This window comes from Streptomyces sp. M-16 (assembly GCF_052114405.1).
Classification (GTDB): Bacteria; Actinomycetota; Actinomycetes; order Streptomycetales; family Streptomycetaceae; genus Streptomyces.
Map to the genome: position 1 here is coordinate 1 of NZ_JBFRER010000050.1, position 50,332 is coordinate 50,332.

50 protein-coding genes and 1 pseudogene are annotated in these 50,332 nt (G+C 72.9%); 24 read left to right on the plus strand and 27 right to left on the minus strand.

The window, feature by feature from the left end:
• The 3 genes from AB4039_RS22825 to AB4039_RS22835 all read left to right on the plus strand — a co-directional run.
• Positions 1-1,538: outer membrane protein assembly factor BamB family protein (locus tag AB4039_RS22825; RefSeq protein ID WP_442271677.1), on the plus strand; the 1,538-nt coding region annotated here is incomplete at its 5' end.
• Positions 1,539-1,590: 52 nt separating this feature from the next.
• Entirely contained in the window at positions 1,591-3,702 is a 2,112-nt protein-coding gene (locus tag AB4039_RS22830; RefSeq protein ID WP_442271678.1) for a TPM domain-containing protein, read from the plus strand.
• Positions 3,703-3,764: 62 nt separating this feature from the next.
• The gene (locus AB4039_RS22835) at positions 3,765-4,493 is read left to right on the plus strand and encodes a PspA/IM30 family protein (protein WP_442271679.1); all 729 of its coding nucleotides are present in this window, start codon (positions 3,765-3,767) and stop codon (positions 4,491-4,493) included.
• Between the two features lie 12 nt (positions 4,494-4,505).
• Here AB4039_RS22835 and AB4039_RS22840 read toward each other — a convergent pair whose 3' ends face one another.
• The 8 genes from AB4039_RS22840 to AB4039_RS22875 all read right to left on the minus strand — a co-directional run bounded on the left by AB4039_RS22840 (position 4,506) and on the right by AB4039_RS22875 (position 12,331).
• Complete coding sequence (locus AB4039_RS22840) at positions 4,506-5,303, minus strand: alpha/beta fold hydrolase (RefSeq protein WP_442271680.1); 798 nt, start codon at positions 5,301-5,303, stop codon at positions 4,506-4,508.
• A gap of 214 nt (positions 5,304-5,517) precedes the next feature.
• Positions 5,518-8,157 carry a SpoIIE family protein phosphatase gene (locus tag AB4039_RS22845; RefSeq protein WP_442271699.1) on the minus strand — a complete coding sequence of 880 codons (2,640 nt, stop codon included), beginning with the start codon at positions 8,155-8,157 and terminating at the stop codon, positions 5,518-5,520.
• A gap of 184 nt (positions 8,158-8,341) precedes the next feature.
• Positions 8,342-8,770 carry an ATP-binding protein gene (locus tag AB4039_RS22850; protein ID WP_442271700.1) on the minus strand — a complete coding sequence of 143 codons (429 nt, stop codon included), beginning with the start codon at positions 8,768-8,770 and terminating at the stop codon, positions 8,342-8,344.
• Between the two features lie 164 nt (positions 8,771-8,934).
• Entirely contained in the window at positions 8,935-9,345 is a 411-nt protein-coding gene (locus tag AB4039_RS22855; RefSeq protein ID WP_266842008.1) for a (deoxy)nucleoside triphosphate pyrophosphohydrolase, read from the minus strand.
• 27 nt (positions 9,346-9,372) lie between these two features.
• Positions 9,373-9,567, minus strand: a complete 195-nt coding sequence (locus AB4039_RS22860) for an SPOR domain-containing protein (RefSeq protein ID WP_266842006.1) — start codon at positions 9,565-9,567, stop codon at positions 9,373-9,375.
• A 430-nt stretch (positions 9,568-9,997) separates the two neighbouring features.
• Positions 9,998-10,216: a hypothetical protein gene (locus AB4039_RS22865; RefSeq protein WP_442271681.1), complete on the minus strand. Its 219-nt coding sequence runs from the start codon at positions 10,214-10,216 to the stop codon at positions 9,998-10,000.
• Between the two features lie 115 nt (positions 10,217-10,331).
• Positions 10,332-11,084, minus strand: a complete 753-nt coding sequence (locus AB4039_RS22870; RefSeq protein ID WP_266842003.1) for a GntR family transcriptional regulator — start codon at positions 11,082-11,084, stop codon at positions 10,332-10,334.
• 137 nt (positions 11,085-11,221) lie between these two features.
• On the minus strand, positions 11,222-12,331 hold the full coding sequence (locus AB4039_RS22875) for a DUF4190 domain-containing protein (protein ID WP_442271682.1): 1,110 nt from the start codon (positions 12,329-12,331) through the stop codon (positions 11,222-11,224).
• Positions 12,332-12,487: 156 nt separating this feature from the next.
• On the opposite strand from AB4039_RS22875, the gene AB4039_RS22880 reads away from it, so the two are divergent.
• The gene (locus AB4039_RS22880) at positions 12,488-13,153 is read left to right on the plus strand and encodes an HAD family hydrolase (protein WP_266842000.1); all 666 of its coding nucleotides are present in this window, start codon (positions 12,488-12,490) and stop codon (positions 13,151-13,153) included.
• Here the strand turns inward: AB4039_RS22880 and AB4039_RS22885 are convergent.
• Positions 13,134-13,544, minus strand: a complete 411-nt coding sequence (locus tag AB4039_RS22885; RefSeq protein ID WP_442271683.1) for a hypothetical protein — start codon at positions 13,542-13,544, stop codon at positions 13,134-13,136. The two genes, AB4039_RS22880 and AB4039_RS22885, sit on opposite strands and share 20 nt — an antisense overlap.
• A gap of 72 nt (positions 13,545-13,616) precedes the next feature.
• On the opposite strand from AB4039_RS22885, the gene AB4039_RS22890 reads away from it, so the two are divergent.
• On the plus strand, positions 13,617-13,844 hold the full coding sequence (locus tag AB4039_RS22890) for a hypothetical protein (RefSeq protein ID WP_266844175.1): 228 nt from the start codon (positions 13,617-13,619) through the stop codon (positions 13,842-13,844).
• A 241-nt stretch (positions 13,845-14,085) separates the two neighbouring features.
• Here the strand turns inward: AB4039_RS22890 and AB4039_RS22895 are convergent, their stop codons facing one another.
• Positions 14,086-15,660, minus strand: coding sequence for a S8 family peptidase (locus AB4039_RS22895; RefSeq protein WP_442271684.1), 1,575 nt, complete (start codon positions 15,658-15,660; stop codon positions 14,086-14,088).
• 243 nt (positions 15,661-15,903) lie between these two features.
• Between AB4039_RS22895 and AB4039_RS22900 the strand changes: the two genes are divergently transcribed.
• The 3 genes from AB4039_RS22900 to AB4039_RS22910 all read left to right on the plus strand — a co-directional run bounded on the left by AB4039_RS22900 (position 15,904) and on the right by AB4039_RS22910 (position 19,439).
• Complete coding sequence (locus tag AB4039_RS22900; protein ID WP_266841994.1) at positions 15,904-17,016, plus strand: pyridoxal-phosphate dependent enzyme; 1,113 nt, start codon at positions 15,904-15,906, stop codon at positions 17,014-17,016.
• Positions 17,017-17,640: 624 nt separating this feature from the next.
• Positions 17,641-18,459, plus strand: a complete 819-nt coding sequence (locus AB4039_RS22905) for an isocitrate lyase/PEP mutase family protein (RefSeq protein WP_442271685.1) — start codon at positions 17,641-17,643, stop codon at positions 18,457-18,459.
• 44 nt (positions 18,460-18,503) lie between these two features.
• Positions 18,504-19,439: an EamA family transporter gene (locus tag AB4039_RS22910; RefSeq protein ID WP_266841990.1), complete on the plus strand. Its 936-nt coding sequence runs from the start codon at positions 18,504-18,506 to the stop codon at positions 19,437-19,439.
• A gap of 19 nt (positions 19,440-19,458) precedes the next feature.
• Here AB4039_RS22910 and AB4039_RS22915 read toward each other — a convergent pair whose 3' ends face one another.
• The 4 genes from AB4039_RS22915 to AB4039_RS22930 all read right to left on the minus strand — a co-directional run bounded on the left by AB4039_RS22915 (position 19,459) and on the right by AB4039_RS22930 (position 23,346).
• Complete coding sequence (locus tag AB4039_RS22915; protein ID WP_266841988.1) at positions 19,459-20,247, minus strand: trypsin-like peptidase domain-containing protein; 789 nt, start codon at positions 20,245-20,247, stop codon at positions 19,459-19,461.
• Complete coding sequence (locus AB4039_RS22920) at positions 20,244-21,323, minus strand: alpha/beta hydrolase (RefSeq protein ID WP_442271686.1); 1,080 nt, start codon at positions 21,321-21,323, stop codon at positions 20,244-20,246. Before AB4039_RS22920 ends, AB4039_RS22915 begins: the two co-directional genes overlap by 4 nt.
• Positions 21,324-21,608: 285 nt before the next feature.
• On the minus strand, positions 21,609-22,805 hold the full coding sequence (locus AB4039_RS22925; protein WP_442271687.1) for an alpha/beta hydrolase: 1,197 nt from the start codon (positions 22,803-22,805) through the stop codon (positions 21,609-21,611).
• 103 nt (positions 22,806-22,908) lie between these two features.
• Positions 22,909-23,346, minus strand: a complete 438-nt coding sequence (locus AB4039_RS22930; protein ID WP_266841982.1) for a MarR family transcriptional regulator — start codon at positions 23,344-23,346, stop codon at positions 22,909-22,911.
• Between the two features lie 78 nt (positions 23,347-23,424).
• On the opposite strand from AB4039_RS22930, the gene AB4039_RS22935 reads away from it, so the two are divergent.
• Positions 23,425-24,438: an SMP-30/gluconolactonase/LRE family protein gene (locus tag AB4039_RS22935; RefSeq protein WP_266841981.1), complete on the plus strand. Its 1,014-nt coding sequence runs from the start codon at positions 23,425-23,427 to the stop codon at positions 24,436-24,438.
• A gap of 82 nt (positions 24,439-24,520) precedes the next feature.
• Here the strand turns inward: AB4039_RS22935 and AB4039_RS22940 are convergent, their stop codons facing one another.
• Entirely contained in the window at positions 24,521-25,213 is a 693-nt protein-coding gene (locus tag AB4039_RS22940; RefSeq protein ID WP_442271688.1) for a DUF4232 domain-containing protein, read from the minus strand.
• Between the two features lie 139 nt (positions 25,214-25,352).
• A complete protein-coding gene (locus tag AB4039_RS22945; protein ID WP_442271689.1) occupies positions 25,353-28,007 on the minus strand; it encodes a BTAD domain-containing putative transcriptional regulator in 2,655 nt (884 codons plus the stop codon).
• Between the two features lie 217 nt (positions 28,008-28,224).
• Here AB4039_RS22945 and AB4039_RS22950 point away from each other — a divergent pair, with 217 nt between their 5' ends.
• Both AB4039_RS22950 and AB4039_RS22955 read left to right on the plus strand, forming a co-directional pair.
• On the plus strand, positions 28,225-28,839 hold the full coding sequence (locus tag AB4039_RS22950; RefSeq protein WP_266841975.1) for a DUF308 domain-containing protein: 615 nt from the start codon (positions 28,225-28,227) through the stop codon (positions 28,837-28,839).
• 252 nt (positions 28,840-29,091) lie between these two features.
• Positions 29,092-29,673 (plus strand): Uma2 family endonuclease, encoded by a 582-nt coding sequence (locus AB4039_RS22955; RefSeq protein WP_442271690.1) that lies wholly within the window; start codon positions 29,092-29,094, stop codon positions 29,671-29,673.
• 114 nt (positions 29,674-29,787) lie between these two features.
• Here AB4039_RS22955 and AB4039_RS22960 read toward each other — a convergent pair whose 3' ends face one another.
• Positions 29,788-30,042, minus strand: a complete 255-nt coding sequence (locus AB4039_RS22960; RefSeq protein WP_030202317.1) for a Txe/YoeB family addiction module toxin — start codon at positions 30,040-30,042, stop codon at positions 29,788-29,790.
• Positions 30,039-30,320 (minus strand): type II toxin-antitoxin system prevent-host-death family antitoxin, encoded by a 282-nt coding sequence (locus AB4039_RS22965; RefSeq protein WP_266841969.1) that lies wholly within the window; start codon positions 30,318-30,320, stop codon positions 30,039-30,041. Before AB4039_RS22965 ends, AB4039_RS22960 begins: the two co-directional genes overlap by 4 nt.
• A gap of 367 nt (positions 30,321-30,687) precedes the next feature.
• On the opposite strand from AB4039_RS22965, the gene AB4039_RS22970 reads away from it, so the two are divergent.
• Complete coding sequence (locus AB4039_RS22970) at positions 30,688-30,957, plus strand: type II toxin-antitoxin system Phd/YefM family antitoxin (RefSeq protein WP_402581939.1); 270 nt, start codon at positions 30,688-30,690, stop codon at positions 30,955-30,957.
• Entirely contained in the window at positions 30,950-31,213 is a 264-nt protein-coding gene (locus AB4039_RS22975; protein WP_442271691.1) for a type II toxin-antitoxin system RelE family toxin, read from the plus strand. The genes AB4039_RS22970 and AB4039_RS22975 overlap by 8 nt, the downstream gene beginning before the upstream one ends.
• 133 nt (positions 31,214-31,346) lie before the next feature.
• On the opposite strand, the gene ychF is transcribed toward AB4039_RS22975, so the two are convergent.
• On the minus strand, positions 31,347-32,435 hold the full coding sequence (ychF, locus tag AB4039_RS22980) for a redox-regulated ATPase YchF (protein WP_266841964.1): 1,089 nt from the start codon (positions 32,433-32,435) through the stop codon (positions 31,347-31,349).
• 149 nt (positions 32,436-32,584) lie between these two features.
• Here ychF and AB4039_RS22985 point away from each other — a divergent pair, with 149 nt between their 5' ends.
• Positions 32,585-33,043 carry a DUF6542 domain-containing protein gene (locus AB4039_RS22985; RefSeq protein WP_266841962.1) on the plus strand — a complete coding sequence of 153 codons (459 nt, stop codon included), beginning with the start codon at positions 32,585-32,587 and terminating at the stop codon, positions 33,041-33,043.
• A 94-nt stretch (positions 33,044-33,137) separates the two neighbouring features.
• Here the strand turns inward: AB4039_RS22985 and ppgK are convergent, their stop codons facing one another.
• Together ppgK and AB4039_RS22995 are read right to left on the minus strand one after the other, a co-directional pair.
• Positions 33,138-33,893, minus strand: a complete 756-nt coding sequence (ppgK, locus tag AB4039_RS22990; protein ID WP_266841961.1) for a polyphosphate--glucose phosphotransferase — start codon at positions 33,891-33,893, stop codon at positions 33,138-33,140.
• A 32-nt stretch (positions 33,894-33,925) separates the two neighbouring features.
• On the minus strand, positions 33,926-34,939 hold the full coding sequence (locus tag AB4039_RS22995; RefSeq protein ID WP_266841959.1) for a 4-hydroxy-3-methylbut-2-enyl diphosphate reductase: 1,014 nt from the start codon (positions 34,937-34,939) through the stop codon (positions 33,926-33,928).
• A gap of 86 nt (positions 34,940-35,025) precedes the next feature.
• On the opposite strand from AB4039_RS22995, the gene AB4039_RS23000 reads away from it, so the two are divergent.
• From AB4039_RS23000 to AB4039_RS23015, 4 genes are all read left to right on the plus strand, one after another.
• Positions 35,026-36,423 (plus strand): APC family permease, encoded by a 1,398-nt coding sequence (locus AB4039_RS23000; protein ID WP_442271692.1) that lies wholly within the window; start codon positions 35,026-35,028, stop codon positions 36,421-36,423.
• Positions 36,424-36,432: 9 nt separating this feature from the next.
• Positions 36,433-37,770 (plus strand): exodeoxyribonuclease VII large subunit, encoded by a 1,338-nt coding sequence (gene xseA, locus AB4039_RS23005; RefSeq protein WP_442271693.1) that lies wholly within the window; start codon positions 36,433-36,435, stop codon positions 37,768-37,770.
• Positions 37,771-37,821: 51 nt separating this feature from the next.
• A complete protein-coding gene (locus AB4039_RS23010; protein ID WP_030226198.1) occupies positions 37,822-38,067 on the plus strand; it encodes an exodeoxyribonuclease VII small subunit in 246 nt (81 codons plus the stop codon).
• A gap of 98 nt (positions 38,068-38,165) precedes the next feature.
• Complete coding sequence (locus AB4039_RS23015) at positions 38,166-38,756, plus strand: malonic semialdehyde reductase (protein ID WP_442271694.1); 591 nt, start codon at positions 38,166-38,168, stop codon at positions 38,754-38,756.
• A gap of 173 nt (positions 38,757-38,929) precedes the next feature.
• Here the strand turns inward: AB4039_RS23015 and AB4039_RS23020 are convergent, their stop codons facing one another.
• Positions 38,930-39,457, minus strand: a complete 528-nt coding sequence (locus AB4039_RS23020) for a DUF4245 domain-containing protein (protein WP_266844004.1) — start codon at positions 39,455-39,457, stop codon at positions 38,930-38,932.
• A gap of 237 nt (positions 39,458-39,694) precedes the next feature.
• Between AB4039_RS23020 and glpX the strand changes: the two genes are divergently transcribed.
• A complete protein-coding gene (glpX, locus tag AB4039_RS23025) occupies positions 39,695-40,726 on the plus strand; it encodes a class II fructose-bisphosphatase (protein WP_266841953.1) in 1,032 nt (343 codons plus the stop codon).
• Positions 40,727-40,883: 157 nt separating this feature from the next.
• On the opposite strand, the gene AB4039_RS23030 is transcribed toward glpX, so the two are convergent.
• Both AB4039_RS23030 and AB4039_RS23035 read right to left on the minus strand, forming a co-directional pair.
• Positions 40,884-41,282, minus strand: a complete 399-nt coding sequence (locus AB4039_RS23030; protein WP_371676856.1) for a WhiB family transcriptional regulator — start codon at positions 41,280-41,282, stop codon at positions 40,884-40,886.
• A 176-nt stretch (positions 41,283-41,458) separates the two neighbouring features.
• The gene (locus AB4039_RS23035) at positions 41,459-42,133 is read right to left on the minus strand and encodes a DUF1707 SHOCT-like domain-containing protein (RefSeq protein WP_266841951.1); all 675 of its coding nucleotides are present in this window, start codon (positions 42,131-42,133) and stop codon (positions 41,459-41,461) included.
• Positions 42,134-42,295: 162 nt separating this feature from the next.
• Here AB4039_RS23035 and AB4039_RS23040 point away from each other — a divergent pair, with 162 nt between their 5' ends.
• On the plus strand, positions 42,296-43,963 hold the full coding sequence (locus tag AB4039_RS23040) for a fumarate hydratase (RefSeq protein ID WP_266841949.1): 1,668 nt from the start codon (positions 42,296-42,298) through the stop codon (positions 43,961-43,963).
• Between the two features lie 155 nt (positions 43,964-44,118).
• Here the strand turns inward: AB4039_RS23040 and AB4039_RS23045 are convergent, their stop codons facing one another.
• Complete coding sequence (locus AB4039_RS23045) at positions 44,119-44,472, minus strand: hypothetical protein (RefSeq protein ID WP_442271695.1); 354 nt, start codon at positions 44,470-44,472, stop codon at positions 44,119-44,121.
• 68 nt (positions 44,473-44,540) lie between these two features.
• Here AB4039_RS23045 and AB4039_RS23050 point away from each other — a divergent pair, with 68 nt between their 5' ends.
• On the plus strand, positions 44,541-45,314 hold the full coding sequence (locus AB4039_RS23050; RefSeq protein ID WP_442271696.1) for a glycerophosphodiester phosphodiesterase: 774 nt from the start codon (positions 44,541-44,543) through the stop codon (positions 45,312-45,314).
• A gap of 10 nt (positions 45,315-45,324) precedes the next feature.
• Here the strand turns inward: AB4039_RS23050 and AB4039_RS23055 are convergent, their stop codons facing one another.
• Positions 45,325-45,945: a hypothetical protein gene (locus AB4039_RS23055; protein ID WP_442271697.1), complete on the minus strand. Its 621-nt coding sequence runs from the start codon at positions 45,943-45,945 to the stop codon at positions 45,325-45,327.
• Between the two features lie 34 nt (positions 45,946-45,979).
• Positions 45,980-47,509, minus strand: coding sequence for a ricin-type beta-trefoil lectin domain protein (locus tag AB4039_RS23060; RefSeq protein WP_266841945.1), 1,530 nt, complete (start codon positions 47,507-47,509; stop codon positions 45,980-45,982).
• 119 nt (positions 47,510-47,628) lie between these two features.
• Here AB4039_RS23060 and AB4039_RS23065 point away from each other — a divergent pair, with 119 nt between their 5' ends.
• From AB4039_RS23065 to AB4039_RS23075, 3 genes and pseudogenes are all read left to right on the plus strand, one after another.
• The gene (locus AB4039_RS23065) at positions 47,629-49,032 is read left to right on the plus strand and encodes a class II fumarate hydratase (RefSeq protein ID WP_266841943.1); all 1,404 of its coding nucleotides are present in this window, start codon (positions 47,629-47,631) and stop codon (positions 49,030-49,032) included.
• Positions 49,033-49,134: 102 nt separating this feature from the next.
• Positions 49,135-49,842 carry a cytidylyl-2-hydroxypropylphosphonate hydrolase gene (fomD, locus tag AB4039_RS23070; RefSeq protein WP_442271698.1) on the plus strand — a complete coding sequence of 236 codons (708 nt, stop codon included), beginning with the start codon at positions 49,135-49,137 and terminating at the stop codon, positions 49,840-49,842.
• Between the two features lie 252 nt (positions 49,843-50,094).
• A pseudogene (locus AB4039_RS23075) lies at positions 50,095-50,332 on the plus strand (hypothetical protein); the annotation flags it as partial.

Sequence of the window (50,332 nt, forward strand, 5' to 3'; positions counted from 1 at the left end):
CCGTCGGGGACCGGGCGGGCGCGGCCGAGGCCCTCGGCGCGGCGGAGCGGACCCTCGCGGAGCTGGTGGCGGGCCGCGCGGACCGGCTGCGCGAGCAGGCCTCGCGGCACACCGTCGAGGATGGCGCCGCGCGGCTGCGCGAGCGGGCGGACGCCCCGCGCCGGCCGGACGTGCCCGACACCGGCGACGAGGAGGTGGACACGGCCCGCGCGGCCCTGGAGGCCGCCCGGGAGCTGAACGACCGGGGCCGGGGCTCCGTGCTCCGCCCGGCCGGCGCCCGGGAGCGGGCGGCCGCCGCGCGCGGGCTGGCCGAGGCCGCCGAGCGGGGGCGGGAGCTGGCCTGGATCGCCAGGGACTGCACGGCGGGCGCGCCCTGGCTGGCCGGGGCCGCGTCCGATCCCGGTACCCCGCCGCCGCACCGGGTGGCGGTGACCCTGAGCCCGGAGTCCCGGCTGCCGGCACGGCCCGCGCGGCCGGCCGGACCCGGCACGCAACGGTGGCGGTCGGGGGTCCGCCCGGAGTCGGTGCACGCGGCCGGGGACGCCGTGGTGTGGACGGCGGGCGCCGAGGTGGGTGTCGTGGGGGCGGCGACCGGGGCGGCGCGCTGGACGGCCTGGTCCGACGAGGGGGTCGCGGCGCCGCCGCTGCCGGAGCCGGAGCGGGTGTGGTGCGCGGCCGACGCGGACACCGTGTGCGTGGTGGTGGAGTCGGGCGGCGGCCCGTGGGGGCGGCTCGTGGTGCGGGAGCCCTCGGACGGGCGGGTGCGCTGGTGGCGGGAGCTGGACCGCTCCCGCCCGGGTGCGCCCCTCACCCTGACGGGAGCCCTGGTGCTGTGGGCGTCGGAGGATGCGCTGACCGCGCTGGACAAGGCGACCGGTGAGCCGTCCTGGCGGCATCCGCTGGCGGGCGACGGCCCGCGCACGGTGACGGTGGCGGGCGAGTGCCTGGTCCTCGGCGACGGCCGGCAGCTGCGGGCGCTGCACCTGCCGAGCGGGGTGCCCCTGTGGTCCTGGCCCCGCGGGTACGGGTCCGGGGGCGGGGGCCGGGCGGTGCCGGACGTACCGGCGGGGGCGGTGCCCGTGCTGGACGGGGGTGTCGTGCGCGCCCTGGACCGGCGCAAGGGCTACGAGCTGTGGCGCTTCGACCCGGGCAGGCCGGCGGACCGGCTGCTGTCCGCGGACGGGGTGGTGTACGTGGCCGCCCACCGTGCGGAGCAGGGCTGGGACGTGGTGTTCGCGCTGGACGCGCAGACGGGCGCGGTGCGCTGGCAGCGGCCGGTGACCCGGCACGAGGGGCCCGGCTGCGCGCTCGAACTGCTCGGCGTGCGGCGGGGCCTGCTCCACGTGAGGTCGCTGCGCGGCGGACGCCGCGGCCTGCTGGGCCGTACGGCGCCGCCGTTCGTGACGGGCCTGGACCTGGACCGGGGAGAGCCCCGCTGGCAGTGGGAGCACGCCGCGCTCGCCGGCCTGCGGCCGGCCCTGACCCCCGACACGCTGGCCCTCCCGCTCCCGGAGTTGACGGGCGTCGCCCTCCCCTAGGCCGCCCAGGTTCCGGGTGCGTGGGTACGGAAGCCCCCATAACCTCCCAAATGTGACTGCGTCGAGAACACGCGCAACCGCCGGGATATCCGTACGGACCGGGCTGGCCCTCGCCGCCGCGCTGCTGGCGTTCGGCGGGTGGGGGGTCGCCGGGGCGCCGCCCGCCCGGGCCGAGGATCCCGTCACCCTGTCCGCGCAGGGGCAGATCACCGACCGCGTGGGGGCGCTGGGCGACCGGAAGCCCGCCGTCGCGGCGGCGCTGGACAAGCTGTACGCCGACCACCGGATCCAGCTGTTCGTCACGTACGTGCACGACTTCTCCGGCCGTTCCGCGCAGAGCTGGGCGGACGCCACCGCGCAGAAGAACGGCCTCGGCCGGAACGACCTGCTGCTGGCGGTGGCGACGGGCGCCCGCCAGTACGCCTATTCGGCCGATGTGGACTCCGGTTTCACGCCGGAGCAGCTCGCGACGGTCGCCCGCACCGCCATCGAGCCCGCCCTGAGGCAGAACGACTGGGCGGGCGCGGCCATCGGTGCCGCCAACGGCTACGGCGCGGTGCTCGGCGGGCAGCCCGTCCCGGTGCCGACGATCACGCCCGGCGAGCCCGACCCCGGGGGCGGGCAGAGCGGCGGGAGCGGGGCCGGGGACTTCGTGCTGCCGGTGGTCGTCGTCGGCGCGGCCGGGGCCCTGGGGGTGTACGCGTACACCCGCCGCAAGCGCGGCGGGGGCGGCGGACGCGGTACGACGACGGTCCATCCGGGCTGGGACGGCGCCAGGGCGGAGCCGACGCCGCTGCCGGAGCTGGACGGCCGGGCCAAGGCGCTGCTGGTGGAGACCGATGACGCGCTCCGCACCAGCACCGAGGAACTGGGTTTCGCCACGGCCCAGTTCGGCGAGGAGGCGGTGGCGGCCTTCACCGGGGCCGTCGAGTACGCCAAGGACGAGCTGACCCACGCCTTCCGGCTGCGCCAGCAGCTGGACGACGCCTACCCGGAGGACGACGCCACGCGGCGCCGGATGCTGGAGGAGATCGTGGCGCGCTGCACGGAGGCGAACCGGCGGCTCGACGCGGAGTCGGCGGACTTCGACCGGCTGCGGGACCTGGAGAAGAACGCCTCGCGGGCCCTGGCGGCGGTGGAGGCGCGGTTCGGCGCGCTGAGCGGGCGGACGACGACCGCCGGGGCGACCCTGACGGCGCTGGCGGGCCGCTACGCGGACTCCGCGTCGGCGCCGGTCGCCTCCAACGCCGCCCAGGCCGAGGACCGGCTGCTGTTCGCGACCACCCATCTCGGCGAGGCGCGGACGGCGGTCGGCGCCGGGGACAACGGCGCGGCGGCCGTGCACGTGCGGGCGGCGGAGGGAGCGGTGGACCAGGCGGCGACCCTGGTGGACGCGGTCGAGCGGCGGGCCCGGGAGCTGGCGGAGGCGGCCGGGAAGCTGCCGGGCGCCCTGACCGGGACGGAGGACGACCTCGCCGACGCCCGCGGGCTGCTCACGGGTACCGCGGAGGGTTCCTCCACCGGCGACCTGCGGGGCCGGATCGGCCGGGCCGAGTCCGTCCTGGCCGATGTGCGCCGGGAGGAGGCGGCCGGCCGCTACGACCCGATCGACGCCCTGCGCCGGATCGAGGAGGCCGACGCGGCCCTGGACGAGGCGCTGGCCGGGGCGCGCGAGCGGGAGGGCGGGCGGCAGCGGGCGGCGGCCCTGCTGGACCAGGCCCTGCTGTCGGCCCGCAGTGCGATCGGCGCGGCGACGGACTACGTCACCACCAGCCGGGGCGCGGTCGGCAGCCAGGCCCGCACCCGGCTGGCGGAGGCGCAGCGGCACCTGGAGCGGTCGGCGTCCCTGGCCGCCCAGGACCCGGCGGGCGCCCTCGCGGAGGCGCAGCGGGCGGACTCCCTGGCACGGCAGGCGCAGCAGCTGGCGGAGCAGGACGTACGGGCCTACCGGAACCCGTACGCCGACGGGCGCTCCGGCGGCGGCCGGGGCGGGGCGGTGCTCGGCGGGATCCTCCTCGGCGAGATCCTCCGCGGCGGCGGGGGCTTCGGGGGCGGGCGGGACGCCGGTTTCGGGGGCGGGGGTTTCGGGGGCGTGGGCGGCGGCCCCGGTTCGTTCGGCGGGGGCGGCACCCGGGGGCGGATGGGCGGTGGCGGCCGCTTCTGAAGCCGCGTGGCCGCGGGCGCAGGACACGGACCCCTCACAGATCCCGTCAGGAGAGACCCGTCATGAGCAAGCAGACCATCCTCGGCCGTGTCACCCAGCTCGCCAGGGCCAACATCAACGCCCTGCTGGACCAGGCGGAGGATCCGCAGAAGATGCTCGACCAGCTGATCCGTGACTACACGAACAACATCTCGGAGGCCGAGCAGGCGGTGGCGACCACCATCGGCAACCTGCGGATGCTGGAGGCCGACCACAAGGAGGACGTGGACGCCGCGGCCGAGTGGGGCGTCAAGGCCCTCGCGGCCAGCCGGAAGGCGGACGGACTGCGGGCGGCGGGGTCCACGCCGGACGCCGACAGGTTCGACAACCTCGCGAAGGTGGCCCTCGGCCGGCAGCTGCGGTCGGAGAAGGAGGCGCGGACGGCGGAGCCGGTCATCGCCGCCCAGACGGAGGTGGTGGACAGGCTCAAGGCGGGCCTGGACTCGATGAAGGACAAGCTGACGGACCTCCAGGCCAAACGTGACGAGCTGGTGGCGCGCGCCAGGACCGCGCAGGCCCGGAACACGATGCTGGACGCGGTCAAGAACATCGACGTCATGGACCCGACCAGCGACCTCCACCGCTTCGAGGAGAAGGTCCGCCGCGAGGAGGCCATGGCGATGGGCAGGCAGGAGCTGGCCGCCTCCTCCCTGGACGCCCAGTTCGAATCGCTGGAGGACCTGGGCAGGACCTCGGAGGTCGAGGCCCGCCTCGCCGCGCTCAAGGCCGGCACGGCCGGCCGGGCGGCATAGTCCCCCGCGCCGTCACAGCCCGGCGAGGAAGGCCCGGACGGCGGACTCGACCCCGGCCGGGTCCTGGAGCTGGACGAAGTGGTCCGCCTCCAGCGTCACGCAGGCCGTCCCGGGCCGCCGCCGCGCCATCGCGGCGGCCTGCTCGGCGGGCAGGGCCTGGCTGTTGCGTCCGTTGACGAGCAGGGCCGGGCAGTCACTGCCGAGCCACTGCTTCCAGTGGTCGCCGCGCACGTGACCTTCGGAGTCCAGGGTGTCGAGGGGGTGCGAGGACAGCCGCCAGCCTTCGCCCCCGGGCAGCGGGCGCATCCCGAGCGCGAGCATCGGGCCCACCGGACCGCAGGCGGCGACGAGTTCCTCCCGGGTGGGGGCGGTGTAGGGCAGCCGGGCCAGGAAGGCGAGCGGGCCGGGCTCGCGGTGCGGGATGTCGACGGGGGCGTCGAGGTTGACGAGCGCGGAGACCAGCCCGGGCCGTTCGGCGGCCAGGTGGTAGGCGTTGATCCCGCCGAGCGAGTGCCCGACGAGCGGGACGGGTCCGAGGCCGAGGTGCTCCAGCAGCGCGGCCAGGTCGGCGAGGTAGCCGGCCCGGGTGTACGCCCCGGCCCGGTCGGAGTCCCCGTGCCCGCGCTGGTCGGGGGCGATGACCCGCCACCCGTCGCCCAGCGCGTCGGCCAGGTGCGCGAACGAGGCGCCTTCCGACAGGTGTCCGTGCAGCGCGACGAGCGGGCGGCCCGCGCCGCCGAAGTCCAGGTACGACAGCCGGCGTCCGTCGATGGTCAGTTCGGAGCGGACGGGCTGCTGCGGGCGGTTCATGGCGGTCTCCCCCGTGTCGGGCTGCGGCGGTCGGTCTCGACACAACGGACTATACGCACGTCTATGACAGTTGTTCAATACGCTTGTATAGATCGATGTCCGCGGAATCCCCGCCCGGCCGGACCCGGCGACGGCAGGCGGTGGCTCCGGGCCGCACCGCGGGTCCGGAGCGCGGCGGCCGCCGGCGGCCGGCTCTGCGCCCCGGGCTCGCGGGTCAGCCGTACATGCTCAGCAGCTGCTCCGCGGAGAGTTCGGTGACGGTCTCGCCCGGCGCTCCGGGCATGGGGAGGGGGAGTTCGAACCAGACCGTCTTGCCGCGGTGGGTGCGGCGGGTGCCCCAGCCGGCGGAGAGGAGGCCGACGAGCTGGAGGCCGCGGCCGCCCTCGTCGGTGTCCCGGGCCCGGCGGCGGCGGGGCTGGGCCAGGTTCGCGTCCCACACCTCGCACACCAGGGTCCGGTCCAGCAGCAGGCGGAGCCGGATCTCGCCCTCCCCGTACCGCAGGGCGTTCGTCACCAGCTCGCTGACCAGCAGCTCCGTGGTGTCGAGCAGACCCTCCAGGCCCCACGCCGGCAGCTTCGCGCGGGCCAGTTCCCGGGCCCGGCCCACCGAGCGGGCCTCGCGCGGCAGCTGCCAGTCGCCGACCGCGTCCACCGGCAGCCCCTGCACCCGCGCCATCAGCAGGGCGATGTCGTCCTCTCCGTGCCGGGTGTGCAGGGTGTTCAGGACGTGGTCGCAGATCTCCTCCAGCGGCCGGGCCGGATCCGCGACCGCCTCCCGCAGCCCGCGCAGCCCCTCCTCCAGGGGGTGGTCGCGGGACTCCACGAGCCCGTCCGTGTACAGGGCCAGCAGCGCCCCCTCGGGGAGTTCCACCTCCACCTCCTCGAAGGGTTCGCCGCCCACCCCGAGCGGCATCCCGGTCGGGATCTCCAGCAGCAGGCCGGGGCGCGGCGGCCCGCCCTCCTCGGCCGGTTCGACCAGCACGGGCGGCATGTGGCCCGCGTTGGCGATGGTGCAGCGCCGGGTCACCGGGTCGTAGACGGCGTACACGCAGGTGGCGAGGTACACCTCGGAGCGGTCGGCGTCGTGTGCGTGCAGGGCCGCGCGCGAGGCCTGCTGGGAGCCGCCCCCCGCGGCGCCCGGGGGACCCCCGTGGGCGCCGAGGCCGCGGGCCACCTCGTCGAGGGCGGTGAGCACCTCCGCCGGTTCCAGGTCCAGCAGCGCCAGGGTCCGTACGGCGGTGCGCAGTTCGCCCATGGCGACGGCGGCCCGCAGTCCGCGCCCCATCACGTCGCCGACGACCAGGGCCGTGCGGTGCCCGGGGAGCTCGATGACGTCGAACCAGTCGCCGCCGACCTCGGTGGCCGCGTTCCCCGGCAGGTAGCGGCAGGCGATGTCCAGTCCGGCCGCCTCCGGGTCGCCCGGGGGCAGCAGGCTGCGCTGCAGGATCAGGGCGCGCTCGTGCTCGCGCCGGTAGAGGCGGGCGTTGTCGATGCAGACGGCGGCGCGCGCGGCCAGTTCCACCGCGACGGCCCGGTCCCGTTCGCCGAAGGGCTCGCTGCCCTTCGTGCGGGAGAACTGGGCGAGGCCCACCACCGTGTCGTGGGCGACCATCGGGACGATCAGCGTGGACTGCACCAGCCCGTCCGGCGCACCCCCCTCGATCAGCCGGGGGCGCGCCGTGCGCAGGGCCAGCGCCCCGGGCGACGCCGCCGGATAGCGGTGGGTCTCCCCTACGGAGACCAGCGGGCCGGGCCCCGACAGCGGTGCGTCGGACACCGCGGAGGCGAAAGCCACCCGCCGCAGCGGCGCGGACGGGGCCCGGCCGGCCCCCTGGCCGGGCAGCGAGGGCATCCCGGGGCCCTGCGGGCGGGCGGGCCGGTCGTCGTCGCCGAGCAGGAGCCCTTCGTAGAGGTCGACGGCGGCCAGGTCGCAGAAGCCCGGGACGGTGACGTCGAGGAGTTCGCGGGCGGTGGTCTCCAGGTCGAGGGAGTTCCCGATCCGGTGCCCGGCCTCGTTGAGCAGGGCGAGGTTGCGCCGCACCCCGGCGGCCTCGCGGGCGGCGAGGTGGCGGCGGGTGACGTCGGTGCCGAGGCCGGCGATACCGATCGGACGGCCGGTGCCGCCGTGCACGCGGTAGAGGTTGATGGACCAGTGCCGGTGGTCCCGGCTGCCCGGGGCCGCGCCGGTGATCCGCAGGTCGGTCACGGACTCGCCGGTCTCCAGCACCCGGCGCAGGGCCTCGGCCATCCGGTCGGCCTCGTGCGGCGGCAGGTAGTCGTGCACGGTCCGGCCGCGGTGCTCCTCCGCCGACCCGCCGAAGACGGTCGCGAAGCGACGGTTGGCGCGCTGCACGGTCAGGTCCGTGCCGAAGAGCAGGAACCCGAAGGGAGATTGGCCGAATATGGCCTGCGAGGCGGCGAGGTCGGACTCGATGCGCCGCAGCGCGCGCACGTCGACGACGACGCACAGCGCGGCCCGTTCGGCGGTCTCGGTCTGGGTCGGCATCACATAGATCTCGGCCACGCCGTGCTCGCCGTCACCACCCGGGATACGGAAGGGGACCAGGCCGGTCCACTCCTTGCCGTCGAGGATCTCCGCGACCCTGCGGTGCCCGCCGGCGCGCAGCTCCGGCGGCATGAAGGCGTCCACCGGATCGCGCCCCACCGCCTGGGCCGCGGTGAGCCCGAACAGCTCTTCCGCGCGCAGACTCCACTGATCGATGAGCCCGTCGGACCCGATCGAGAAAGAAGCGACCTTTATGTAGTCATATATCGAGCCAGGCGGGCTGCTGTGCCACAAGGAGTCGTGCCACGTCTCCCCGGGCACTCGGGCCTGATGTGCCTGCGCAGGTATCTCGCTCACGCGACCGTCCCCTCCAGCTCACCGCAACCGGACCGGCCATGACCGAAGTATTCAGCACCACGGCCCCGCACGGCACGGCGTTCACGATCACAAAAGGGTCCCGTTGTTTTCCGGCCACGCCCAGTGGGTCTCCACCGGACGTCCTCCGGGAGACCCTCTGCCGCCCTTCACCTTGTTACTCACCAGGAAGAGCCAACTCGAACCACACGGTCTTGCCCGACTTCCCGTGACGGGTTCCCCAGCGCTGCGCCGAGACGGCGACCAGATGCAGTCCGCGCCCGCCCTCGTCGTCCGGTTGCGCGACCCGTTCGCGGGGTGGATCCGGAAGCGGATCGGAAACCTCCACCAGCAGGGCGGGGCCTCCGGCCAGACCGGGGGTGGCGGGACGGCGCCGTACCAGACGGACCCCGATGGGACCGGAGGCGTAGCGCAGGGAGTTGGTCACCAGCTCGCTGACCAGCAGGACGGTCACGTCGCCCACGGAATCCAGCCCCCACGAGCGAAGGGTGCCGCGCACGGCGTGGCGGGCGGTGCGGACGGCACCGGGCTCGGCGGGGAAGGCCCACTCGGCGCATTCACCGTCTGTGTCGATCACGCCGATCACTTCCCGGGCCACCAGCGACCCCAGTCCGGTTCGTCGGGGACGAAAGAGGGACGAGATAGGGACTAATAGCGACATACCCGATATTTGAGGCGTCGTACCACCCGATCCCGCCCGATCCCCCGGGCACCGGCGCACTGTGGCGCAGACGGCCTACAGCGTGCGCTTCATGCGCCCCGGCGCGCCCCGTCGCGCAGCCGCCGGCCCGCTTCGGCGACGGCCGGGCGGTCCTGGTCGAGCCAGTCCACCGAGTCCAGCTCGTGCGGCCCGAGCCAGCGCAGCTCGTCGTGGTCCTCCAGCGGCTCGGGCTCCCCCGAGAGCAACCGCGCCGTCCACACGTGCAGGACGAGCCCGGGCCTCACCGGCCACTCCCCCGGAATCCGCTCCACCGCCTCGGTCTCGACGCCGAGCTCCTCACGGAGTTCGCGCACCAGCGCCTCGGGGACGGACTCGCCGGGCTCGGTCTTCCCGCCCGGGAGCTCCCACCGGCCCGCGACCTCGGGGGGCGCACTGCGCCGGGCGGCCAGCAGTCGCCCGTCATGACAAAGGGCTCCGCCCACAACCACACGTACGGTCATGAGCGGAGCCTATGCCAGTGCCGACTGTCAGTTCATCGTGGCAGTCTGGCTGCCCTGTTCGATCCGCTCGACCCAGTAGAGCTGCTTGTGTCCCCGGTCGTCGAGGCTGTCGACGACCTTCTGGGCCTCGGCCCGGGTGGGGTACCGGCCCACCCGGTAGCGGTTGCCGTTGTCGTCCTGACGTATGACCAGCCATGGAAGCAGGGCACCGCTGTCGTTCATCGCGCTTCACCCTCCGCCGATGTACATGCCCAGGAAACCGCATTGCGCATATGCCGGAGCTTACGCCCGACCTTTACTCAGCGGATACGGTTTTTCACAAAGAGGTACCTAGGGGGCGTACGCATCCGGCCAGGCGTACGAGCGGGCCGTGCGCGCCGGTTCGGACCGGGCGCACGGACGGTCTCGGCAGGGCCACCGGCCCGGCCCCGGCCCCTTGCGGCAGACGTCCCCGCAGGTCGCGTCGAGGGAACGGCGCACAAACGAACGGACCGGCCCCGACCGCGCGGGCGGCCGGCGACGCCCGGGGGCTCGTACGCCGTCTCTCACACGGCTCGGGCAGGGGTCGCGGCGCCGTCCGCGACCTCCGCGTCCGGGCCGTTGGCGGTGTTCGGCCTGGCCACGGAGCACGTCCCGCCCGCCGCCCAGGCGATCAACGGGCGCCGGAGCAGGGCGAGTCGGCGGCTATGAAGGCGGAAGGGGCCTCGGTGCGGGTGCCGAAGAGGCCGGAGAAGGCGGGCATCGAGACGGTGGAGGCGATCACCATCGCGCCGAAACCCGCCGGGTTGACGGCATGCGGGCAGGCCCGCTCGAACTCGACGCAGGGCGGGCCGAGTCCGAGCCGCTTGTCGATCACGAGGCCGGCGGCCACGGCGGCGGGCGGCGCGGGCCCCCGGCGGGATTCCGGGAAGGGTCCGGCCGGGGGCGGGGTCCCGGGGAAGGCTCGGCCGGGGGCGAGTCCCGGGGAGGGCCCGGCCGGGGGCGGGTCAGCGGACGGGCAGGTGGTACGAGAGGCGGTAGCGGTCCGCCGGGACGACCACGTCCGCCGTCTCCACCGCCCGCCCCGACGCGAAGTACGTCCGGCTCACGACCAGGACCACGTGCCCCGGGACGCCGCCCAGCGACATGCTCTCCTCGGCCAGGCCGGGCCGGGCGCCGACCTCCTCGACCACGTTGTCCACGACAACGTCGATCGCCGCCATCCGGTCCACCACCCCCGAGCCCCCGAGCGGCCCCTCCTCGGGCAGCATCACCGGGGTGCGGCCCGTCACGGCCAGCGGCTCCCAGGAGGTGGACAGCATCATCGCCTCGCCCGCGTCGCGGAAGACGTACCGGGTGCGCATGACGCGGTCGCCCGGTTCGATGCCCAGCCGCTTCGCGATCTCCGCCGGTGCGCCGGTCTGCTCACTGCTGGACTCCCACGTGCCGCGGGCGCCCGCCTCGGCCTGCTCCTGCCGGAACGGGGTCGAGACGCCGCCCGTGCGGTAGCCGGAGCGGGCGACCCGCCGCGGGACCGGCTGTTCGCGCACGTACGTGCCGGACCCGGAGCGGCCCTCGACCAGCCCCTCCGCCATGAGGACCTTGCGGGCCTCCAGCGCGACCGTGTCGGAGACCCCGTACTCCTCGCGGATCCGGGCCTGCGAGGGGAGCCGGGCGTGCGGGGGCAGGGACCCATCGACGATCTTCCGCCGCAGATCCCCGGCGACGCGCAGATAGGCCGGCTGCTCACCGAAAGTCACGGGCCACTCCCATCAGGTTGACAGACAGCTACACCCTGGCAACCCACCGTTGAAGTGCGCAAGCACGGGCCAGAGTTTCACTCGAAGTGATGAAGCCTGGTCACTCAAACCCGTTACCGCGCGTTACCCGCGAGGCCTCAGGCCGATTCCGACCAGGACCCGCGCCCCGAGCCCCCGCCCGAGTCTCCCGGGAACTCCTCAAGCCACTCCGGAACCCGGGTCGACAATCCGTACGCACCCCGCAGCGCCTTCTCCGTGTCGATCCTCGTGGCCCCCAGTGCCGCGTCCCACGCTCGCTGGAACTCCTCCGCCTTCCCCGCCCGCGCGGCCCGCTGCCACTGCTCGCGCGCCGCCTCGACCTCCTTCAGCAGGGCTTCCGCCGCCGGACCCACTCCCGGCCGGCCCGCGACCCCCTGGAGCAGCCCGGCCTCCGCGCCCAGTGCCCCGTCGACCTCGCGCGCCCACGACCGGTACTCCGCCAGCGCCACGCCGAGCTCCTGCCGGGGATGGTCGCCCAGCACCTGGTCGGACTCGTTCAGCACGCTCAGCAGGGCCACCTGATCGACCGTGAGCATGCCGGAGTCCTTGCGCAGACTGCCCCGGTGCTCCCGGCCGGAGGTGCCGATCACGCACAGGAGCCCGTGGTCGCCGTCGCGCCAGGTCTCGCCCGTGGGGGCGAAGTAGAACATCTCCGCGTACGGGGGCAGCGCCCACGTGTCCATCGCGTACGCGTCCTGCGCCTTCCAGCACGCCCGCGCCGCCGCCTCCTTGAGCTGCGTCGTGCCGGGGGAGCCCGTGAGTCCGAGGGGGCCGGTCGAGGTCACCTCGGCGTCGTGCACCCGCTCGCAGCCGATGCGGTGGATCAAGGGTTCCTCGTCGAGGAGGTCACTGCCGGGGACGTTGAAGCAGTCGCCCGCGCGCAGTTCGTCGATGCCCGTCAGCTCGCCCTCGACGCGCGCCGGCTCCTCCGCCGGGCCGAGCCGCCCGAGGACGGTCCCTCCGTAGCGGCCCGCGCCGAAGACGAGTACCGCCGTCATCGCCACGGAGACCACCAGTCCCACGACCGCCAGCGCCCTGCCGCGCTCCCCCTTGCGCGCGACCTGCACCAGCGCCACGACCCCGAAGACGATGCCGAGGGGCGGCAGGCACAGCAGCCCGACCAGCAGGGAGGCGAGGGCGAACCCGTTGAGGGCCGGCCGCAACGGCCCCCGGCCCATGAGTGGCTGGTGCGGGGGCGGGGTGCTCACGGGGCGAGGTGCTCCATCAAGGGGGATGCGGGGAAGGGGCGAACGAACGCGCGAAATAGTACGCAGCGAGCCCTCCGCGCAGACGAACACCCCCTCTCACCTTCGGGCGCCAGGAGACAGGTTCGCGGGGCCGGGACCCTGACTAGGGTGGTTCACATGGCGATTCGCGCTGTGGTGTTCGATGTCGGAGAGTGCCTGGTCGACGAGACCCGGGAGTACGGCACATGGGCGGACCGGCTCGGCATCCCGAGGCACACGTCTGCCGCGATGTTCGGCGCCGTCATCACCCAGGGCCGCGATTACAGGGACGTGTTCCAAGAGTTCCGTCCCGGCTTCGACCTCACGGAGCAGCGGGAGGCTCGCGGGGCAGCCGGGAAACCGGAATGGTTCGGCGAGGACGACCTCTACCCCGACGTACGGCCGGCACTGGCGGCCCTGCGGGCGGCCGGACTGTGGCTGGGCATCGCGGGTCATCAGACGGTCCGCGCCGGCGGGCTGCTGCGCGACCTGTTCACCACCGACGTGGACCTCATCGGCACGTCCGACGACCGGGGCGCCAGCAAGCCGGACATCACCTTCTTCGAGCGCGTCGCCGACGTCGTCCCGTTCGCCAACGACGAGATCCTGTACGTCGGCGACCGTGTCGACAACGACCTGCGCCCCGGCGCAGCCGCAGGCATGCACACCGCGCTGATCCGCCGGGGCCCATGGGCCACCATCCAGTGGAACACTCCCGAAGCCCTCAAACTGCCGACGTTCCGGATCGAGAGCCTGGAAGAGCTGCCCGCCCGGATCGTCGACTTCAACTCGCAAGAGCGTTGACCACAGGCCCCCAGTCGTAAAGACGGTCGTCGAGGTCTCGAACGTACTGCTCGTGCTGCCACGGGATGAGTGCACGCCGTACGGCCCGGATGCGTTCCATCCCCGTGGCGGACCAGTGCTGTTCGAGCAGGTCGATCGCGTGGAGCGCGTACTCGGCCGCAGCTTCCGGGCTCTCGGCCGCCGCCTCGACGGCCCCCAGGTCCCCGAGGATCACCGTCTGCTGCTTCTCCGCGTCCGACGGGAGTTCTTCCAGTGCTCGGAGCAGCGTTGCCCGGGCCTGCGGAAGGTGCCCGGCCACGAGCTGGGTGTTGCCTTTGAACGCAGCCGGCCGGACGGATGAGAACCAGTCCATCCACTCGGGGTTGCAGTGCTCGCTGCCGGCTGCGAGCACCTCCTCGGCACGGGTGATGAGGTTGAGGGCTGCGCGTGTGTCGCCGCAGCGTGTTGCGCACTCGCCGCACCCGTGGCCCGGCTCGTGGAGGAGTTGATCGCGGCCGGGGAGGGGCTGCGCGCCGAGCTCGACCGCGCGCCGGCCGGCCGGCGGACCGAGCGCGCGGGGGCCGCTCTGACCGAGTGGGCGTACTTCGTCAGCGCGGGGCCCCTCCGCGCCGACGACCACGGGCGGTGGAACTACGCGCGCGGCCTGGCACGGTTCGTCCGGACCCTCGCTGCGGCTTCGAGCGGGCGGTGACCGAGCTCGGCCGGCAGGCTGCCTATGTGCTGATCACACTCGGCATCTTCGCCCTCATCGTGATCGGCATCCGCTGACCCGCTCTTTCCTGCACACGCCCCAGGGAGAGGATCGGGGCCGCACCGCACCGGCCGCCCGGACACAACCGCAGATGGGGCCCGCTTTCGAACCGGACCCCATCTGCTCTCTCACTGTGCGGGATTCACGAAGTGCCCGCCCGGTCGTCCGGGCGGGGTTCACCTCAGAACTGCAGGGCCCAGGAGTCGATCTTCCCGGTGTCCGCACCGGCGAGGTCGGCGACCCGCAGCTTCCAGACCCCGTTGGCCACCTCGGAGGAGGCGTTCACCGTGAAGGTCTGGATGATGTCGTCCGCGCTGCCGCCGGTGCGGTTGCGCAGGTTGTAGACGGTGCCGTCGGGGGCGACGAGGTCGACCTTGAGGTCACCGACGTACGTGTGCTTGATGTCGACGGGCACGCTCAGCGTCGCCGGGGCGTTGCCGGAGATCCCGCTGACGGTGATGGGCGACTCGACGGTGGAGTTGTCGTTGATCGCGTAGTCGGCGGTGTTCTCGAAGCGGGTGCCCGGGTTCGGCGGGGTGGTGCCGGCGCCCACGTTCAGCAGGCGGTTCGGGGAGCCCGTGCCGGGGCCGGTCACGACGTTCGGGGTGGCCGCCGCGACGAGGGCGTCACGGACCTGCGCCGGGGTGCCGGCCGGGTTCTGGGAGAGGTAGAGGGCCGCTGCGCCGACGACGTGCGGGGTGGCCATCGAGGTGCCCGAGATGGTGTTCGTGGCGGTGTCGCCGGTGCCCCACGAGGAGGTGATGGAGGTGCCGGGGGCGAAGACGTCCAGGATGGAGCCGTAGTTGGAGTAACTGGCCTTCGCGTCCGTGTTGGTGGTGGCGCCGACGGTGATGGCCTCGGCGACGCGCGCCGGGGACTTGGTGGAGGCGTCGGTGGACTCGTTGCCCGCGGCGACGCCGTAGGTGATGCCGGAGGCGATCGAGTTGCGCACGGCGGTGTCCAGCGCGGAGTCCGCCCCGCCGCCGAGCGACATGTTGGCCACGGCGGGCTTGACCGCGTTGCGGGTCACCCAGTCGATGCCGGCGACGACCTGGGCGGTGGTGCCGGAGCCGTTGTTGTCGAGGACGCGGACGCCGACGATCTTCGCCTTCTTCGCCACGCCGTACGTGGTGCCCGCGACGGTGCCGGCCACGTGGGTGCCGTGGCCGTGGCCGTCCTGGGCGGTGTTGTCGTTGTCGATGGCGTCGTAGCCGTAGGAGGCGCGGCCGCCGAGGTCCTGGTGGGTGATCCGGACACCGGTGTCGATGATGTACGCCGTCACCCCCTCCCCGGCCTTGTCCGGGTAGGTGTAGCTCTGGTCGAGGGGGAGCGCGCGCTGGTCGATGCGGTCCAGGCCCCAGGACGGCGGGGTCGGCTGGGTGGCGTCGACGGTGAAGACGCGGTTCTGCACGACCGACTTGACGGCCGGGTCGGCGGCGAGCTTCCTGGCCTGCGCCTCGGAGACCTCGACGGAGTAGCCGTTGAGGGCCGCGCTGTAGGTCCGGTCGATCCTCGCCCCGTACCGCTTGGCGACGGCCTTGCCGCTGTCGGCGGTGGAGCGGGCCGCGGAGTCGTCCAGGGTCACGATGTAGCTGCCGGGGATGGACCCGGCGGCCCCCGCGTTCTCGATGACGCCCTGCGCGCCGCGGTCGGCCGCCGAGGCGGGTAACGCGGCGGCGGTGCCGAGCGCGAGGGCCAGGACGGCGATCGCGCTGACGCCGGCGGTCTTCCGGCGGGTGTGACGCATCACGGACATGTGAGGGTCCTCCTCATAGGCGGTGCGCTGCGGGGGGCTGTGCGGGGGTTCGAGCGGGGGGTCGAGCGGGAATCCGGAGGGCCCGTCCGAGACACTTTTAAGCATGCTCATGACAATGCATTGAGCCCAACGGGCCGTCGCCTCCGAAAGGTTGACCCACCCGTGCGCCGTCCCACAAGAGGACAACGGACGCGTAACATCCGTGCCATATACCGGCCATGAACGAGCAAAGGTGGTCCGCACGTGACGCATGCACTCCCTGGTTACCTTTGCCCCGAGGACGGCACGCGCGCGGACGTGCGGACCGCGCCGTGGTGCTGCCCCCTGTGCGGAGGTCCGTGGGACCTCGACTTCACGCCCGATCCGGCCGCCCCGCTGGAACCGGCGGCCGGGCCCCCCTCCCTGTGGCGGTACGCGCCCGTACTGCCACTGCCGGGGGCGTTCTCCGTCTCCCTCGCGGAGGGGCACACCCCACTGGTCCCGCTCGCGGAGCGGATTCACGCCAAACTCGACTACCTGATGCCGACGTTGTCCTTCAAGGACCGGGGCGCGGTGATGCTCGCCGAACTGGCCCGGCGACTGGGTCCGGAGCGGGTGATCGCGGACAGCAGTGGCAACGCGGGGACCTCGGTGGCGGCGTACTGCGCGCGGGCCGGGCTGAGTTGTGAAGTTTTCGTGCCCGAGGGCACCTCGGCGAAGAAGACGGAACAGATGCGGGCGCACGGGGCGGCCGTACGGATCGTCCCCGGCGGGCGCGAGGCCACAGCGGAGGCCGCCCGCGCCGCGGCGGACGCGCCGGGGGTCTTCTACGCGAGCCACGTCTTCAACCCCTACTTCCTGCACGGCACGAAGACGTACGCGTACGAGATCTGGGAGGCGCTCGGCGGCCGCCTCCCCGACGCCCTCGTCGTCCCCGTCGGCAACGGCACGCTGCTGCTGGGCGCGGCGCTGGCCGTGGAGGAACTGGCCCGGCGCGGGGTGCGGGCGCCCGCGCTGATCGCGGTGCAGGCGGAGGCGGTGTCCCCGCTGGCGGCCGCCTTCGCGGCGGGCGCGGAGGACGCGGAGCCGGTGCCCCAGCTCCCCACCCTGGCGGAGGGCATCGCGATCCCGGCGCCGCCGCGGGCCCGGCAGATCCTGGCGGCGGTCCGCAAGTCCGGCGGGACCTTCCTGACGGTCCCGGACGACCGGCTGCGCGAAGCCCAGCGGGACCTGGCCCGGCGCGGCCTGTTCGTCGAGCCGACGGCGGCGGCCTGCTGGGCCGCGGTCGGCCCCGACGCCCCGGGCGACCCGCTCCAGGGCCGCACGGCGGTCCTCCCCCTGTGCGGCGCGGGAGCGAAGACGGGCCTGGCCGCCTGACCCTGACGGACTCCCGCCGGACCATCCGGATCGGCGGGAGCCCGGCCGACGGCGAAGCCTGACCCGGCGGGGCGCGAGCGGCGGGGGGCCGACCGGCGGAGCCCGACCGGCGGAGCCCGACCCGCGCAGCCCGACCAGCCAGGCCCGACCGGCCAAGCCCGACCGGCGGAACCCGACTCGCGCAGCCCGACCGGCCAAGCCCGACCGGCGGAACCCGACTCGCGCAGCCCGACCGGCGAGGAGACCGGCAGCGCCCGACCGGCGGAACCCGACTCGCGCAGCCCGACCGGCCAGACCCGACCGGCGGAACCCGACCCGCGCAGCCCGACCGGCGAGGAGACCGGCAGCGCCCGACCAGCCAGACCCGACCGGCAAAACCCCGACCGGCGGAGCCTGACCGGCGGAACCCGACCGGCGAGGAGACCGGCAGCGCCCGACCAGCCAGACCCGACCGGCAAAACCCCGACCGGCGGAGCCTGACCGGCGGAACCCGACCGGCGAGGAGACCGGCAGCGCCCGACCAGCCAGACCCGACCGGCGGAGCCCGGCCGGCGGCCGTGGACGCCGGACGTGGACGGCGGGAATTCGCCAGCCTCCGCCCGTCCAGTCTGCTGGACTGGGGTCATGACCACGACAGCCGACCTCGCCGCACGGGCCACCGCCTTCGCCCGCCTGCACACCCCCGCCGCCCCCCTCGCCCTCGCCAACGTCTGGGACGTCGCCGGCGCCCGCATCGCCCTCGCCGCCGGCGCGCCCGCCGTGGCCACCACCAGCGCCGGCGTCGCCTGGTCCCTCGGGGCGCCCGACGGCGACGCCCTCGCCCGGGACCGGGCCCTGGACCTGATCGCCCGCGTCGCCGCCGCCGTCCCCGTCCCCGTCACCGCCGACATCGAGGGCGGCTTCGGCGCGGACGCCACCGCCGTCGGGGAGACCGTCACCGGGGTGCTGGCCGCCGGTGCGGTCGGCGTGAACATCGAGGACGGCGACCGCGCGCCCGCCGAGCACGCGGAGCGCCTGGCCGCGGCGCGCGCCGCCGCCGACGCCGCCGGGGTCCCGCTGTACGTCAACGCCCGCGTGGACACCTACCTGCGCGGGCTCGGCGCACCGGAGGGCCGTCTGGAGGAGACCCTGACGCGGGCCGCCGCCTACCTCGCCGCCGGCGCCTCCGGCATCTTCGTCCCCGGCGTCCACGACCCCGCCGTCCTCGCCGAACTGGCCAAGGGCATCGACGCCCCGCTCAACGTGCTCGCCGGTCCCGCCACCCCGCCGGTCGCCGAACTCGGCGCGCTCGGCGTGGCCCGGGTCAGCCTGGGGTCCTGGGTGGCCGAGGCCGCGTACGCCGTCGTCCGGCGCGCCACCGAGGAGCTGCTCGCCGGCGGCACCTACGGCTCCCTCGCGCACGCGCTCCCGTACGGCGAGGTGAACGCCCTGCTCAAGGGGTGAGATACCGGGAAGCGTGCAGACGGCAACGACCATAGGATCCGGCCATGAGCACCCCGACCCCACTGGTGGGCGAGTCCGCGACCGCCCCGCGCCGCCGGATCAACGGCGCGGTGTGGACCGCCCTCGGCCTCGTGTACGTCGTCTGGGGCTCGACGTACCTCGGCATCCGGATCGTCGTGCAGACCATGCCGCCGTTCCTGTCCGCCGGGGTGCGCTTCCTCACCGCCGCACTGGTGCTGGCCGTCGTCGTCGCCTGCCGGTACGGGCCGGGCGCGCTGCGCGCGACCCGCTCGCAGATCGGCTCGGCGTTCCTGGTGGGCCTGCTGCTGGTGCTGGGCGGCAACGGCCTGGTGGTGCTGGCCGAGACCTCCGTGCCGTCGGGACTGGCCGCCCTGCTGGTGGCGGCGGTGCCGATGTGGCTGGTGGTACTGCGGGCCGCCACCGGGGACCGGCCGCCGGCGCGGACCCTGGCCGGGGTGCTGGTGGGGTTCGCGGGGCTGGCGGTGCTGACCAGCCCGGGGCTGAGCGGTGAGGTCCGGCTGTCGGGGGTGCTGCTGGTGCTGGCGGCCTCCGTACTGTGGTCGCTCGGCTCCTTCTCGGGGTCGAAGCTCCCGGCACCGGGCAACCCCTTCACCGGCAGCGTCTACCAGATGCTCGCGGGCGGCACGGGCGGGCTCCTGGTGGGGCTGCTGCGCGGGGAGCAGCACGGCCTCGACCCGGGCGCCTTCTCCACCGCCTCCTGGCTGGCGCTGGGCTACCTCGTGCTGATCGGGTCGGTCGTCGGTTTCACCGCGTACACGTGGCTGCTGCGGTCGGCGCCGCTCTCGCTCGTGTCCACGTACGCCTACGTCAATCCCGTCGTGGCGGTCGCGCTCGGTGCGCTGATCCTCGACGAGGCCCTGGCCTGGCCGATCGTGCTCGGCGGGGCGATCGTGGTGGCGGGGGTCGTCGTGATCGTCAGTACGGAACGCCAGAAGTAGCGGCCCCAGGGGCGTCGCGTCAGCCGCGGGCCGCCTGCTCGTAGAGGGCCTTGGCCTTCTCGTCGTAGAGCGCGGCGGTGGAGTCCACGTCCGTGTCGCCGCCGCTGAGCACCCCGATCAGCCGGCCCGGCTGTCCCGTGCCGCCCCGGTCGGCGATCCAGGGGCTGCCGCTGGTGCCCGTCCAGAAGCCCGCGCAGCTGATGTACAGCATGTCGGGGTCGTTCACGTCGTGGCGGGTCTGGGTGGTGCAGGAGACGGGCTTGTTCTGCGGGTTGTGCTCCGACTCCGGATAGCCGATCACGGTGACGTCCCGCTCGTACCCGGAGGTCCAGTCGGGCTTCGGCGCCTCCCCCGCGCCGACCCGCTGCTGCAGGCTGCGGCCGTCGTCGTCGGGCTCGATGGTGAGGAAGGCGAAGTCGGCGGTCTCGTCGCCCCACTTCGTCCAGCGTTCGTCCACGTGGATCGAACGGACCTTCCACACTCCGAGGGGCTGGGTGCCCGCGCCCTCCCCGGAGAAGGCGGGGGCGAAGGAGAGCTCGCCGATGGCGAGGCCGTCGTGGGCCACCTCGCCGACGTGTCCGTCCTCGCCGGCGGGGGCGACGCAGTGCGCGGCGGTGGCGACGACGTTGCCCCGGGGGCTGTCGACCACGCTCGCCGTGCACCAGTGCTCCCCGTTGGCCATGAGCACGCCGACCGTGGGGAAGGGATGCACCGCCTGGTCGCCCGACGCCTTGAGGAACACGACGGCGCACAGCGCCGCGATCCCCGCGGCGGCTGCCGCCGAGGCGCCCTTCACCACCGGGCTCATCGCACGGCGGGATCGGGCGTAGGTCCCTGCATCACCTTGCTGATCCACGCCAGGGAGCCCTCCCTCATGCCACGTACGTACGACTTCCCATTGTGCTCACCATCCTGGATCACCTGGAGGCGGGTGTGCACGGGGCCCTTCCCGTAGGTGCGCATGAAGCCCTCGGCCAGTTCGCGGCCGCTCTCCTTGGTCCCGATCTGGAAGTTCACGTAGACGTCCGGGCCGCCCTCCCTGATCAGCTTCTCGGCGAGCTTCTCGGGGTTGTTCGCGTCCATGGCCTGCCGGTTCCCCTTCCACAGCGGGGAATCGGGGACGATGTCGACCCCGCTGGCGATCACGGCCTTGAAGCGTTCGGGGTACTTCAGCACGTCCTTGAAGGCGCCGAACCCGCCCGAGGAGGAGCCCATGAAGGCCCAGCCGTCGCGGGAGGTGAAGGTGCGGAAATTGGCCTTCGTGAAAGCGGGGACGTCCTCGACCATCCAGGTGCCCATCTTGGGCTCTCCGGGGATGTCGGAGCCGTCGAAGTGGTGCTTGGTGTCGGCGTTGATCACCGGCATGACCAGGATGAAGGGCAGGCTGGCCCCGGCCTTGAAGCCGTCGGTCACGGCCTGCTGGAGACCGAGCCCCGGGCCGGTGCCCCAGTAGTTCTTGGGGTAGCCGCGCCCGCCCGGCAGGGAGATCAGCACGGGGAAGCCGCTCTTGGCGTAGCGCGGGTCGTCGTACTCCTTGGGCGCCCACACCCACACGTCGCCGGTGAAGCCGGACTTGGCCCCGGTCAGGGTGGTCATGCCGATCTGCGTGCCGTCCGGCAGCCTGCTGGTGCGCACGAACGCGGCCTTGGGGCCGGTCGGCATCAGCACCCCCGGCCGGATGTCCTGGGCGGCGGCCGACTCCTGGATCTTCCCGAAGGACACCGGGTCGCCCATGTCGGAGAAGAGCCCGAAGGCGTACGCCGCGCCGCCCCCGACGGCGAGGGCGAGCGCGACCGCACCGCCGATGAGGGCCCGGCGCAGGCGCTGGGGGCGACGGCCGCCCTCGGTCGTGGGGCCGCCGTCGCCTTGATGGTCATACTGCACGGATTCGTTCCCGTTCCTTCTCCGGCGCCCTGGTTGGGCACGGGTCGGACCGATAGGTCCCCCTTACACACCTGTACAGAGGTGTGAACGACCGTAGGGGTTGCCTGGGACCGGTGCGACGTGGCGAGGGCCACGTGGCGGACGGGCGTTCGGGTGGGGCGGGCGTCCGGGGTGGGACGGGTGTCCGGGGTGCGGTGGGCGTCCGGGGTGGGACGGGTGTCCGGGGTGCGGTGGGCGTCCGGGTGCGGTGGGCGTCCGGGGGGACGGGTGTCCGGGTGGGGCGCGTCAGCCGGCCTCGGGCTTCGGGCCCTTCAGCACCTTGCTGACCCACTCCAGCGAGCCTTCCTTCATGCCGCGCACGTAGTGCCAGCCGTTGTGCTCGCCGTTCTGGATGTCGCGGATGGTGGTCTTGACGGGACCCTTGCCGTACTCGCGCACGAACTTCGTCATCCGGTCCTTGCCGGTCTCCTTGGTGCCGACCTGGAAGTTGATGTAGACCTCGGGGCCGTTGGAGTCGATCAGCTTCCGGGCGAGCTTCTCCGGGTTGTTCGCGTCCATCTCGGCCTGGTGGCCCTTCCAGAGCGGGGAGTCCGGGGTGATCTCGCCGCCGCTGGCGATGACCGCCTTGAAGCGGTCCGGGTACTGCAGGACGGTCTTCATGCCCACGAAGGCGCCGGAGGAGGAGCCCATGAAGGCCCAGCCGTCGCGGGACTTGTACGTACGGAAGTTCGCGCGGGCGAAGTCCGGGACGTCCTCGGCCATCCAGGTGCCCATCTTGGGCTGGCCCGGTATGTCGGCGCCGTCGTAGTAGTACTTGTTGTCCGGGTTGAGCACCGGCATGATCACGATGAACGGCAGGCTGGTCCCGGCCTCGACGCCCTCGGCTATGGCCTTCTGGAGGCCGAGGCTGCGGTCGGCCCAGTAGTTCGTCGGGTAGCCGTTGCCGCCGGGGAGCGCGATCAGGACCGGGAAGGCGCTCTTGGCGTACTTCGGGTCGTCGTACTCCTTGGGGGCCCAGACCCAGACGTCACCCTCGAAGCCGGACTTGGCGCCCGTCAGGCGGGTCTTGGCTATGACGGTGCCGTCGTCGAGCTTGGCGGTCTGCTTGAAGTCGGACTTCGGGCCGGACGGCATGAGCACGTCCGGGTCGCCGGTGGGCTTGGGCGGGGCCACCGGGGCGGCGCTCGGGGACTTCTGCCCGGAGCCGCCGGACGCCGGGGCGGGCCGGTCGGCCGCCGGGCCGAAGCTGACGGCCTCGCCGTTGCCGGAGAACCACTCGTTCTTCCAGGCGGCGAAACCCCCGCCGCCGAGGAGCAGCGCGCAGGCCACGCCCGCGCCGATCCAGATCGCGCGCCGGGAGCGGCCCCGGCCCCGCCCCGGCTCGGGGTCGGGTCCGGACGGCTGCTGCGGGTACTCGTGCACGGACTTCGCTCCGAAGGGTCGGGGCTGCCCCGGGGCGGGGCAGAACGGCTGGACGGACATCCACTGGTCCTGATGTGCGAGTGTCCTGGAAAGTTCCGAATCCGCGCAAAAACAGGGGCGGAACTTCCGGTGGCCGCGCCCGGACCCCCCGGTCACCTCGGGGTCACTTCAGGGTGTCGAGCACCTCGGCGCAGCGTCCGAGCAGCTCCACGAGCCGCTCCCGGTCCTCGGCGGAGAGGGCCGCGGCGAGCGCCCGTTCGACCCGGACGGCGCCCTCGTCCGCCCGCTCCATCACGGCGCGGCCCTCCTCGGTGAGCCGGGTCTCCAGCACGTTGCGGTGCCACTCGTGGGGGGTCCGCTCGATCAGCCCGCGCTCCTGGAGGTTCTTCAGGACGGTGTTCATCGTCGGCGGCGTGACCCCGCAGAGCCGGGACAGGGCGGCGGCGGAGATCCCGGGCTTCTCGGCGAGCCAGAGCAGGGCCGCGTACTGCGGCACCGTCACGGCGGCCGGCCTGCAGGCGGTGTTCTTCGCCGCGAGGAGTGCCTGCTCGGCCCGCTTGATGTGCGAGCCGATGCGCTCCTCGGGGGGCATGGACGTCATGGAGGGAATCCTACGACCCTTGCCAACCATTAGAACTCTAACTACCCTTCGAATTCACCCGATGAGAAGGATCCACCCATGCCTAAGCTGTCGAAGCCCCTCGCCGTGGCCCTCGCCGTGTCGGCGGCCTTCACCGTGGCCGCCGCGACGCCGGCCGGTGCCGCCGCGCCCGCTCCCCCGTCGCCCGCCACCGCCGCGCCCGCCCCCCGGATCTCGACGGCGTTCACCCTGCCCGGGGCGAAGGTCTACCCGGAGGGCATCGCCTCCGACTCCCGTACGGGCACCGTCTACGTCGGCTCGTACGCGGACGGCACCGTCTACCGCGCCCGCCCGGGCGCCCGCACCGCCGAGGTCTTCCTCCCCGCCGGCGCCGACGGCCGGCACACGGCGAACGGCCTGCGCGTCGACGCCCGGGGCCGGCTGTGGGTCACCGACTCCACGACCGGGGTCGCGGTGTACGACACCCGTACCGGAGCACGCCTGGCCCACTTCGAGGTGCCGGGCACCGGCCCGCGCTTCATCAACGACCTGACCATCACCCCGGACGGCACGGCCTACCTCACCGACAGCGCCCGCCCGGTGATCTACCGGGTCACCCCGGCCCAGCTGCGGGCCGGCTCCGGCGCCCTGACCGTCGCCTACGACCTGACCGGGCACCTCACCCCGGCGCCCCCCGGCAGCTTCGCCCTCAACGGCATCGTCTCCGACCCGGCGGGCCACTACCTGCTGGCCGTCGACATGACCGCGGGCGACCTCCACCGCGTCGACCTCCGCACCGGCGCACTCGGCCGCGTCGCCCTGACCGGCGGCGACCTCAAGGCCGCCGACGGCCTCGACCTCTCCCCCGACGGCACCCTGCGCGTGGCCCACAACCTCCCCAACACCCTGACCCGCTGGCAGCTCAGCGCGGACGGCACCCGCGCCCGCCTGACCCGCACCCTGACGGACCCCTCGCTCCAGATCCCCACCACCCTCACCCACACCCGGGGCCGCACCCTGGTGGTCCGCTCCCAGTTCGACCAGGGCGGCCCCATGAACCCCACCGGCGGCACCCCGACCACCTTCACGGTCGCCGAGGTCCGCGGCCTCTGACGGCGGGGCCTCAACGGGCCGGGCGGGAGCACCGGGGGCCGCGCTTCGGGTGCGGGGGGCGGCAGCCGGGCGGGCCCTCCCTTCAGAACTCGTCGGCGCCGGCGCGCAGTTCGAAGGTCCAGTAGCCCGTCTTCGCGGCGGCCTCGTCCACGGCGAGGCCGCCCGCGGGCGCGGTGACCACGACGCTGCCCTCGGCCGGGCCGTCGGCGGCGAAGAGGTTCACGTTGAAGCGGGTGACGACCTTGCCGTCCTCGTGCGCGCCCCCGGCGGCGATGCGTACGTTCGCGTACGCCGGCACGCCGGCCTTCAGGACGACCGGGGCGGCGGGCTTGCTCTTCGCGACGGCCGGCACGTCCTTGGCGGTCTGGACGTCCCCGAAGGCGATCAGCGGGTACTCGTAGAGGCGGCACGAGTGGCCGGAGGTGTTGGCGGCCGTCAGGGTGACGTGCTCGGTGGGGGTCCCTTCGGCCTTCGCCACCGTGATCTTCACGTCCTCGTGGGTGCAGGCGGGGACGCTGACCGTGCCCGTCGACGCGCCGGCCGACGCACCGCCGCCCGACGACGCGCCGCCCGCGGCGGCGCCCTTCTTGCCGGCGGCCCGGGCGTCCGACCCGCCGCCCGCCTTACCGGACGCGGGCTGCGGGACACCCTGCGGGGCGGCCTGGTCCGCCGCGGCCTTCGGGGCTCCGTCAGCGCCGCCGCAGGCGGTCAGCCCCAGCGACAGGACGGCGATGGCGGCAGCGGCCAGGACGGTGTTCTTGCGGCAGGCAGGCATGGTGGTTCCCCGGAACGATCGGTCGGCGCACGGAGGCGGCGCACGTGGGCGGTGCACAAAGGCGGTGCACGGGTGCGGTGCACGTGGGCGGTGCTGACCACAGCCTCCGGCCGGGCGCTGCCGTTCCGCTTGCGCGCCGCTAACGATCCGCTGCCAACCGCGACAGCAGCTCCCCCGCCCGCCGCGCACCGTCCGTGAACCCGGCCGCGTCCGCCGCCGCCGCGGCCCGTCCGAGCTGGCCGACGGCCTCCTCGACCCGGCCGAGGCCGGCCAGGGCCTCGCCCCGGACGATCTGCAGCTGCGCCCGGCCGACCTCCATCCCGTCGGGGACGAGCCCCTCCGCGCGCACGACGTGCGCGAGCGCCTCCTCGTGGGCCCCCGTCCGCAGACAGTGCCGGGCCAGGTGCTGGAGGGTCAGCACCCGCGTGGAGGGATGACCGGTCCGCGTGGCGAGCCCGACCGCCCGGGACATCAGCTCCCCGGCCCGCTCGTGCCGCCCGGTGGAGTCCAGGACCGCGCCGAGGTTCGCGTAGGCGATGGCCTCGCCGATCCCGTCACCGGCCCGCGCGGCCAGCGGCGGCGCCTGCTCCAGGTGTACGAGGGCCTCGGCGTCGCGGCCCTCCCCGTGCAGCACCCAGCCGAGCAGGGCCCGGGTGCGCGACTGCGCGTCGGGGTCTTCCTCGTGCTCCGCCGAGCGCAGCCCGGCCTCCAGGAGCGGTACCCAGCCGTTCCCGATCCGCCACAACACCAGTGGCCACGGTACGAGGGCCAGCCGCCAGGCCCGGTCGTGCAGGCCCAGGGCGGCGGCGGTGGCGACCGCCCCCTCCAGGGCCGGGCGCTCCGCCTCGTACCAGGCCAGTGCGGCGCGGCGGTCCTCGAACTCCCGGATCGCCGGGGGCCTGCGGAAGTCGGTGGGCAGCGCGTAGCAGGGCTGGGAGCCCGGCTCGGCGGCGGCGTCGGCCGCGAGTCCCGTGTAGAGGTAGTGGTCGAGGAGGCGGCGCAGGCCCTCGGGGTCCGCCTGCGGGGCGAGCTCGCGGGCGTAGAGGCGTACCAGGTCGTGGGACGACCAGCGGCCCGGAACGGGCTCGCCGATCAGGTGGGCCGCGGCGAGCCGGTCCAGGTCGGCGGAGGCCTGCGCGGGCGAGGTCCCGGCGAGCGCGCCGGCCGCGAAGCGGTCCAGGTCGCCCGCGGTGTGCAGGCCGAGCGCACGGAACATCCGGGCCGCGGAGTCGGGCAGTTGCTGCACGGTGAGGCGCAGCGCGGCCGAGACCCCGGTGTCCTCGACGTTCAGGGCCGCCAGCCGCCCCTGTTCGTCGGCCAGTTCGCCGACCATGGCGCCGAGCGCCCACTCCGGCCGCTCGGCCAGGCGGGCCGCCGTCACGCGCAGTGCCAGGGGGAGCCCGTCGCAGAGGGCGGCCAGCCGGGCGGCGGCTTCCGGTTCGGCCTCGACCCGGGGCGCACCCAGCACGTCGGCGAGCAGGGCCCGCGCGTCGGCCGGCGGGAGGTGGCCCAGGGGCAGCGGCCGGGCGGCGTCGGAGGCGATGAGTCCGCCGAGCCGGTTGCGGCTGGTGACCAGCGTCGTGCAGTGGTCGCCGCCGGGGAGCAGGGGCCGGACCTGCTCGGAGGAGCGCGCGTCGTCGAGTACGAGGAGCAGCCGGCGCCCCGCGGTGAGCGCGCGGAACAGCGCGCCCATCGCGTCGGCCGTCTCCGGCATCCCCTCCGGCGACACGCCCAGGGCCAGGAGGAACTCCCGCAGGACGGCGCCGGTTTCGGGCGGCTGGGTGTCGCTGAAGCCGCGGAGGTCGGCGAAGAGCCGGCCCGCGGGGAAGTCGGCGCGCCGCTGGTGGGCCCAGTGCACGGCGAAGGCGGTCTTGCCGACTCCGGCGGGCCCGGTGACCAGGCGGACGGCCGCGCCACCCGCCCCGACGGCCCGGGTGAGCTCCGCCAGTTCGGCGTCCCGCCCGGTGAACCCGCGCGGCGGACGCGGCAGCAGCTCGGGAACCACCGCCTCGGCGGCCGGGGCGGGCGCGGCGGACCGCCGCCGCGAGGCGGGGCCGGCCGAACGCAGCAGCTCCGCGTAGGCGGCGTCGAGCGCCTCCCCGGGGTCCACGCCGAGCTCTTCGCCGAGCATCCGGCGGGTGCGGTGGTACCAGCCGATGGCGTCCGACTGCCGCCCGGAGCGGCCCAGGGCCAGCATCAGCGCGGCCGCCAGGGATTCGCGCAGCGGGTGCGCGACGGCCTCGGTACGGAGCACGGCGGCGGCCATGCCGTGCTCGCCGAGCCGTCCGTACGCCCCGGCGAGCGCTTCCACCGAGGCCAGCCGCAGCTCCTCCAGGCCGCTCGCCTCGGCCTGCAGGTGCGAGCTCTGCACGGTTCCGGTGAGCGCGGGCCCCTGCCAGAGGGAGAGCGCCTCGCGCAGCATCAGGACGGCGTCGGCGGGCCGACGCTGCACCCGGGCCAGGGCGACGAGCTCCTCGAAGCGGTGCGCGTCCACGAGGGACTCCGGCATCCGCAGCACGTACGCCGTGCCCTGGGTGGCGAGTTCCACCCCGTACGCCGGGGCCCCGCACTGGGCCAGCAGGGCGCGCAGCCGCGAGACGTGCCCCTGCAGCACGGTCCGGGCCCGGGCGGGCGGCTCGTCCTCCCAGAGGGCCTCGATCAGCCGGCTCACCCGGACCGCGGTGTTGGGCCGCAACGCCAGCATGGCCAGCAGGCTGGAGCGCTTGGCGGGCCCCAGCGCGACGTCCCCGCGCTCCGTCACGACGGCGACGGTCCCGAGCAGCCGGATCTCCACCTGTTGCCTCCCACGCTCCCCCTGCGAACCCCGAGGATACGCACCAAGATCCACCCACCGGACTCCCACCGGATTCCCCACCGAACCTGCGGACACCCCGGGGCCGCCGGATCAGCAGGCAAGCCCATATCGACCTAAAATGGCCTAAAAGCAGTCACGGCATGTCCGGCGGCTCCAGGGCGCCCCTGCGGGCCGCTCGGCTGGCCCAGGAGGCGTGATGACCGTATCCCCCGACGCGGCACCGCAGTACACGCACAGCGACCCCGAGGACGTCCTCAAGCAGCTCGGAAGCTCGTGGCGCTGGGCACTCGGCTTCGCCCTCGCGACCTTGATCCCCGGCATCCTGATCCTCGTCTGGCCCGACGAGACCCTGCACGTCCTGGCCGTGATCATCGGACTGCAGCTCCTGGTGGCGGGCGGCTTCCGTTTCGTCTCGGCCTTCTCGCACGGCGGCGACCGGGGCGGCAGCAGACTGGCGGGCGTCCTGATCTCCATGCTGGCGTTCCTGGCGGGCGTCCTGGTACTGCGGCACCCGATGCAGACGATCGGCGCGTTGTCCCTGATCCTCGGGGTGTTCTGGCTGCTGAGCGGAGTGCTCACGGCGTACACCGCGATCGCCGACCACGCCCTCGTACACCGCGGCCTGCTCTTCGGCCTGGGCGCCCTCGGCGTCATCGCCGGCATCGTCGTGCTCTGCTTCCCGGTGAACTCCGCGGTCGCCCTGACACGGCTGCTGGGCCTCTGGCTCGTCCTGCTCGGCGTGTTCGAAGTGGTGATGGCCTTCGTACTGCGCTCCGCGACCCGCCGCATCACGCCTGCACGGCCGGGATGAGCAGTCGGCGACGGTGCCGTGCCGTGCCGTGCCGCCGGGATCTGTGTCGCCTGCCCCTCGCACCCCGACGGAGGCCGGACCTCCAGGATCCCCGCCGTCCCGCACATCACTGCGGTCTCGTACAGCGTGATCCGGCCGTCCGTCGGGCACCAGCGGCGAGGCGGCCTCAAGCATCCCGACGACATCCGCGCACCGACTGTGGATCAGCAGCACAACGCCCCTCCGGACGGCCTCGATCGCTAGGGTTGGCTCATGACCGCACTGCCCGACTGGATGCGCCCGCCGCGCGCGGAAGGCTGGTTCGCGGAGGACCTCGACCGCCTCCCCGAGGCACCCCGCCACACCGAGCTGATCGATGGAGCCCTCGTCTTCATGAGGTCGCCCCGGCGTTCCTGGCATGGACGCCTCATCAGCGCCCTGACCGCCGCACTCATGGCGCAGGCGCCGGCCGGCTTCGAGGTCGAGCGGGAGATGACGATCCGCCTCGATGCCCGCAACCGCCCCGAGCCGGACCTCTTGCTGACCGATCTGCCCTACGGCCCTGACCGGACTTGGTACGCCCCGGAGGCCGTGAAGCTCGTCGTGGAGGCCGTGTCACCCGAGTCCGCCCATCGAGATCGCACAGTAAAACTTCGCAAGTACGCGGAGGCCGGCATCCCGCACTACTGGTGCATCGAGGACGAGGACGGCGCACCCGTCGTCCACGTCTACGAGCTCGACGGACTCACCGGCGCCTACGCGCCCGCCGGCATCTTCCGGGGCACCCTCCAGCGCCCGGTGCCCTTCGCCATCAGCCTGGACCTCGACAAGCTCACACCGCCGCGGGGCAACTGAAGAGTCGGCATCAAGTCAGCACGGGAACACAGAAGGGCTCGCACTCCCCAGAGTCCGACCCCTTCTGACCCGCATTCCGAGCATGTCATCCCAGCACCATCCCCGCACGGGCGGTCAGTAGTGGTAGCGGGCCGCGAGGACGATGATCTCCTTGTCCGTCACCAGGTAGACGAGGCGGTGTTCGTCGTCGATCCGCCGCGACCACGCGCCAGGCAGGTGGTACTTCAACGGTTCGGGCTTGCCGATCCCTGAGAACGGGTCACGCCTGACGTCCTCGATGAGCTTGTTGATCCGGGCGAGCATCTTGCGGTCGTTCTTGAGCCAGGACGTGTAGTCCTCCCAGCCCTGGTCCTCGAAGACAAGCCTCACGCGGCACCTGTACCCGCGTCCGCCGAGTCCGGATCGATCAGCTCGCGCTCCGACACGTTGGTGTTCGCAAGGGCGTTCTCGTACGCCTTGAGGAGCCGGCGAGCGTTCACCGGAGAGCGCAGCAGGTACGAGCCCTCGCGCAGCGCCGCGTAGTCCTCGGCCGAGACGAGCACGGCGTTGCCGTGCTTCGAGACGATCTCGATGGCCTCGTGGTTCTCGTTGACCTTCTTGATCAACGGGAAGAGCTCCTTGCGTGCTTCACTCGCAGTTATCGACACGACCTGACCTCTTCCCTCAAAGTGGTACCTAATAACGTACCACTCTGGGCGTCATTCAGGAGGAAAAGCCGTTGATGGCTGGCCAGCCGTCCCAGCACCATCCCCGCACGGGAAAAGGCCAAGGGCCCACCTCCGAAGAGGTGGGCCCTTCTGACCTGCGTATGTGCCCCGGCGTGAGACGTGGTGCTGATGCACACGCTTACACGTTGAAGCGGAACGTTCACCACAGAGCTGTGACCTGCGAAAACGCGGTCCCGAACGCAGCTATCCAGCACCCATCCAGCACGGTGCGGGCTTATCCAGCACCACATGACCGACCCCATTTCCGCAGTGGTGTACACATGGCACACTCGGTACGCTTGGGCACATGACGCAGCCACTGCCCATAGAGTCCATCCGCGATGTGCGCGCACACCTGGCCGAGGTCGTCGAGCGAGCCGATCGGGACGACGTGCCCACGGTGATCACGCGCCGAGGCAAGGAAGTGGCCGCGGTCGTCTCCATCGAGGTCCTGCGCAAGTACCAGGAGTGGGAAGAGCGCGAGATCAACCGGATCATCGACGAGCGCATGGCCAATCCGGCACCCGGCATCCCGATCGAGGACGTCATGAGGGAGACGCTGGCGCGCAGTGAGTGAGTACCGCACCACCCTCCGACCCGAGGCGCAGGCCGAGCTCCGGAAGATTCCTCGTGACATGGCGCTGCGCATCCTGGCCAAGCTGACCGAGCTGGAGAGCGACCCGCTCGGCTTCAACACCACCGCTCTCGTATCGCAGCCCGAGCGTCGGCGCCTGCGGGTCGGCGACTACCGAGTCGTCTACACGATCGACAACGGAGAGCTCGTGGTGTGGGTCGTACACGTCGGGCACCGCTCCACCGCTTACGACACCTGACGCCGGCTGATCCGGCGTCACAGTATCCAGCACCCATCCAGCACGGTGACGACGAAGGGGTCGACTCCCGGAGGAGTCGACCCCTTCTGACCTGCACGCTTGACGAACCGCCTCACATGCAGTAACTAACCGGTCACACGTTGAAGCGGAACTCCACCACGTCGCCGTCCTGCATGACGTACTCCTTGCCCTCCATGCGGGCCTTGCCCTTCGCGCGGGCTTCCGTGACCGAGCCGCATTCGACCAGGTCCGCGAAGGAGATGACCTCGGCCTTGATGAAGCCGCGCTGGAAGTCGGTGTGGATGACGCCCGCGGCCTCGGGGGCGGTGGCGCCCTGCTTGATGGTCCAGGCGCGGGTTTCCTTCGGGCCTGCCGTCAGGTAGGTCTGGAGGCCCAGGGTGGCGAAGCCGACGCGGCCGAGGGTGGCGAGGCCGGGCTCGTCCTGGCCGACCGACTGGAGGAGCTCCAGGGCTTCCTCGTCGTCGAGCTCCGAGAGGTCCTGCTCCAGCTTCGCGTTCAGGAAGATGGCCTCGGCCGGGGCGACCAGGGCGGACTGCTCCGCCTTGAAGGCGTCGTCCGTCAGCTCGTCCTCGTCCACGTTGAAGACGTAGAGGAAGGGCTTGGTGGTGAGGAGGTGCAGCTCGTGGAGGAGGTCGCCCTGCTCCGTGCCCTTGGTGATGCCCTTCGAGAAGAGGGTGTCGCCCGCTTCCAGGATCTTCTTCGCCTCGACGACGGCCGCCAGGACCGCGACCTTCTCCTTCTGGAGGCGGGACTCCTTCGTCAGGCGCGGCTCCGCCTTCTCGATGGACTGGAGGTCCGCGAGGATCAGCTCGGTGTTGATCGTCTCGATGTCGTCCTTGGGCGAGACCTTGCCGTCGACGTGGACGACGTTCTCGTCCTTGAAGGCGCGGATGACCTGGCAGATCGCGTCCGACTCGCGGATGTTCGCGAGGAACTTGTTGCCGAGGCCCTCGCCCTCCGAGGCGCCGCGCACGATGCCCGCGATGTCGACGAAGTCGACCGTGGCGGGGAGGACCTTCTGGGAGCCGAAGATGCCGGCCAGGACGGCCAGGCGCGGGTCCGGCACGCCGACGACGCCGACGTTCGGCTCGATGGTGGCGAACGGGTAGTTGGCCGCCAGCACGTCGTTCTTGGTCAGGGCGTTGAAAAGGGTCGACTTGCCGACATTAGGCAGGCCGACGATTCCGATCGTGAGCGACACGTTGGCGACTTCCCGTAGCTGGAGGGGGCGGCGGCCCGGAGTGGGCCGTCGGACAGTTTACTTTCCGATGAGCGCCGGTGGATGTACGCGTGTCCGGGGGCCGATCCGGGGGGCCTCCCGCCTAGGTTGGTGGGGTGGAGCAATACAGGATGCGTTCGACAGGTCACCCTCAGGTGCGCGTCTCCCGGCCCCCGGCGGCCCGGGGCGGGCGGCGGCTGCCCCGGCCCCGGCTGACCGGGCTCGGTGGCGGGCTGTTCGCCTGCGTCGCGATGCTCCTGGCCGCCGGGCTCTCCTGGCTGCTCTTCGACTCCTCGCTCTTCGCGTACGGGCTGCTCTTCCTCCCCGTGGCCGCCGCGACCGCCGCGTGGGTGCGGCCGGCCGACCTGGTCACCGCGCCCGTGGCCGTACCCATCGCCTTCGCCGCCGGGGTCTGGCCCGTGTCGGGCGCCTCCGGCGGCGTCGGCGGGCAGCTGATGGGGGTGGTGTCGGCGCTGTCCCTGCACGCCGGCTGGCTCTACGCGGGCACGCTGGTCGCCGCCCTGATCGCCCTGGTGCGGCGCGCCGCGCTGAGCGGGCGGCGGCGCGCCGCCCGCCGCAGCACCGCCTGATCCGCCCACGCGCCCGACGCGCCCGACCCGTCGGACCCGTCGGACCCGTCGGACCCGTCTGCCCCGTCTGCCCCGCCTGCCCCGCCTGCCCCGCCTACCCCGCCTGCCGCGCCAGGTCGCGGGCGGCCATCGCCGCGCCGACGATGCCCGCGTTGTTCTGGAGCTTCGCCGGGACGATCTCCGCCCGGATGTCCTGGATCAGCGGCAGGAACTTCTCCGGCTTGCGGCTGACCCCGCCGCCGAGGATGAAGAGGTCCGGGGAGAAGAGCATCTCGACGTGGGCCAGGTACTTCTGCAGGCGGTGCGCCCAGCGCTCCCAGGTGAGGTCACCGTCCTCCTTGGCCTTCACCGACGCCCGGGTCTCCGCGTCGTGGCCCTTGAGCTCCAGGTGGCCGAGTTCCGAGTTCGGCACGAGCCGCCCGTCCGTGAAGAGGGCGCTGCCGATGCCGGTGCCCAGGGTGAGGAGGATGACGGTGCCGCCCCGGCCGCGCCCGGCCCCGTACGTCATCTCCGCGACGCCCGCCGCGTCCGCGTCGTTGAGGACGGCGACCGGCAGGCCGTCGAGCTCCCGCGAGAGCAGGGCGGCGGCGTCCGTACCCACCCACGCCTTGTCGACGTTGGCGGCCGAGCGGGTGACTCCACCCGTGACGACACCCGGGAAGGTGACCCCCACCGGGCCCTTCCAGGAGAACGCGCCGACCACCTCTGCGACGCATCCGGCCACCCCCTCGGGGGTGGCCGGATGCGGTGTCAGTACCTTGTGGCGCTCATGCGCCAGCTCGCCGCGGTCCAAGTCCACGGGAGCGCCCTTGATCCCGGAACCGCCGATGTCCACACCGAAGATCTGCATGGACTCACCGTACGAACGCCGGGCCCGGCAGGCTACTCGTCCGAGCCCCCGGCGACCAGTTCGGCGGCCTCCGCGCGCAGGTCGCGGCGCAGTTCCTTGGGGAGGGAGAAGACGATGGACTCCTCGGCGGTCTTGACGATCTCCACGTCCGCGTAGCCGCGGGCGGCCAGCCACTCCAGGACCTCTTCGACCAGGACCTCCGGCACCGAGGCGCCCGAGGTCAGGCCGATCGTCGTGACGCCCTCCAGCCAGGCCTCGTCGATCTCGCTCGCGAAGTCGACCAGGTACGCGGCGCCCGCGCCGGCATCGAGGGCGACCTCGACCAGTCGGATCGAGTTCGAGGAGTTCTTCGACCCGACCACGATGACCAGGTCCGAGTCGGCGCCCATGACCTTGACCGCGGCCTGCCGGTTGGAGGTGGCGTAGCAGATGTCGTCACTGGGAGGCGAGACGAGCAGGGGGAACCTCGTCTTCAGCGCGTCGACCGTCTCCATCGTCTCGTCGACCGAGAGCGTGGTCTGCGAGAGCCAGACGACCTTCGACTCGTCGCGCACCTCGACCTTCGCGACGTCGTCCGGGCCGTCGACGATGGTGATGTGGTCCGGGGCCTCGCCGGAGGTTCCGATGACCTCCTCGTGGCCCTCGTGGCCGATGAGGAGGATGTCGAAGTCCTCGTTCGCGTACCGGACGGCTTCCTTGTGCACCTTGGTGACCAGCGGGCAGGTCGCGTCGATCGTCGCGAGCTTGCCGCGGGCGGCCTCCTCGTGCACCACCGGCGCCACGCCGTGCGCGGAGAACATCACGATGGAGCCGGGCGGGACCTCCTCCGTCCGCTCGACGAAGATGGCGCCCTTCTTCTCCAGCGTCTGGACGACGTACTTGTTGTGCACGATCTCGTGGCGGACGTAGACCGGCGCACCGTACTGCTGGAGGGCCGTCTCGACAGCGATCACGGCGCGGTCCACTCCCGCGCAATAGCCGCGCGGGGCGGCGAGCAGGACGCGGCGGGATGCGGAAGCGGGGGCGGGAGCAGTCATACGCTCCATCGTACGGGGGTCTCCAGCAGGCTGGACGTCCCCCGTTCGGCACACACTTGGTCGAACGTCCATACCGGCGATCCCTCGGAGGAACGATGGCATCCGCTACGGATTCCACCACCGTCCCGCCCACCGCCCTGCGGCGGAGCCTCGGATTCCGGGACCTGGTCGTCTACGGCCTCCTCTTCATCGCCCCCATGGCCCCGGTGGGGGTCTTCGGCACCCTGGACGCCAGGTCGCACGGCGCCGTCGCGCTCGTCTACCTCGTCGCGACGGCCGCGATGGCGCTGACGGCCTTCTCGTACGCGCAGATGGTGCGGGTGGCCCCGCAGGCGGGCTCGGTGTTCACCTACGCCCGCAAGGCGCTGGGCGAGGGGCCGGGGCTGATCGCCGGCTGGATGGCGATGCTGGACTACCTGCTGATCCCGGCGGTCGCGTACCTCTTCTCCGGGATCGCGATGAACGCGCTGGTCCCGGAGGTGTCCCGCTGGGTGTGGACGGCGCTGGCGGTGGTGATCACCACCCTGCTGAACCTGTGGGGCGTACGGGCGGCCGCGCGCGTGGGCTTCGCGGTGCTCGGCATGGAGCTCCTGGTCCTGCTCGTCTTCCTCGTCTCGGCGGTGACCGTACTGGTCCGGGACGGGGCCCGGCGCGGCTGGCTGTCGCCGCTGACCGGCGACGGCTCGCTGGGCTTCTCGACGGCCGCCGTCCTGGGCGCGGTATCGATCGCGGTCCTGTCCTACCTGGGCTTCGACGCCATCGTCTCCTTCGCGGAGGAGGTGACCGGGGGCTCGGCCCGGGTGGCGCGGGCGGTGCTGTTCTGCCTGGCGCTGACCGGAGTGCTGTTCCTGGCCCAGACCTACCTCGCGGTGCTGCTCACCCCGGTCTCCTCGGCGGAGCTGGCCGCCGACCCGGCGCTGCAGGGGCCGGCCTTCTACGACGCCGTCGAGGCCTCGGTCGGGGGGTGGCTGCACGACCTGGTGGCGGCGAGCAAGGCGGTCGGGGCGGCCTTCGCGGCGCTGGCCGGGCAGGCCGCGGCCGGGCGGCTGCTGTTCGCGATGGCCCGGGAGCGGCGGCTGCCGGGCGTTCTGGCGCGCACTTCGGGCGGCACCCCGAGGGTGGCGCTGCTGGTCGCGGCCACGGTGACGCTGGTGGCGGCGGTGTGGGCGGCCCGCCGCGACGACGGGCTCGACCACCTGGTCTCCGTGGTGGACATCGGCGCGCTGACGGCCTTCACGCTGCTGCACGCCTCGGTGGTGGGCTGGTTCGTGGTGCGGCGCATGGAGGGCCCGCCGATCTGGTGGAAGCACCTGGTGTTTCCCGTACTGGGCGCCGCCGTGACCGTGGCCGTGATCGTCGGGGCGTCCTGGACGGCGCAGCTCGTGGGGGCGGTGTGGCTGCTGGTGGGGCTGTGCGTCCTGGCGGCCCAGCGCGGCCGACGCGCCGGGGCCGTGGCCGACGGGCCCGGTACGGGTGTCGGCCCCGGCGGCTAGCCTGCGTGCATGGGTCTGAATACGTCGGCTGATGCGCCGCTGCCGGTCGGTCAGGTGTCCCGGCTCATCGGGGGCTGGATCGACCGGCTGGGCCAGGTGTGGGTGGAGGGGCAGATCACGCAGCTGTCCCGGCGGCCGGGGGCGGGGGTGGTGTTCCTGACGCTGCGGGACCCGTCGCACGACATCTCCGTCAGCGTGACCTGCTTCCGGCAGGTCTGGGAGGAGGTCGCGGACGCGGCGTCGGAGGGCGCGCGGGTCGTCGTCCTGGCCAAGCCGGAGTGGTACGCCCCGCGCGGGCAGCTGTCCCTGCGGGTCACCGAGATCCGCCCGGTCGGCATCGGGGAGCTGCTGGCCCGGCTGGAGCGGTTGAAGCGGTCGCTGGCCGCCGAGGGCCTGTTCGCGCTGGACCGCAAGAAGCCGCTGCCGTTCCTGCCGCAGCTGATCGGGCTGGTGGTGGGGCGGGCCTCGGCGGCCGAGCGGGACGTGCTGGAGAACGCCCGGCGGCGCTGGCCCGCGGTGCGCTTCGAGGTGCGCAACGTGGCCGTGCAGGGGGTGAACGCGGTGCCGCAGGTGGTGCAGGCGGTCAAGGAGCTCGACGCCCGGCCCGATGTGGACGTGATCATCGTGGCCCGCGGCGGGGGCAGCGTGGAGGACCTGCTGCCCTTCTCCGACGAGGAGGTCGTACGGACGGTCGCGGCGGCCCGTACGCCGGTGGTCTCGGCGATCGGGCACGAGCCGGACTCGCCGCTGCTGGACCTGGTGGCGGACCTGCGGGCCTCCACACCGACGGACGCCGCGAAGAAGGTGGTCCCGGACGTCGGCGAGGAGATGGAGCGGGTGCGCCAGCTCCAGGGCCGGGGGCTGCGCGCGCTGCGCGGCCTGCTGGACCGGGAGGAGCGGGGACTCGCGCACGCCCTGGCCCGGCCGGTGTTCGTGCACCCGCGGCGGATGGTGGAGACCCGGGAGTCCGAGCTGGAGGCGCTGCTGGCCCGCAGCCGGCGCACGCTGGGGCACCTGCTGGACCGGGCCGACTCCGAGCTGGAGCACACCCGGGCCCGGGTCCTCGCGCTGTCCCCCGCGGCCACCCTGGAGCGGGGGTACGCCGTGCTCCAGCGGGCGGACGGGCACGTGGTGCGGGCGCCCGACGAGGTCGCGCCGGGGCAGGTGCTGCGGGCGCGGGTGGCGGCGGGCGAGTTCGCGGTGGAGGTCACGGCGGCGCCCGGGGAGAGCGACGGGGAGGCGTCCGGAGCCGGCCCGGAAACCACACCGCGAACCGGCCCGGAAACCGCCCCGGAAACCGCGCCGGAATCCCCGCTGGAGGCCACCTCGAAGGCCGCTGGAGGATGACAAGTTCCGGCAACACATTCGTTGTTGTGCACAGATACGATGGGAACGGGAATGACTGAGAGCGACACCGCGCTGGGGTACGAACAGGCCCGCGACGAACTCGTCGAGGTCGTCCGCAGGCTGGAGGCCGGCGGCACCTCCCTGGAGGAGTCCCTCGCGCTCTGGGAGCGCGGCGAGGAGCTGGCGCAGGTCTGCCGGCACTGGCTGGAGGGGGCCCGCGCCCGGCTGGACTCGGCGCTGGCGGCCCGGGAGGCGGCCGGGGACGGCGACGGCCGCGAGGGGGGCCGCGAAGAGTGATCCAGGTCTCGCCAGGCCAATTTAGTTGAAATTTCATCTACTTTCGTCGTAGAGTCGGAGACGTCGCGCTTCACCTCCGTACAGAAGAAGGCTTACCGATGTCTCTCGTGCTCGACGCCGCCGCTCAGGACCTGCTGTTCCGCGAGGCCCGCACCGCCAACTCGTTCTCCGACGAGCCGGTCACCGAGGAGCAGGTCCAGGCCATCTACGACCTGGTGAAGTTCGGCCCCACGGCCTTCAACCAGACCCCGCTGCGCATCACGCTGGTCCGCTCCCCCGAGGCCCGCGAGCGCCTCGTGAAGCACATGGCCGAGGGCAACCAGGCCAAGACCGCCGCCGCCCCGCTGGTCGCGATCCTCTCCGCGGACAACGAGTTCCACGAGGAGCTCCCCCAGCTGCTGCCGCACTTCCCGCAGGCCAAGGACGCCTTCTTCTCCGAGCGCCCGGTCCGCGAGCAGTCCGCCCTGGTCAACGCCTCCCTGCAGGCCGCCTACTTCATCCTCGGCGTCCGCGCCGCCGGCCTGGCCGCCGGCCCGATGACCGGTCTGGACTTCGCCGGCGTCCAGAAGGAGTTCCTGGACGCCGACCACACCCCGCTGATGGTCGTCAACATCGGCAAGCCGGGCGAGAACGCCTGGTTCCCGCGCTCCCCGCGCCTGGACTTCGACCAGGTCGTCACCACCGTCTGAGTCCCGCCCCGCGCAGAGCGGATACGCGAAGAAGGCCGCCCGCCCCGGTTTCCCCGGGACGGGCGGCCTTCTTCGTGCTCTTCGCGCTCTTCGTGCCCTTCAGGCCCATCGTGCTCTTGGGGCCCGGCCGGGAACCCGGCGCCCCGCGCCGGACCCGCCACGGGCCACAGGGGCTACGAGGCCTGCGCCCCCTGCTTGAACTCCAGCGCCGCGGCCATCGCGCCGAGCTGCTCGAAGGAGGCCGTCCCGGTCACGACGGTGACGTAGCCCTGCTGCTGGAGCACCAGGGCGTCGTACTTCTCGCCGTCCCAGCGCTCCCAGGCACGGTCGCCGACCTGCTGGGTCTGCCCGGTGGCCTTCGCCCCCCGGGTGACGCCCTCCACGAACTTCGCCGAGGCGTCACTGGACTGCTCCACGGACACGTACTGCTTGTCCGGGTCCAGGAAGCCCAGGTGCCAGGCGTTGGCGTCCTTGCGCTCGTACGTCACCGAGGTCGCCCGCCACTCCTTCGGCAGCCCCACCGGGGCCGCGACGGGGTACGGCGCGGCGCGCCGGGCCGTGATGGTCTCCACGCGGTAGTCCACCGTGCGCGTCGGGTCGGCCGAGTCGTCATGGGGGAGGAAGATGTAGATCCCCGCCACGACGATGCCGATCACCACCAGCGACCGCACCATGTCCCAGACCGTCTGCTTGCCTTTCATACCTGCCACGCCCCCCATCGTCCCGCATGCCCGGGGACGATCAGCGCCGGGGTCGGCGTGGCGGGTGCGGAAGAAGCCCGGTACGGGACGGGAGTGACGGGGGATGTGTCCGCTCAGCCCGTCCCGCTGACCGATATTCCGCTCATAAGTGACCCGCTCTGCTCAATATGTCGACGTACCGATAGAGTTCCAGCACCCTCACATCCCGGCCGTCGTCGTACAGAAAGGTGCGCTCCGATGACCGAGCACAACCTGCCGCCCCAGCTCGAAGTCTCTCCCGAAGCCCCCGACCGCAACCTCGCCCTGGAACTCGTCCGGGTCACCGAGGCCGCCGCACTCGCCGCGGGCAGGTGGGTCGGCCGTGGCGACAAGCTCGGCGCGGACGGCGCCGCGGTCAACGCCATGCGCACCCTGATCTCCACCGTCTCGATGAACGGCGTCGTCGTCATCGGCGAGGGCGAGAAGGACGAAGCCCCGATGCTCTTCAACGGCGAGCAGGTCGGCGACGGCACCGGTGCCGAGGTCGACATCGCCGTGGACCCGATCGACGGCACCACCCTCAACGCCAAGGGCATGCCCAACGCCATCGCCGTCCTGGCGGCCGCCGACCGCGGCACGATGTTCGACCCGTCCGCGGTCTTCTACATGGACAAGCTCGTCACCGGCCCCCAGGCCGCCGACTTCGTCGACATCAACGCGCCCGTCTCGGTCAACATCCGCCGGGTCGCCAAGGCCAAGGGCATGGCCGTCGAGGACGTGACCGTCGTCATCCTGGACCGCCCCCGCCACGAGGGCATCGTCAAGGAGATCCGCGAGACCGGCGCCCGCATCAAGTTCATCTCCGACGGCGATGTCGCGGGCTCGGTCATGGCGGTGCGCGAGGGCACCGGCGTCGACCTGCTCCTGGGCATCGGCGGCACCCCCGAGGGCATCATCTCGGCCTGCGCCATCAAGTGCCTCGGCGGCACGATCCAGGGCAAGCTGTGGCCCAAGGACGACGCCGAGCGCCAGAAGGCCCTGGACGCGGGCCACGACCTGGACCGGGTGCTGCACACCAACGACCTGGTGTCCGGCGAGAACGTCTTCTTCGTGGCCACCGGCATCACCGACGGCGAGCTGCTGCGCGGCGTGCACTACCGCGCGGAGACCGCGACCACGTCCTCGCTGGTCATGCGCTCGAAGTCGGGCACGATCCGGCAGATCGACTCCACCCACCGCCTCTCGAAGCTGCGCGCGTACAGCGCGATCGACTTCGACCGGGCGCAGTAGGAGCGGCCGGGCCGGCGACGGCACGGCGAAAGGGGCGGTCCCGGTGTGGGGGGACCGCCCCTTCGTCGTACGGGGATCCCGGTGGGGGCACGGGGGAGACCCACCGGCGTGTACGGGGACCGGCTCGCGCGTACGGGACCTGCGCGCGCCTACGGGCTCAGCCGGCGGCGGCGATGGGCGGCGTACCCGCCCCGGGGAGCAGCTCGGCGGCCCGGCGGCGCCTGCGCCCCAGGACCACCCGGCGCTCGGCGGCGGTGAGGCCGCCCCAGACTCCGTAGGGCTCGGGCTGGAGCAGTGCGTGCTCGCGGCAGGCGACCATCACGGGGCAGCGCGCGCAGACCCGCTTGGCGGCCTCCTCGCGCGCGAGCCGGGCGGCGGTCGGCTCCTTGGAGGGTGCGAAGAAGAGGCCCGCCTCGTCCCTCCGGCACACCGCCTCCGCGTGCCATGGGCCGTCCTCTTCCCGCGCCGGCATCCGTGGCTTCGGCACCGCGGCCGGACGCGCCTGAAGACTCTGGACGGCGGCTGCCTGCAGGGACTGATGCGGCGGATGCGGCACGGGTCTACTCCTGACGACGTATACGCGAGCGAGAGACGATGCACCAGTCCCTACCCGCTGTGCGTGCCACTAAGCACTGTGCACCGTCACCGATGGGAGGTTCGACCGAAATACGCCGCAGGCACACGCCGGCCGTACGGGGCCTCGGGGGCCCGCGCCGGGGCCCGTGCGGCGGCTCAGCCGTCGAGCCGCTTGCGGAGCTTCTGGGCCAGGTCGACCAGGCGGGATCCGGGCTTGGGGCGGGCCTCGATGTTCCCGAGCAGCGCGAATCCGCGGACGATGACCACCGGCGCCTGCGGGTCGCTCGGGCCGCCCTCACCGAGCACCTCGAAGTTGCCGAGGACCCCGCTGCCGTAGCCGCGCAGCGTGACGTTCTCCGGCACCAGCACCTCGACGTTGCCGAGGACGGAGGTCACGTTGATCTCGGTGACCTGCTGCTCGAATACCGCTTCGGTGAGGTCGATGGTGATGTCGCCGAGGATCGAGACCGCGCGGGTGCGGGCTCCGGGACGCCAGCGGCCCTTGCGGGCGGAGCTGCTGCACACGGCGACGACCGTCTCGACCGGGCCGGACAGGGCGGCGGCCGGCAGTGCGCCCGCCGGGGCGGCGGGGACGGCGGCCGCCGTGGCGCCGGCCGGGAGGTCGCTCACCAGCACGTCCAGCTCTCCCACCGTCTTCAGGGCGTAGAGGGAGTCCAGCCGCTCGGAGTGCTCTTCGGGGGTCAGCCGGCCCTCGGCGAGGGCGTGGGAGAGGATCTCGGCGATCCGGTCCCGATCGGCGTCGGAGGCGCGCAGCCCTGCGGGGGCGGCGGCGACGGGGGCGGGGGCGGCAGGGTGCTTTTCCAGGTCCACGTCAGCCAGCATAGCGAGACACGATAGATCGCGATACTCCCTCGCCGGGGCCGACTGAGCCCTACCTCACAGACAAAGCCACCGGGCGAGGTCCTACGCTGGTTAACCGCGCTGCCAAATTGGTCGCCAGCGCCGTCTGCCGAGTGAGGAATGACTGCCGTCATGCCAGAGTTTGCGTACACCGATCTGCTCCCCCTGGGCGAGGACACCACCCCGTACAGGCTGGTGACCTCGGAGGGCGTCTCGACCTTCGAGGCCGACGGCCGTACGTTCCTCAAGGTCGAGCCGGAGGCGCTGCGCAAGCTCGCCGAAGAGGCCATCCACGACATCCAGCACTTCCTGCGCCCCGCCCACCTCGCCCAGCTGCGCCGCATCATCGACGACCCGGAGGCGAGCTCGAACGACAAGTTCGTCGCGCTCGACCTCCTCAAGAACGCGAACATCGCGGCGGCCGGCGTCCTGCCGATGTGCCAGGACACGGGCACGGCGATCGTGATGGGCAAGCGCGGCCAGAACGTGCTGACCGAGGGCGCGGACGAGGCCGCCCTCTCCCGCGGCATCTACGACGCGTACACCCGCCTGAACCTGCGCTACTCGCAGATGGCCCCCCTCACCATGTGGGAGGAGAAGAACACCGGCTCGAACCTGCCCGCGCAGATCGAGCTGTACGCGACCGACGGCGGCGCGTACAAGTTCCTCTTCATGGCCAAGGGCGGCGGCTCCGCCAACAAGTCGTTCCTCTACCAGGAGACCAAGGCGGTCCTCAACGAGGCCTCCATGATGAAGTTCCTGGAGGAGAAGATCCGCTCCCTCGGTACGGCGGCCTGCCCGCCCTACCACCTGGCGATCGTCGTCGGCGGCACCTCCGCCGAGCACGCGCTGAAGACGGCCAAGTACGCCTCCGCCCACTACCTGGACGAGCTGCCCCGCGAGGGCTCCGCGCTGGGCCACGGCTTCCGCGACGAGGCCCTGGAGCAGCAGGTCTTCGAGCTGACCCAGAAGATCGGCATCGGCGCGCAGTTCGGCGGCAAGTACTTCTGCCACGACGTCCGCGTCGTCCGTCTCCCCCGCCACGGCGCGTCCCTCCCGGTCGCCATCGCCGTGTCCTGCTCGGCGGACCGCCAGGCCACCGCGAAGATCACCGCCGAGGGCGTCTTCCTGGAGCAGCTGGAGACGGACCCGGCGCGGTTCCTGCCGGAGACCGAGGACGCGCACCTCGACTCGGCCTCGGACGTGGTCTCCATCGACCTGAACCAGCCGATGGACGACATCCTGGCGACCCTGACCAAGCACCCGGTCAAGACCCGGCTGAGCCTGACCGGACCGCTGGTCGTGGCCCGCGACATCGCGCACGCCAAGATCAAGGAACTGCTGGACTCGGGCGCGGAGATGCCGCAGTACCTGAAGGACCACCCGGTCTACTACGCCGGCCCGGCGAAGACCCCCGAGGGCTACGCGTCCGGCTCCTTCGGCCCGACCACGGCCGGCCGCATGGACTCCTACGTCGAGCAGTTCCAGGCGGCGGGCGGCTCCAAGGTCATGCTGGCCAAGGGCAACCGCTCGCAGCAGGTGACGGACGCGTGCGGCACGCACGGCGGCTTCTACCTCGGCTCGATCGGCGGCCCGGCCGCGCGCCTGGCCCAGGACTGCATCAAGAAGGTCGAGGTCCTGGAGTACGAGGAGCTCGGCATGGAGGCGGTCTGGAAGATCGAGGTCGAGGACTTCCCGGCGTTCATCGTCGTGGACGACAAGGGCAACGATTTCTTCCAGAACCCGGCCCCGGAGCCGACGTTCACCCACATCCCGGTCCGCGGTCCCGGGCTCGCGTAACCCCGCACCAGACGACCTGAGAGAGCCCCCGGCGCCCCCGCCGGGGGCTCTCTCCGCGTCTGCCTCCGCACCGGACGGCAGGGGGTGCCCACGGGCTGCCGGCGCCCGGCGGGGGTCAGAGCCGCCCCGACACCGTGACCGGGCCCCGGGGGCGATCAGCCCCGGGGCCCGCTCCGCGTTCCGCGCAGCAGCTCGGCCTCCACCGGGGTGGCGTGCAGACCGTTCGCCCGGGCCTCGCGCAGCTGGGGCAGTGCGAGCCCGTACATCGTGCGGACGGCCTTCAGGGGCACGCCGTCCGGCCCGCCGACGGCGAGGCGCACGGTGCCCTCCGTCGCGACGATCCGCTCGCGGACCCGTGGCGGGGGCGGGCCCCAGCCGCCGTCGCACCATTGGAACGCCGTCTGGGGGGCGGTGCAGTACGACTGCTCCTCCCAGCGCAGCCGTCCCTCCACGACGCGCTGCCACGCCTCGGAGTGGCAGGAGGCGCAGGGCTCGCAGTGGAGCGTCACGAACTGTTCAGCGATCGGTGGAGCATCCCGTAACGGGTCGGACCGCGCATCCGGATAACGTCTGCGGCATGACTGAGCTGTCCTCCCCCACCGCCCGCGACGTGCGCGTCGTCGCCCATCGCGGGGCCTCGTACGCGCACCCCGAGCACACCATCGAGGCCTACCGGCAGGCCATCGCCGACGGCGCGGACGCGCTGGAGTGCGATGTGCGGCTGAGTGCCGACGGGCGGCTGGTGTGCGTGCACGACCGGACGGTGGAGCGGACCTCCGACGGCCGCGGGGTCGTCTCCGAGATGACGTACGAGGAGCTGTCCGCGCTCGACTTCGGCCGGTGGAAGGGCGACGCGCACCGCGGGGCGCGGGTGCTGCTCTTCGAGGACCTGCTCAAGGAGGCGCTGGCCGCGGACCGGCCCGTGGGGCTGGCGGTGGAGACCAAGCACCCCACCCGGGCCGGCGGGCGTCTGGAGGCCGAGCTGGTGCGGGTACTGCGCGACCACGGCCTGGCCGACGGGGCGTCGGGGCTCGTCGAGGTGATGAGCTTCTCCCGGACCGCGCTGACGCGGATGCACCGGCTCGCGCCCGGACTGCCGGCCGTGTACCTGATCGAGCGCCGGGTCAGGCCGGTCCGTCCCCCGTTCGCGACGCACGCGGGCCCCGGCATCGACCTGGTGCGCAAGGACCCCGGACTCGTGGGGCGCCTGAAGGCGAAGGGGCTGGCGGTGCGGGTGTGGACCGTGGACGAGCCCGAGGACGTCGAGCTGTGCGTCCGGCTCGGGGTGGACACCCTCATCACCAACCGGCCGCGCGAGGTGCGCGAGCTCCTCGGGGCACGGGGCCGCTGAGGTCGGCCGTTCAGTACGCCGGGTGCCCGCTCCGCGGTGCGCCGCGCCGGGTGGCCCGGGCTGCCCGTACGCAGCCGGCCGTGCATCCGGCCGCGCCGACCAGCGACAGCGCGAGCAGCGGGTTCACCCAGGGCGAGACGAGTTCCACGCGGGTGCCGCCGGGGAACGTGCAGAGCACCGAGATCGGCAGCATCGTCCGCCTGATGGTGATGTCGGCGTCGGGGGTGCRGTACCCGCCGGGCCCCTCGTGTTCGGCGAGCGCCTGCACACAGGGCCGCACGGGGCGGGAGTCGAGGCCCGTCAGGGCGCCGGCGGCGGTCAGGAGGGCGGCCGCGCCGAGGCACAGTACGGCCGCTTCGGCCCATTTGCCCACGGGACTCGCGCTCACGGCCGGCCTGCGGGTCGCCAGGAAGTGCACCCCCTTGCCCAGGAAGAGGAGGAGGGCGAGGAGGCCGAGGGCGGCCATGAGGAGGGCGGTGACGAGGATCGGACTGCTCCCTTGCGGAGATCTGCGCGCGCCGGGTGCCGGGTGCCGGGTGCCCGGGCGGGCCTGCCGGAAGCTACGGACGTGCGTACGGGCGGTCCGGTTGCGCGGGCGGCGGGGGAGGAGGATCACCCGGCCGGAGAGCACCGGCCGGGTGTGGGGGTCCGAGGGGACGGCGGGGTTACGCGAAGCGCTGGTTCGCCGAGCCGTCGCAGGGCTGGAGGCGCAGTTGTTCGTGGGCGGCGGCCACGGTCAGGCACATGCCGGTGGCGGCGGCCGGGCGCAGGGTGGCGCCGTCGCGGACGAACTTCTGGTTGGCGCCGCCGTGGCAGTTCCACAGGATCAGACCGGTGCCGGCCCCGTAGTTCGCGCCGGGGACGTCCAGGCAGCGGTCCTGGGTGAGTTCGGTGTGCACGGCGCCGCGGGCGGGTTCGTACCACCAGCCCTGGTTGCGGCCGCCGTGGCAGTCCCAGCCGACGACCTTGGTGTTGTTGGCGCTGGAGCCGCCGAAGTCGTCGAGGCAGTTGCCGGTGGCCTCGTTCTTGAGGGGCTTGTAGAGGTCGTCCCAGGCGCCGGCCTGCAGGACGGGCGTCCCGGTGCTGGCGGGGTCGGCGCAGGAGGCCTCGCGCAGGCCGGAGTCGTAGAGCTGCGTCAGGCAGGACGCGAAGGCGCCGTGGCCGCGGTAGTTGGGGTGGAAGGACTGGCGGGCGGTGTTCTCGTCCCACGGGAAGTGGTCCCCGACGTCGAGGTAGAGGCCGCGGGCCCAGGTGTCCTCCATGCACACCTCGTGGCCCTGGAAGAGGCGCGAGTTGTCCAGGTAGAGGGCCCCGGAGGCGCGGGCGGCCTCGCGCATGCCCTTCTCGAAGGTGGGGACCGCGTAGTTGCGGCCCCAGGCGGCGTCGGAGTCGTAGCCGGCGCAGCCTCCGGGGAGCTTGCCGGGGAAGTCGGGGTTGTCGTTGAAGTCGGGGCCGATGGGACTGGGGTAGCCCATCACGACGAGCTTGTAGTCGGAGTCGGCGTAGCCGGCGTCGCGCATGACCGTCTTGAGGTCGGCGACGGTGGCCTCCACCTTCGGCTTCAGGCCGTCGACGCGGGCCTGCCAGCCGGGGCCGTACTTGGGCTCGCAGGTGCCCTGGCTGAGCACCCAGCGGGTGACGCAGTCGGTCATGACGGGGCCGAACTGGAGGTCGTCGTTGGCCCCGGCGACCAGCAGCACCATCTTGATCTTCGTGTTGCGGGCCTTGACGGCGAGGCTGTCGCTCTGGACCAGCTCGTCGGCGTACTGCTTGCTGCCGCCGATCCTGATGTTCCCGGTGTAGCCGCCGGAGCAGGCCACGTTGAAGGTCAGGTCGGCCGGGATGCCGGTGCGGTGGATCGCCGAGTCCGGCGAGCGGTGGCACTGGTTGGCGGACGTGTTGGTCGCCGGGTCGTAGTTGCCGACGCCCTCGCCCGAGATCTCGCTGTCGCCGAGCGAGATGAGCCCGGTCTTGCGTTCGTTCAGCGGGCGGATCGCCGGGTCTCCGTAGATCTTGGTGGCCTCGGCGGCCCGGACGGCTTCGAGTTCCGGCGAGAGGGGTGTGATCGAGCCGCCGGCGGCGGGTGCCGCCTGGGCCATGGGGGTGATGGCGGTGACGCCCCCGAGGGCGGCCGCGATCGCCGCGATGGCGGCGAAGGTAGATCTGAGCCTGGGTTTCGTACGCGCACGTGCCATGAAGGCCTCCCCGATTGCAGTGATACCCGCGGTGTTACCCACGGTATTTACTGGTCGGTAGGGGAGTTGGGAACACTTCGAACAAGACAATTGCTCAACTTTTTCAGGAGGCGACGAACATGACAGACGATCAGCAGGCCGAAGCGTTCCGGACCGAGCACGATTCCATGGGCGAGGTACGGGTCCCCGCGCACGCCAAGTGGCGCGCCCAGACCCAGCGCGCCGTGGAGAACTTCCCGCTCTCGGGGCAGCGGCTTGAGCGCGCCCACATCGAAGCCCTGGCCCGCATCAAGTCGGCCGCGGCCGCGGTGAACGAGGAACTGGGCGTGCTGGACGCCGACACGGCGCGGGCCATCCGCTCCGCCGCGGCCGAGGTCGCCGACGGCCGCTGGGACGACCACTTCCCCGTGGACGTCTTCCAGACCGGCTCCGGGACCTCGTCCAACATGAACGCCAACGAGGTCATCGCCACCCTGGCCACCGAACGGCTCGGGCGCGACGTGCACCCCAACGACCACGTCAACGCCTCACAGAGCTCCAACGACGTCTTCCCCTCCTCCATCCACATCGCCGCCACCGCCGCCGTCACCGGCGAGCTGATCCCGGCCCTGGAGCACCTCGCCGTCGCCCTGGAGCGCAAGGAGGCCGCGTTCGCCGAGGTGGTCAAGGCCGGGCGCACGCACCTGATGGACGCCACCCCGGTCACCCTGGGCCAGGAGTTCGGCGGGTACGCCGCCCAGGTGCGCCACGGCGTCGAGCGGCTGCGCGCCGTGCTGCCCCGGCTGGCCGAACTGCCCCTGGGCGGCACGGCGGTCGGCACCGGCATCAACACCCCTCCCGGGTTCTCCGCCGCGGTGATCGCCGAGGTGGCCGCGGCGACCGGGCTGCCGCTGACCGAGGCCCGCAACCACTTCGAGGCCCAGGGGGCCCGGGACGCGCTGGTGGAGACGTCCGGGATGCTCCGAACCATCGCCGTCTCGCTCACCAAGATCTGCAACGATCTGCGCTGGATGGCGTCGGGCCCGCGCACCGGATTGGCCGAAATCAATCTGCCGGATCTGCAACCGGGGTCCTCGATCATGCCCGGAAAGGTCAATCCGGTGGTCCCGGAGGCCGTCCTGATGATCGCCGCGCAGGTGACGGGGAACGACACCGCGGTCGCCGTGGCGGGCGCGGCCGGCAACTTCGAGCTCAATGTGATGCTCCCGGTGATGGCCCGGAACGTCCTCGAATCGATCCGCCTGCTCGGCAACGGCAGCCGGCTGCTGGCCGACCGCACGGTGGACGGGATCACCGCCAATTCCGAGCGGGCCAGGGAGTACGCCGAGTCCTCGCCCTCCGTGGTGACCCCGCTGAACCGCTACATCGGCTACGAGGAGGCGGCCAAGGTCGCCAAGCGGGCCCTCGCCGAGCGGAAGACGATCAGGGAGGTCGTCCTGGAGTCCGGCTACGTCGAGCGGGGCGCGCTCACCCTGGAACAGCTGGACGAGGCCCTGGACGTCCTGCGGATGACCCGCCCCTGAACGGCCCCCTCCCAGGGGCCGAATCCGGTCGTTTACCGTCCCCGCACCCCTCCGCGACCTGCAACGCAGCCAGTTCGGGGGCGGCCGCCCTAAGATCTGCGCATGACAGGTACCCACAGGTCCGTGAGCGGTGCGGGGCACCGCCCCGCACAGGACGCGCGCTGGGCGCCCGGGGACCGGATCCTCTGGCGCTACCGCGACCACGCCCCGGGGCTCAAGGGCCAGGTCCACATCGCCCGTCCGGTGACCGTGGTGCGGGACACCGCCGAGCTGCTGGCGGTGTGGATGGCCCCCGGCACCGAATGCGTCAAGCCGGTGCTCGCGGACGGCACCCCCGTGCACGAGGAGCCGCTCGCCACCCGCTACACCGCGCCGCGGACCACCGTGCGCTCGCGCTGGTTCGGGGCCGGCGTGCTCAAGCTGGCCCGTCCCGGGGAGCCGTGGTCGGTCTGGCTGTTCTGGGACCACGGCTGGCGCTTCAAGAACTGGTACGTGAACCTCGAAGAGCCCCTCGTCCGCTGGTCCGGCGGAGTGGATTCGGTGGACCACTTCCTCGACATCTCCGTCTACCCGGACCGCAGCTGGAACTGGCGGGACGAGGACGAGTTCGCGCAGGCCCAGCGCACCGGACTGATGGACCCGGAGCAGGCCCGGCGGGTGGAGGAGGCCGGGCGGGAGGCGGTCGGGGTGATCGAGGCCTGGGGGTCCCCGTTCCGCGACGGCTGGCAGGACTGGCGGCCCGATCCGGCCTGGGGCGTTCCGGCCCTGCCCGAGGACTGGGACCGCACCCCGGCGCATATGACGTCATGAGACCCTTGATGCGCCCCCGGGGTTCAAACGTAGGATCGTCCTCCGCCGGTCGTGCGCGGGGGGCCGACCGGTCCCCGTAACCGCAAATGACCTGCGGCGACCGGGACTTGACCGGAGGTCGACGCCGAACGAGAGGTAACGAGCGGGACGCGGATCCCGGGGGTGATGGTGCCCCCGCCGCTGAGCGGGTATACCGCGACTGACCGAGTTGAGTGCAGCGCACATCGAGCGCAAACGGACGGAATTCCACGCGTGACGGAGTACCCCACCTCCCAGGAGGGCCCGCAGCCCGCCGTCGCCTCAGGCGGAGGTACGGACGAGCCCGGCCACGGCAAGGCCCCCATCGCGGCCGCCGAGGCCGTACGCACGCATGCGCAGACTCCGGCAGCCGACCTCCCGCGCCCGCGCGGCGCCGCCGGGAGCGGCGGACCGCAGGGCAGCCGGGCCTCCGGCCACGACGCGGCGGACACCGGCCCGGCCGGCGCCCGCG

Bases quoted from the DNA above. Each gene is read 5' to 3' on its own strand.
- AB4039_RS23065 (WP_266841943.1), top strand. From the start codon at position 47,629: ATGACAGACGATCAGCAGGCCGAAGCGTTCCGGACCGAGCACGATTCC.
- AB4039_RS23050 (WP_442271696.1), top strand. From the start codon at position 44,541: ATGACTGAGCTGTCCTCCCCCACCGCCCGCGACGTGCGCGTCGTCGCC.
- AB4039_RS23010 (WP_030226198.1), top strand. From the start codon at position 37,822: ATGACTGAGAGCGACACCGCGCTGGGGTACGAACAGGCCCGCGACGAA.
- AB4039_RS22925 (WP_442271687.1), bottom strand. From the start codon at position 22,805: ATGTCCGTCCAGCCGTTCTGCCCCGCCCCGGGGCAGCCCCGACCCTTC.
- AB4039_RS22955 (WP_442271690.1), top strand. From the start codon at position 29,092: ATGACCGCACTGCCCGACTGGATGCGCCCGCCGCGCGCGGAAGGCTGG.
- xseA (WP_442271693.1), top strand. From the start codon at position 36,433: ATGGGTCTGAATACGTCGGCTGATGCGCCGCTGCCGGTCGGTCAGGTG.
- AB4039_RS23020 (WP_266844004.1), bottom strand. From the start codon at position 39,457: ATGAAAGGCAAGCAGACGGTCTGGGACATGGTGCGGTCGCTGGTGGTG.
- AB4039_RS23015 (WP_442271694.1), top strand. From the start codon at position 38,166: ATGTCTCTCGTGCTCGACGCCGCCGCTCAGGACCTGCTGTTCCGCGAG.
- AB4039_RS22915 (WP_266841988.1), bottom strand. From the start codon at position 20,247: ATGAGCCCGGTGGTGAAGGGCGCCTCGGCGGCAGCCGCCGCGGGGATC.
- AB4039_RS23040 (WP_266841949.1), top strand. From the start codon at position 42,296: ATGCCAGAGTTTGCGTACACCGATCTGCTCCCCCTGGGCGAGGACACC.
- AB4039_RS22940 (WP_442271688.1), bottom strand. From the start codon at position 25,213: ATGCCTGCCTGCCGCAAGAACACCGTCCTGGCCGCTGCCGCCATCGCC.
- AB4039_RS23000 (WP_442271692.1), top strand. From the start codon at position 35,026: ATGGCATCCGCTACGGATTCCACCACCGTCCCGCCCACCGCCCTGCGG.
- AB4039_RS22935 (WP_266841981.1), top strand. From the start codon at position 23,425: ATGCCTAAGCTGTCGAAGCCCCTCGCCGTGGCCCTCGCCGTGTCGGCG.
- AB4039_RS22995 (WP_266841959.1), bottom strand. From the start codon at position 34,939: ATGGAGCGTATGACTGCTCCCGCCCCCGCTTCCGCATCCCGCCGCGTC.
- glpX (WP_266841953.1), top strand. From the start codon at position 39,695: ATGACCGAGCACAACCTGCCGCCCCAGCTCGAAGTCTCTCCCGAAGCC.
- fomD (WP_442271698.1), top strand. From the start codon at position 49,135: ATGACAGGTACCCACAGGTCCGTGAGCGGTGCGGGGCACCGCCCCGCA.
- AB4039_RS22985 (WP_266841962.1), top strand. From the start codon at position 32,585: ATGCGTTCGACAGGTCACCCTCAGGTGCGCGTCTCCCGGCCCCCGGCG.
- AB4039_RS23060 (WP_266841945.1), bottom strand. From the start codon at position 47,509: ATGGCACGTGCGCGTACGAAACCCAGGCTCAGATCTACCTTCGCCGCC.
- AB4039_RS22970 (WP_402581939.1), top strand. From the start codon at position 30,688: ATGACGCAGCCACTGCCCATAGAGTCCATCCGCGATGTGCGCGCACAC.
- AB4039_RS22855 (WP_266842008.1), bottom strand. From the start codon at position 9,345: ATGACCGTACGTGTGGTTGTGGGCGGAGCCCTTTGTCATGACGGGCGA.
- ppgK (WP_266841961.1), bottom strand. From the start codon at position 33,893: ATGCAGATCTTCGGTGTGGACATCGGCGGTTCCGGGATCAAGGGCGCT.
- AB4039_RS22905 (WP_442271685.1), top strand. From the start codon at position 17,641: ATGACCACGACAGCCGACCTCGCCGCACGGGCCACCGCCTTCGCCCGC.
- AB4039_RS22930 (WP_266841982.1), bottom strand. From the start codon at position 23,346: ATGACGTCCATGCCCCCCGAGGAGCGCATCGGCTCGCACATCAAGCGG.
- AB4039_RS22880 (WP_266842000.1), top strand. From the start codon at position 12,488: ATGGCGATTCGCGCTGTGGTGTTCGATGTCGGAGAGTGCCTGGTCGAC.
- AB4039_RS22835 (WP_442271679.1), top strand. From the start codon at position 3,765: ATGAGCAAGCAGACCATCCTCGGCCGTGTCACCCAGCTCGCCAGGGCC.
- AB4039_RS22910 (WP_266841990.1), top strand. From the start codon at position 18,504: ATGAGCACCCCGACCCCACTGGTGGGCGAGTCCGCGACCGCCCCGCGC.
- AB4039_RS22840 (WP_442271680.1), bottom strand. From the start codon at position 5,303: ATGAACCGCCCGCAGCAGCCCGTCCGCTCCGAACTGACCATCGACGGA.
- AB4039_RS22860 (WP_266842006.1), bottom strand. From the start codon at position 9,567: ATGAACGACAGCGGTGCCCTGCTTCCATGGCTGGTCATACGTCAGGAC.
- AB4039_RS22895 (WP_442271684.1), bottom strand. From the start codon at position 15,660: ATGTCCGTGATGCGTCACACCCGCCGGAAGACCGCCGGCGTCAGCGCG.
- AB4039_RS22950 (WP_266841975.1), top strand. From the start codon at position 28,225: ATGACCGTATCCCCCGACGCGGCACCGCAGTACACGCACAGCGACCCC.